This window comes from Halomonas caseinilytica (assembly GCF_001662305.1).
GTDB classification, from domain to species: domain Bacteria; phylum Pseudomonadota; class Gammaproteobacteria; order Pseudomonadales; family Halomonadaceae; genus Halomonas; species Halomonas caseinilytica.
In genome coordinates, this window is sequence record NZ_BDEP01000017.1 from 227328 (window position 1) to 283050 (window position 55723).

Here is a 55723-nt window from a genome sequence, read left to right on the forward strand (position 1 = left end):
CCACTGACGAGCCGCCTTGCTCAGCGGCACGCTATCGAATCTCTAGCCAATGGAGCGACACCATGCAGGATTTCGACGATACCACCCGTACCGAACTCGAAGCCGCCGCCTTTCGACGGTTGCTGCGCCATCTGGACGAGAACAAGGACGTGCAGAACATCGATCTGATGATACTGGCCGACTTCTGCCGCAACTGCCTGTCCAAGTGGCTGGTGGCCGAGGCCGAAGCCCGCGGCGAGTCGCTGGACTATGAAGCAGCCCGGGAATACGTCTACGGCATGCCCTACAGCGAGTGGAAAGCGCACTATCAGACCGAGGCGACCCCGGAGCAGTTGGCGGCCCTCGAGGCACGCCAGGCCGCGAAGCGTGAGCGGAGCGACGACGAATGAGCGAGGCGATGATCCCCCTTTCCGTGGCGGTGCTCACCGTCTCCGACTCGCGCACCGAGGAGACCGACCGCAGCGGCCAGGCCCTGGTGGAACGCCTGGAGGGCGCCGGCCACCGGTTGCATGACAAGCGAATCGTCGTCGACGACGTCTACCGGATTCGCGCTCAAGTCGCCGCCTGGATCGCCGAGGCCGAGGTCCAAGTCATCCTGACCACCGGCGGTACCGGCTTCACCGGGCGCGACTCAACGCCGGAAGCCGTCTCGGTGCTGCTCGACAAGCGCATCGAAGGATTCGGCGAACTCTTTCGGCATCTCTCCTGGCAGGAGATCGGCAGCTCTACCGTTCAAAGCCGCTGCCTTGGCGGTCTGGCCAACAATACCGTCGTGTTCTGCCTTCCCGGCTCGACCGGCGCCTGTCTCACGGCCTGGGACGGCATCCTTGCCGAGCAACTCGACAGTCGCCATCAGCCCTGCAATTTCGCCAACCTGGTGATTCCCGAACGAGGCCAGCATGCCTGAGACAGCTTCCCTCCAGCCCGTGGAAGCGGGCCTCGATGCCCTGCTCGAAGATGTCCCGGTGATGCCCGCGGAGAATCTTCCTTGCAGCCAGGCGGCACGTCGCGTGCTCGCCGGCGATGTCATGGCCCGCCTCGATGCTCCCCCCTTCGACAACAGTGCCATGGACGGCTACGCCCTGCGCCACGAAGACGCCGGGCGTACCCTGCCGGTCTCCCAACGCATCGCTGCTGGAGCGAGGGTCACCCCCTTGGCGCCGAACAGCTGCGCCCGGATATTCACCGGCGGCGCCTTGCCTGAAGGCGCCGACTGCGTCGTCATGCAGGAACGCGTCGAGATCACCGACGACGGCATCCGCTTCCCCGACAACATCCCTTTCCACGACAATGTACGTCTTCAGGGCAGCGACGTGAGCGCTGGCCGCCCGTTGCTCGATGCCGGCACTCGCCTCGATGCAGCGGCCCTCGGCCATCTCGCCGGACAGGGCATCACCGAGGTCGCGGTGCGCCGTCGGCCGCGTGTCGCCCTGCTCTCCACCGGAGACGAGCTCATCGAGCCCGGCCAGCCCCTGGCATTCGGTCAGATCTACAACGGCAATCGCCCCATGCTGACACACCTTCTCGAGACCTTCGGGGCTGACGTCACGCATCTGGCGACAGTACCGGACGATGTCGAGGGAACCCGGGAGATGCTGCGCAACGCGGCGCAGCAAACTGATGTGGTCGTCACCACCGGCGGTGTCAGCGTCGGCGAGGAAGACCACGTCAAGGCTGCTCTCGAGTCCCTGGGACGTCTCGACCTCTGGCGGCTGGCCCTTCGCCCTGGCAAACCCCTTGCCCTGGGCCGACTGCCCGACGGCCATGGCGGCGAGACTCGCTTCGTCGGTCTGCCCGGCAATCCGGTCTCTTGTTTCGTGGGCGCCTGGCTCTTTCTGCGCCCCCTCATGGGCGCTCTGCTTCATTGCCCCGAGCTGGCCCAGCTTCCCCGGCTCTCCGCCCACGCCGACTTCTCGACCCGTACTGGTCCGCGCCGCCACTATATGCGCGTGAAGCTGGCGTTCACCCGGGAGGGAATCGTGGCTCACGCCTATCCCGATCAGAAGTCCGGCGTGCTGTCATCCTGCGTCGGTGCCGATGCCCTGGCGGTCATCGAGCCCGATGCCGATATCGCCAAGGGGGATGTCGTCGACTGCCTGTGGTTGCGTGGCGACTAACCCCTCAGGGGGCCACGCTCAATTCCCCCTCGAGATCGTCCCATAAGGCCTCGAAATCCTTCGCCAGCCGGACATAATCGCGCTCCATCCAGGGCACCAGGCGTGCGAGATGATTGGGGCCGGTGATCCGGCGCCCCACGCCGGCCACCGCTCGGCAGGTGAAGGAAAAGTCCGCATAGCCCCTCAGCCAATCCTGGCGTATCAGGGCCGGCATCATGGCCTCCAGGCGAGCCGGTGCGACACGCCCTTCCAGAACGCGATAGCAGCGCATCACCAGGACATCGCGTTCAGGCGTCATCAATTGCCGAGCGAGGAAATGATCCCACAGCAGGTCGAGGGCGATCCCCGCATAGCGACGCTGAGGCGATGGCGCCCTGGCCCTGGCCTCGCGCACGACAGGATGTGCATCGACATAGGCATCCACCCGGCGGTGGTGACGAATACCTCCGGCGACCTCCTCTCCCCAGGCGTCGAGCTCAACCCCCTTGACGCCATCGGCGATGAGATTGCCGTACAGGAAATCATCCGAACCACCTCTCGCCAGCCAGCCGTGCGCCAGAAAGTTCATGTCACAGGCAATGGCTGGGTTTGGGCAGCCCCGCCAGGCGAGCCGCCACCTTGGCAGGGCTGCCGGGAAACAGGCGCATCAGATGGATGGAACGCCCCTTGTCAGGCCCCAGGCTGCGTCCCACCGCCTTGACCAGAGGACGCATGGCAGGTGCCATCTCGTAACGCGCATAGAAGTCGCGCAACACCTCGATCACCTCCCAATGCGCCTCGTCCAGCGAAATGCCTTCTTCGCCTGCCAGCGCCCTGGCAACGTCGGGGGTCCATTGCGTGAGGTCGACGAGATATCCTTCGGGATCGAGGCCCACCTCTGTTGTCTCATCGACCGTTAGATAACGGTATATTTCCGTGGTTGCCATCAGTACCAACTCAAGGTTCGTTCGGCCTGCTCGGTCAAGGTCACGAAGCCCTCGACATCCACTACCTCGACCCGTTCGTCATGGCGATTCATGAGCCCTCGGGCTTCGAGGTCTTCGTGCAGTGCGTAGAGTCGCCCCTCGATACTCGCAAACTCATCAACCAAAGACGGCAATGCCCCTTGCACGCCATCTTCGATGAGCAACAATCGATCCTCGGCCGCCATGGCCGAGAGCGCCTGTTCAACCGCTCGCCCGGCATCCGGAGCACGGTTCACGATATGCAGTTTCATCACTTCCTCATAGGCAGCACGCAGCTCGCTAGAACGTCAGTATCAGGGCATGGCGCTCCACCAGCTCGGCAATGACCGTATCCTCCAGGGCGACAGGGGCCAGCAGCAAATCCTGTTGTGCGATGCCATATCGCGCCATGGCCGGCCCTTCGACGTAGAGAGTTTCGATATCATACATCTCGAGCATCTCGAGCGTCGGGCTCGTGCCCTTCTGTCCGAGCGCTCCTGCCCCCTGACCATCCAGCAGCGCCAGGACACCCTCGCCCATGAACAACAACGCCACCCGCCGGCCGAAGGCGGCTCCCACAAGGGCAGCATCGAGGCCTTCCCGCAACCAGCTCGTGCCGTGAGGGCCGTGGCGCAGGATCACCAGTAGATCGCCATCGGGCATTTCAGCATTACTCATCATCATTCCTTGCGCGAAACATCCGGACCGCTGCCCAATCAATCGCTAAGGGCCGAAGGTCACCAGCCGATCGCAACTCAGCCCAACATCGACGAGCTGGCCGAGCCCCGTCAACTCGAAGGGAGCTTCCACACTGTGGCCAGACTTGCCATGTCGACTCGCTTCTCGCTCGTCCAGCAAGCCGCGTCGCAATGCCGCCGCGATACAGACCTGCAGCGTGACGCCATGTTCGGCATGCAATGCCGCCCATCCATCCACCAGGTGAGGCTCATCCTGGGGAGGCGCCGCCAGCCGGGCGGCGTTGTACACGCCATCATGGTAGAAGAACACAGTCTCCAGCCGATGCCCACGAGCCAGCAAGGCCCGGGCGAAGCGAAGTGCCGAATGACTGGCCTGATCACTGTAGGGGGCACCCATCAACAGGATCGCATAGCGCATGATACATCTCTCTGAACGCGCTGGCCCCGCCGTAGCGGGGCCAGCTTGGAGGTAGACGTCCGAGCTCGGTTCAGTCCTGACTCATGATACCCAGAATGGAAAGCAGGCTGATGAACAGGTTGTAGATGGAAACGTACAGAGTGATGGTGGCGAGGATATAGTTAGTCTCGCCGGCACGGTGCACGATCTCGCTGGTTTGATAAAGGATGGCCGCGGCGGAGAAGAGCACGAAGCCGGCGGAGACCATCAGGGAGAGGCCAGGAATCTGCAGAAAGATGCTGGCCAGCATGGCAAGCACCAGCACGATGGCCCCGGCAAGCAGGAAGTTGCTCAGGAAGCTGAAGTCCTTGCGGGTCACCAGCGCCACGGCGGAAAGCCCCAGGAACGTGAGGCCGGTCATGCCCAGTGCGGTCATGATCAGCTGCGCCCCATTGGGCAGGGTCAGGTAAGCACTCAGGATGGGCCCGAGCGTGAAGCCCATGAAACCGGTAAAGGCGAAGGTCGCCAGAAGGCCGAGGGCAGAGTTGGCGGTCTTGTGGACCAGGAACATCAGCCCATAGGCACCGATGAAGAATACCAGAATGTTCATCTGCTGGACGCCAAGCGCCATGGCGGCGCCGGCCGTCACGGCCGAGAACAGCAGCGTCATCGCCAACAGCCCATACGTGTTGCGCAGCGTCTTGTTGGCACTGACGCCTCGTGACTGCTGATGTGTCACGTGCGTGTCTTGGTAAGCCATTGATCCAGAGCTCCCTGTTTTATGATGATCCAGGCAATCGACACAGAATGCCCCCTGAAGGTTCCCGACGCAAGCGCCCATCCGGACGGCCCCGCCGCTCTTCTCCAAGGGCCGGCGCCTCGTTGTCTGGCAGACGATGCCAGAGACGCGCCTGTACAGTATACGCCACGGGCTCCGTTGCATGGATAACATCTTGATCGGCCTGGGCTCTTGACTCAACGCAAAATATTGGTAGGATACACCGCCGTGAGCCGGAGGGATGGCAGAGCGGTTGAATGCACCGGTCTTGAAAACCGGCGAAGGCGCGAGTCTTCCCAGGGTTCGAATCCCTGTCCCTCCGCCACCTTCTTCAAGGGAATCAGCTACTTAGCTGGTTCCCTTTTTCATTCCCGATAGTCAAAAACTGCCCAAGCGTGCAACGGCGCAGCGCTACCCATTGCCGGGCTTTCCTGCCGCAGGCCGCCCCGTCAAGGTCGTCGACGCAATCTGATATGAGCAAGCCTCGTCACGGACTTGCGCAAAACACCCCATGTTCCACGAAACAACCTGGCAAACAACGCGGCACGTGACCGGGCGTTGAGTCGCTCTATCGCCTGCATTTTTGGGTCCGGGTTGTGAAAGGCCATAAGCGCTCCTCCCTTCTCATCCCCACAGGCTACCACAGAGGCTATCGATCACAGCGGCTATCGAGGTTCGTCGCCTGCCAACGACTAACGACTGGACACGACAATCGCCACAAGAGATCTTCATAACAATCGCGCATCGACTTCGGTTCTTTTCAGAATGTCAGCGGTCCCGCACCATTACGACGTCATTCCTGTCAGGCAAGGAGCGCCCAACATGATCGACTGGATCAGTCAGCACAGCAGTTTTCTGCAGGTCCTCACGAGCGTCGCGACACTCGTGATCTGGATTGTCTACGCCCAGATGTTGCTGGCGGGATTCATCCGGCAACGCCGTCCCAAGGTCGTCATCAACCAGGTCATGGGGTTGTCGACCAGGGGGCGCTGCCTGATCAGCAACATGAGTGCAGAACACATCCATATCGAGTCGGCACATGTCCGACTGCATAGTCACGAGGGGGTCAGACGCTGCACCGTATCCGAGATACAGCGGGAAGAAGACGCCACGACGCCGACTTCGATCCAGGGTGGCACCCTGCAAGGTCCGTTGTCATCGGGGAGTTACATTGATGCCGGAGAGATTCAGCATCTGGTCAGTCGGGCACGCCAGGCCCCCATCGAGGACAAGTCGACACTGTGCCGCGACGAGAATGCCCAGTACGTGCTCGAGCTGCTCGTGCTCTACATCTACAGCTCAGCGCCCGGCATCATGGGCGCAAGCCGCCAGTTCGTGTTCGATGACGATGGGCAGGCCACACCGGCCCATCTGGAGACGCGCCAGCACCGCAACCGGCGCGAACGCAAACGCATGTCGAGACTCTATCGCACTTATCTGGACAGTTAGACGGGACCGATACCTGACATTTCCCGGTCTCATTTCCATCATAAGCTCTGGCATAATGAAGACGCCGGACATCGAAGCCTGGCGTCGTGATCCATTCACGAGCAATCTCAGTCATCATTACCGAGGGATAGAAATGGACATCATCCGTATCATTCTCGCCATCATCTTGCCGCCGGTCGGCGTCTTCCTTCAGGTTGGCCTTGGCCTGCACTTCTGGGTGAACATCCTGCTGACGATCCTGGGATACATTCCAGGTATCGTGCATGCCATCTGGATCATCGCGCGACGCTAGCAAAGAGGACACGCGGCTCCTTCACCGGGGCCGCGGCCTTTCATCACTCGGGCATCAGTCTCGATCGCTCGGTTCAGAGCGTCGCCAACGGCCCCAGCAACGCCTCCGGCAACGGTGCCCCCAGGCGCCGCAGGCCGGCCCACAAGGTCACCTGATTGGCCGTCAGGACCTCACGCCCCACCTCTCGGCACAACGCCGGACGCAAAGCCAGACTATTGATCGCGGTATCGGGTACCATCAGCAGTCGTGCCGACGGATGTGCCTCGCTGAAGCGACGCACCTCCCCCAGGATATCCGCCGTGTTGGAATCGGCGGCATAGGGGCAGTCGAGGGCATGGCTGTGCACTACTTCGATACCGCTCTCGCGCAGGAAGGAGACCAGGCGCAGGGTGACATCATCGGGATAGGGGCTCAGCAGGTCGAGAGACCGGCAGCCCAGCGCCTCGAAGGCTTCACCGAATGCCAGGGCAGTGCTGATGACCGGCACGCCGAGCGTCTCTTCCAGCTCATGGACCTGCCGCCACGCCCACGACAGCCCACCGATGAAGCTGCCGCTGGTGCAGGCCCAGACCAAGGCGCCAATGTCATGTCGACGCACCAGCGCCTCGCCGGCCGGCTGCAGCCGCTCGGTGGCTCCCAGAGCCAGCAGCGCGGTGGTGGTGTGATGACCATCGCTGGGAATTCCGCCTACCGCGATATGCGGCAGACGACTGCCACCCTCGAGGCATTCCGGTGCGTACCATTCATAGTCGTCGGGTCCGTCATCGGGCAACAGGATGCCCAGAGTCGACACGGACGCTTTCGTCATTTCCGCCTCCCCGCGCCATCACGACGACGTTTCGGCCGAATCCTCTTTATTGGGGTGACGACGCCGCAGGTTCTTAGTCCATCGCTGCCTGGCGTACTTGCGCAGGTTGGCGACATTGTCGGTCTCATCGACGATGTCCTGCCCCAGGATCGTCTCGATCACATCTTCCAGCGTGATCAGCCCCAACCAGGTACCCAGGTCATCATAGACGACACAGAGGTGCTGCTTGTCGGCCACCATCATGCTGAATACGCGCTCGACGCTCTCTTCGGCGGCCACCGATTTGACCGGATGCATCAGCGACTTCAGCGTTTCCCCATCGTCAGCGTGGTACGTATCTGCCTTATGGACATAGCCCATCGCCTGCTCGCCACCATCCATGACAGGAAAACGCGTGAAGGCAGCATTGCCCAGGGCCTCGTCGAACTCCGCCACAGTCATCTGGGGCTTGACGGCCATGCATACCGTACGGGGCGTCATCACGCTTCTCACGTCGATCTCATGGAGATTGAGAATGTTGGTGATCACTCGTGCCTCGTCGGCATCCAGAGCGTCCTCTTCGAGCCCGATCTTGGCCAGCGCCTTGATTTCACCGCGCATGTCGGTGTCATCGCCTTCACGACCTATCCGACGAGTGATCCGCTCGGAGAGCCAGACGAAGGGCTTGAGCAACCAGACCATGGCTTCCAGCATCGGGGCGATGAAGCCCGTCAGCGGACGCCAGTAGGTGGCACCGATGGTCTTGGGAATGATCTCTGAGGCAATCAGGATGAGTAGCGTCATCACTACCGAGGCCGCTCCCAGCCAGGCCTCGCCGAACACGACCGTGACCTGGGCACCGACGCCGGTGGCACCGACGGTGTGCGCCACGGTATTGAGCGTCAGAATCGCCGACAATGGCTGGTCGATGTTCTGCTTCAGGCGTGCCAGCCGACGATGCAACGCTGGCTTGGTATCCCGCAGCTGCGCGACATAGCTCGGTGTCATGGAGAGCAACGCCGCTTCTAGCAGCGAACAGAGAAAGGAAATACCGATGGCAACAAGGGCAAAGGTAATCAGCAGTATCATGGGGCCTCGAAAGGATCGCCTAGGAAAGCCACCCAAAGGGTAGCTTCTCAATCATCGCTGATCGCCTGCCACCGGGCAAGCAAGCACCGGCCGGCTGTGACATTCGTTAACGACTGGGATGCCACATCGGCGTGGACAGCACCGCACTGGTCGACCAGACTAATGATCGCCTATCACTTATATGGCAAGACGACGACAACGGATCAGGAGGATCGCATGGGCATCATTTCTTGGATCATTTTCGGCCTCATCGCAGGCATCGCCGCCAAGTTCATCATGCCTGGCAAGGATGGCGGGGGCATCATCATGACCTGCATCCTGGGCATCATCGGCGCCGTGGTGGGGGGCTGGATCAGCACCCTGCTGGGCATGGGTCAGGTGGACGGCTTCAATATCGGCAGTTTCGTGATCGCCATCATCGGCGCACTGGTCGTGCTCTTCATCTACAACAAGGTCGTGAAATGAAACATCTGGGCCGGTCATCATGGCCGGCCCGCTTCTCCTCTCTCTTCCCTCTTTCTCTTCCGTCCTTTCTCTCGCGTCGCATCAGGGTGCCCACGCTCAGCTCAGTAGAGCCGTAGGCCCACCTGGGTTACGCGGTTGCCCTCCATCTTGCTCACGACCCAGTGGATACCGTGCCAATCGACGTCATCGCCCACCACAGGATGACCGCCGACGCGTAGCGACAGGAATTCTTCCAGCGTCATCTCGTGCTCTCCGGGACTCAGCGTCAGCCCGTACGCTTCCGCCAGATCCCCCATGCGCACGTCGCCGGAGAAAGTGAAGGTGCCGAAAAACGCCTTCTCGCGCTTGAGCGTGGCATCACCATTGAACAGCTTGTTGAGCGCCGGCAGATCATCGGTGCGGCCAATCACGCAAAGCACGTCGCCACGACACAGACGCGTCGACCCCTTGGGATGCAGCATCACGCCATCACGGAACAAGGAGGCAATCAAGGCGCCCGAGGGAAAACGCAGCAAACGGATCGGCACGTCCTCCAGATCGCTATTCTCCACCACGTAGACAAACATCTCGAAGTCATTTTCGGCCTGGATACCGAGCGGCCCCCGTCGGTTGGGCGTGACCATGGGGGGCAGCATCACCTTCATGCGGCGTGCCATCCACGGCAGAGAGCCCCCCTGGATGAGCAGTGAAAGCAGCACCACCGCAAAGGCGACATTGAAATACAATGAGGCGTTCTCGACGCCCCCGATAACCGGGAAGATCGCCAGCACGATCGGGACGGCGCCTCGCAGCCCCACCCAGGCGATGAAAACGACCTCGCGCCAGCGAAAACGAAAGAATGGCTTGATGGCCACCAGCACGGCCAAAGGGCGCGCCACGAAGATCAACCCCAACGCCACCAGGGCAGCCGGCAAGGCATACTCGAGCATCTCGCTGGGCGTGACCAGCAGGCCCAGCACCAGGAACAGGCCGATCTGGCTCAGCCAGGCCAGACCATCATGCACCGGAAGAATGAAGTTGAGATGACGCCCCGGCCGGTTGCCGATCATCAGGCCCGTCAGATAGATCGCCAGGAAGCCACTTCCTCCCAGGGCGGCGCTGACGCCGAAGACACAGAAACCAAGGGCCAATGCCAGCAAGGAGTAGAGGCCCGGCGCGAGATCCAGCCAGCTCAGCAGGCGCGCACTCACCCAGCCACCGCCGATACCGATGACGATCCCCAGGCCAAACTGCTGGAGGAAGAACAGCCCGGTCTCCCAGGGACCACCGATATCGCCGACCAGCAGTTCGACCAGCATCAAGGTCAGAAAGATGGCCATCGGGTCGTTGGTACCGGACTCGATCTCCAGCGTCGCCCCGACCCTTTCATTGAGGTTGATACCGCGGCCCCCCAGCATCGAGAAGACCGCCGCGGCATCAGTGGAGCCGACAATGGCCCCGACCAGCAGGCCCTGTACCAGCGTCAGATCGAAGACCAGCATAGCGATGCCACCCACCAGACCGCTGGTCAGGAAGACCCCCAGCGTCGCCAGGCTCAAGGCCGGCTTGAAGCCGACACGGAATGTCTTCAGCCGGGTACGGAGCCCGCCATCCAGCAGGATCATCGCCAGGGCGAGATGGCCGATCAGAAAGGCCAGTGCATAGTCATCGAACTGGATCCCCAGTACACCTTCCTCGCCGGCCAGCATGCCGAGCCCGAGGAAGATCAGCAGCAGTGGCACGCCAACCAGGGTCGAAAGCCGGCTGGCGAGAACACTCAAGGCGATGAGAAAGCCACTGAGCAGAAAAAGGGTATTGATCGAATCCATGCGCCCTACCCCTGGAGATGAAGTTTGATTGTCTCATGACACAGCGAGCATCGCGATGGCCTCATACTGGCCAGGCACCGGCCTGCGCCGATAGACTAGCCGGAATCGCTCGCACCGCAGAAAGTCGCCCGTGAAGGCCCGCGGCTGCCATCATGGGCGGATCGATTCGGGCTGCCGCCCGCCCCATTGCCGGCCCCAACGATCATTGCGGGACAACCGAGCCGGACGTCACCGCTGGAGTCACTGCCATGTTCTCATTTCGCCGGTCGTTACTGGCGCTGGGTATCCTGCTGCTTGTCGGCAGCCTGTTTCCCTCCTTGCATGCCATCGGGATGGAGGAAGGCAACGCCACCGAGCAACGTTATCCGCCATTGAACACCGTCGTCATGGTCCCCGACCTGCCAGCGGTGGCATCGACTGATCCCCTGGAGGCTTACCGTGGCTTGCCCAGCGGCCCGGCGGTGGACACACCTTCCCATCCCATCGCACCGGCGATCGCCCTAGGGCCGCCAGGCCCCATTGCCCCACCGCCGGTCGACCGGCTCACGGTCTCGCTGGACTGGTACCCAAGCCCGCGGCACGCTGCCCTGTACGTTGCCAAGGCGCTCGACATGTTCGAGCACCGAGGGCTGGACATCCGGCTGTCGACCCCCGCCGACCCGGAGGTGCCAACCAAGCTCCTTGCCGACTCGAGAATCGACCTGGCACTGACTCGCCAACCGCTCCTTCATCGGCAAGTCGATCAAGGCATGCCACTGGTCCGTGTCGCCACGCTGGTGGGAGTTCCGCTGACCGCTCTGGTCGTGAGGCGCGATAGCGGCATCGCCTCTCCCGCCGAACTGGCAGGTGCCCGCATCGGCCATGCCGATCAAGACGCGGAAGCGATACTCCTGCCCGCCATGATCGCCGGCCACGACGTTTCCATGGACAGCATCGACACCCCGAACGTTCACTATCGCCTCGAACAGGCCATGCTCGAGGGGCGGGTGGACGCCGTGATCGGCGGCATGCGGCACCTGTTGCCCCGCGCCCTGGCCAACGACGGCCTGGCAACGCGCAGCTTTGCGGTGGAAGACCATGGCATGCCCCGCCACGACGGCCTGATTCTGGTGGCCAATCGCAACAACCTGGCACAGCAGCGTTCAGCCATCCGGCGCTTCGTGTCGGCCCTCGAGGAAGCCACGGCATGGATCCTCAAGCACCCTGACGAAAGCTGGCCCTTGCTCATTGCTACCGAACCGACGCTGGATACGCCCGTCAACCGCGACGCTTGGCCGGAGATACGAGCGCGCCTGACCCAGACACCCGGTGCCTTGAGCCATGGGCGCTACCAGGATGTCGAATCGTTTCTCTTCGAAACCGGGCTGATCAAAGAGCGCCAACCCGTGTCGCGTCTCGCCGTGGATATCAGCTCGCCTTGAGAATCAGCGGCGTCAACTCACCTCGTCGAGAAAGCGATTGACCGCCGCCTGAAACGCCTCGGGCTGCTCGGCATGCAACCAATGTCCGGCCTCCAGGGTCACCAGCTCGGCCTCCGGCAATACCTCGCGCAGGGCCGGCAGCATCTCGTCGGTCACGTATCGCGAGCGCGAACCGCGCACCACCAACGTCGGCCCCGTGAAAGCCCCTTCCCCGGCCGGCTCGGCCATGATGGCATCGTAATCGCCCTCGATCTCGTCGAGTCCGATGCGCAGGCGAAGCCCCCCGGCCTGCTCGTCGCGCTCCAGGTTGGTCGCCAGAAATAGCCGGGTGGGCCGCTCATCGACATGCTCGGCGAGCAAGGCATCCGCCTCCCCACGCGTGGTCGGCGCCCCGCGCTCGAGGCGCCGCAATCCGGCGAAGATACTGTCGTGATCGTGGCCATAGGCTCGTGGCGCGATATCGGCGACGATCAGGGACGCCACGCGTGATGGTGCGAGCCGCGCTACGCTGATTACCACCTTGCCTCCCATGGAATGCCCCAGCAGGTGGGCCTTTTGCACGTCCAGGCGGTCAAGCAGCGCCAGCAGATCTTCGGCCATCGCCTCGTACCCCATGCCCTCGACATGGGGTGACCGGCCATGATTGCGCAGATCCACGGCAATCACCCGGCGTGACTCGCGCCACTTCTTGATGTGCGAGCGCCAATTGTCGGCACTGCCCAGCAGGCCGTGAACCACCACCAGCGGCACGCCCTCGCCACCGGTATCGATATGGTTGAGTGCGACGGGCATCGAAGTCTCTCCTTGTACGGTTGAATTCAAGAACGAGCGCGGGCCTGTTCGGGTGTCACATCCTCGCCGCCGGTCATGGCCACCAGACGACGCGTCAACCAGCCGAGCAGAACACCGTACAACGGCAGGAACAGCGCCAGGCTGATGCCAAGCTTGATGGCATAGTCCACCCAAGCGATTTCGGGCCAGTGGGCCGCCATGAAAGGATCAGGGCTGCGGTGGAAGGCAACCGAGAAGAAGGCGAAGGTATCGGCCAGATTGCCGAACAGTGTCGACATCGCCGGCGCCACCCACCAGGTCCGCAACTGGCGCAGTCGATCGAATACCGTGACATCCAGCAACTGGCCAACCACATAGGCCATGAAGCTGGCGAGCGCGATGCGTGCCACGAACAGATCCCACTGGGCCAGCGCCTCGAACCCGGCGAACCCGCCCCGGGGAAAGACCACCGAGACGACATAGGACACCAGCAACGCCGGGAACATGACCCGAAAGATGATGGCCCGGGCCGGCTCCTTGCCGAACAGCCGCACCGTGAGGTCGGTGGCAAGAAAGATGAAGGGAAAGCTGAAGGCACCCCAGGTGGTATGCAGGCCAAAAAGGCTGAACGGCAACTGAACGAGATAGTTACTGGCCGCAATGACCAGAATATGAAAGGCAACCAGCAGGACCAGGCAGCGGCGGGTCTGGGCGGCGGACAACACGAACATCAAGACAACCTTTTTGGCGGGAGGGGTGAGGGAACCCTCATGGTGATGGGCAAGCCGGGACAGCGGCGCGACGCACGCATTATACGCACCTGCCGGCACCCGGCCAAATGCCGTGCCCAGTGCCGTTCATTCCATGCGAGCCTGCCCCGAGGCACCGACATCGTGTTGCCGCATGGCGTCGTGGACCGACTCAAGGCTCGCCGGATCATCGATGGTCGAGGGAACGCCGTACGCTTGGCCATCGGCGATGTTGCGCAACAGCTTGCGCAGGATCTTACCGGATCGCGTCTTCGGCAGCCGATCGACCACCAGCACCTGACGAAAGCAGGCGATCGGCCCGATCCATTGCCGTACTCGCTCAATCAGCTCAACCTCGAGCGAGGCCTCGTCGCCGGTGAAGCCATCCTTGAGAATGACCAGGCCTACCGGCACTTGCCCCTTGAGTGCATCCTGGATACCGATCACCGCACACTCGGCCACTGCGGGATGCGCGCCGACCACCTCCTCCATCTCGCCGGTAGACAAGCGGTGCCCTGCCACATTGATCACGTCATCGGTGCGCCCCATGATGAATACATAGCCCTCTTCATCGACATAACCGCCATCGCCGGTCAGGTAATAGCCAGGGAAGGCAGCCATGTAGGCCGAATGGAAGCGTTCGGTGTCCCGCCATATGCCACTCAGGCAACCGGGCGGCATGGGCTCCTTGATCACCACGGCACCCTGTTCCTGAGCCACGGCACGACGCCCTTCGCGATCCAGCACCTGGACATCGAATCCCGGCACGGGGACTGTCGCCGAGCCAGCCTTGATCGGCATCGGCTCCAGCCCGAGGAGATTCGCGGCCACCGGCCAGCCGGTCTCGGTCTGCCACCAGTGATCGATGACCGGCACATCGAGTCTCTCCTGCAGCCAATGGAACGTCGGCGGGTCCAGACGCTCCCCGGCAAGGAACAATGACGCCAGGCATGACAGATCATATCGGGAGAGCCATTCGCCCTCCGGGTCCTCCTTCTTGATGGCCCGGAAAGCGGTCGGCGCGGTAAAGAAACTCTTCACCCGATAGTCGGCGATCAGTCGCCAGAAGGCTCCCGCATCCGGCGTGCGAACCGGCTTGCCTTCGTACACCACAGTGGTGCAGCCCCTCAGCAAAGGGGCATAGACGATGTAGGAATGGCCAACCACCCAGCCGACATCCGACGCCGAGAAGAAGACCTCTCCCGGCGCCATGTCATAGATCTTCTCCATCGAATAATGCAACGCCACACCATAGCCGCCGGTATCGCGCACCACGCCCTTGGGTCGGCCCGTAGTGCCGGAGGTATAGAGGATATAAAGGGGATCGGTAGCCTTGACCGGCACGCACGGCGCCGGTTCGGCCGCCGCCTCGAGGGTTGCCCAGTCGTGATCCCCTGCACCGAGTTCAGCTTCATGCCGCTCGCGTTGCAGCACCACACAGGCGGCCGGCTGATGCGCGCTGCGCGCCAGCGCCTCATCGACGATGGGCTTGTAGGGAACGACCCGGTCGATCTCCACACCGCAGGAAGCCGTCACGACGACCCGTGGCTCGGCATCCTCGATCCGAACCGCCAGCTCATGGGGTGCAAAACCCCCGAAGACCACCGAATGCACGGCACCGAGACGAGCGCAGGCCATCATGGCAACCAAGGCTTCGGGCACCATCGGCATGTAGATCACTACTCGGTCGCCATATTTCACGCCCAGCTCGCGCAATGCACCGGCGAAGCGCGCCACGCGATCCAGCAGCTGGCCATAACTCAGGGTTCGCTTCTGCCCGGTGACCGGCGAATCCCAATGAATGGCGGCCAGCTCGCCTCGCCCCTGCTCGACATGGTGGTCCAGAGCGGCGTGGCAGAGATTGAGTTCACCGTCCTCGTACCAGCGCGCATGCCCCTGGTCATCGTAACGCAGAATGGTTTGCGGAGGCGTGAACCAGGGCAGACGCCCGGCCTGCTCGGCCCAGAAGAGCTCGGGGGACTCAATGGAACGCAGAAACTCGTCTTGATAGCGGGACATTCGACATCACCTCGCATCGGAGCGGTTCGCTTCGGGACCCTTCATATCGAACAGTGCTGTTCGCGTTGTTCACATGATTGTTGACACCCTAGACCACCCCTGGGCCGAAAAACCTCCGACCATTGGCTAGACTTCGACAAAAGAACGAAACCCGTTCGAAGCATTGTCGACAAGCAGGAGAACCCCGGACTCGTACACGCTGATTCAGCCATTGAGTCAGCGTTGAATCGCGGGTGGTCAGCCCGGTGGGCTATAGTGATGAAAGATTGTTGAGTAATGCCTGAATCAGAGAACCGAGGTGACAATGGCATCCGGTGGAGGGCTGCCGAAGGACCCATCAAGACCCGGTGACCGGCGAGGGAAAGTGCGGCATTGGGCTCGCTAGCTCAAGGGGGCACATCATGACCAACGCTCAGCGCCAGGCCAAGCGCCTGCTGGATGGAGGCGACACGGTCGTCGACCAGGCAAGCGCGCTACTCAAGGCGATGGCCAACGACAATCGCCTGCGGATCCTCTGCTTGCTGGCCGGGGCGGAACTTTCCGTGACCGAGCTCAACCAGCGACTCGCCCTCAGTCAGTCCGCCCTGTCTCAACACCTCGCCATACTTCGCCGGGAGGAACTGGTCGCGACCCGGCGCGCCTCCCAGACGATCTACTATTCCCTGCAGGGCGAGCGCGCCAATACGCTCATCGAGGCACTCGGCAAGCTGAAGCTGTGACGCTGGCGCGATCTCAACGCTTCTGCCAACGGCTGGCATCGAGCGCTTCCAAACCACGCTCGACACTGCGCTCGATGCCGTGCGATACCGAAAGCCCCAGACGCTCGGCGAGTCCGCGTCGCTGCTGAATGCTAAGGGCAATGACCTTGGCATCCTTCATGCGCTCGGCAAGATACGCCTCGCTGGTGCCAATCTCGTCGACCAGCCCCCTGGACAGTGCCTCCGTGCCATGCCAGGCCTCGCCGGTGGCCACTGCCTCGATATCCAGGTCAGGACGGCGCTCGGCGACATAACGCTTGAACAGGTCATGCACCGTATTCAGCTCGGCCAGGAATTTCTCCCGACCTTCCTCGGTATTTTCACCGAACACTGTCAAGGTCCGCTTGTACTGCCCCGCGGTGAGAACATCCACATCGATGTCATGGCGTTTGAGCAGGCGATGAACATTCGGCAGCTGAGCCACCACGCCAATCGAGCCCAGCACGGCAAAGGGCGCCGCGCGCAATCGATCGGCACAGCAGGCCATCAGATAGCCTCCGCTGGCCGCCACCTTGTCGACACATACCGTGGTGGAGAGACCCGCCTGACGTAGCCGATCCATCTCGGCGGCGGCATGACCATAGGCGTGGACCAGCCCGCCCGGCGACTCCAGGCGCACCACCACTTCGTCGCCTTCGCTCGAGGCATCCAGCACGGCCGTGATTTCCTCGGCCAGCTTGCCGGTACCACTGGCCTTGAGATCGCCATGAAAGTCCAGTACCCAGACCGTCGACCGAGCCGATTCATCGGCATCGCCTTTCTTGCCCCGCGTCTTGTCGTCTCGACGGAATGCCTTGGTCATTCGCTTGCGTGCCGCCGGCTCGCTGGCGGCCAGACGCAGGCGTCGCAACCGACGTCGACGCCTGGCATTGAGCTCCTCCAGCTTGATCTGGCTGCGCTCACCGCCTCCGGAGCGCGACCTCGCCACGACCACCATCACCAAGGCAATGAGCACCACCACCACCAGCAACTGAGCCAGGAACATGCCGAGCTCACCAAACCATTCGTTCACGATACGACTCCTCTGCGCGTTTCGACTCACATGCTGACGTCAGTGTACCGATGGAACAAGCTAGCTTGATTAAAACAGTCGTTTTAAATACGCTTGACCCACCTTCCACCACAATGCGACACGGGAACCTTGCCATGTCCACTTTCGACAAGCTCCATGCCCGTTTCGATGCCCAAGCTGCCCAGGGCATGAACGACATCTTCCAGTTTCACTTCAGCGATGCCGAGGATCACTATCTCAAGATCCAGAATGGTGAGCTGGAGATCTGCGCCGGCGAACACGACGACCCGTCGGTCAGCCTGAGCCTGAGTACCGAGACCCTGAAAGGCATCATGTCCGGAGAGATCAATGGCATGACCGCCTTCATGACCGGCAAGTTGAAGGCCGCCGGCAACGTCATGCTGGCCACCAAGCTGACCAGCCTGTTTCCCGCCGATTGAAAACGAAGCCGATCACTGGCTTCCGGCGCTATTGGCCCCTGGCCCCTACCTCGGCGAGGTGCGTGTCGATCAAGGCGCGAGAGATGGAATATACCGGCGGCAGCTTGGGCAATTGCCTGGGCGTGAACCAGGCGGCATCGCTGATTTCCACGCCATCGATACGGATTCGCCGACTGGCGGCCTCGGCAAAGTAACCAAGCATCAGGGAGTGCGGGAAGGGCCAAGCCTGGCTCTGGAAATAGCGCAGCCGGCCCAGCGCCACGCCGACCTCTTCCTCGACTTCGCGACGCACCGCCTCCTCGGCGGACTCACCGGGCTCGATAAAGCCCGCCAGGGTCGAATAGCGACCGGCAGGAAAACGTGGACTACGCGCCAGCAACATCGATTCCCCATGGGTCACCAGGGTAATGATGCACGGCGAGATACGCGGATAATTGCGCTGGCCGCACTGTGCACACTGCATGGCGAACTCGCTGTCGAGCCGCGTGGCCGGCGCGCCGCAGCGGCCGCAAAACCGATGGTTGCGCAGCCAGGCCCCCACCTGAAGCGCCGTGGAGACCAGCGGAAACCAGTCGCCCGGCAGGCTCGCCAGCCAATCCCTTCCGTCAAGCCAGTCGCAGCCGGCCTGTTCTTCCAACGACAGGCCCACCGGTTCGCCACCCCACCAGCACAGCGGCTGCACGCCGGCCTGCCAGCGACTCGGCGCCTGCAGGGGCCCGCCATCCTCACCAGGCGCGATGCGTCCCTCGGCGAGCCGAATCAGACGCCCCGCCGTTGCATCATGGGGCAGCTCGCGCTTCAGCATCAGCTTCCCTCCCGGGAAGCGCCCGGCCATCCTTCCAGGCCGTCCCATCGACACTGCCCCGAGGCTTCTCGAATGCTGGCCAGCTTGTCACGATGCGCCTGCCATTCGGCCTCGTCCGGCTGCCGGACACTCAACTGACCCGGCGCCAACGAGAGGCGTCGAATCATCAGGCCGCCACTGTTGTCGGTCTGCCCCGTGTCATCACTGGCGGAGGCATCCAGTGACAACGCCGTCTGCCCGCCGGTCATCGCCAGGTAGACATCAGCAAGAATCTCGGCGTCCAGCAAGGCGCCGTGAAGCACGCGATGGCTGTTCTGGATATCGTAGCGCTTGCAGAGCGCGTCCAGGTTGTTGCGCTGCCCGGGATGCTTGTCGCGAGCCAGTTGCAACGTATCCAGGATACGGCAGTGCTCGGCCACCGGCCCCAACACCGGCTCGCCACGTGCCTTGTTGAGCATGGCAAGCTCGTGATCGATGAAACCGACATCGAAGGGAGCGTTATGGATGACCAGCTCGGCGCCCTCGATGAAGGCCCAGAAGGCATCCGCCACGTCGGCGAAGACTGGCTCGTCGGCAACCTTCTCATTGGTGATGCCGTGGACTTCCACGGCCTCGGCCTCGATGTCGCGCTCCGGGTTGATGTACTGATGATAGGTGTTACCGGTCAATCGTCGATTGACCATCTCCACCGCACCGATCTCGATCAGTCGATGTCCCTCGCGTGGATCGATGCCGGTGGTCTCGGTATCCAGAATGATCTGACGCATGTGGTGTCTCGTGCTCGGCTTTCAGGGAAAGATCGACATTCAGGCGTTGGCCTGCATCTCATCGATGGCCTCGTTGGCCAGGGCATCGGCACGCTCGTTGCCGGGATGACCGCTATGCCCCTTGACCCAATGCCATTCGATGCGGTGCCGCCGGGTTTGCTCGTGCAGGTCTCGCCACAACTCGGCGTTCTTGACGGGCTTGCGCGAGGCGGTCTTCCAATCGCGCTTGATCCAGCCATGTATCCATTCGGTGATGCCACGGCGCAGATACTCCGAATCGGTCCACAGCGCGACTCGGCAAGGGCGTTTCAGGGCGCGCAGTGCCATGATGGCGGCCATCAACTCCATGCGGTTGTTGGTCGTCCTGGCCTCGGCTCCCTTGAGGGCCTTTTCATGCTCGCCGCTGAGCAGCAAGGCCCCCCAGCCACCTGGTCCCGGATTTCCCCGACATGCCCCATCGGTATAGATCGTCACATCGCTCAATGCCTCTTGGGGCGTTTCGTCATTCACCCTCTGTCACCCTTTCCGGTTGTGGCCCGAGCCGCGTGGCGCCCCCCACGGCGGAGCCGGGCAGCGACGGCGCAAAGGACATCCGCCCGCGCCGGGGCTGGGCCAGTTGGGAGCGGCGTCGGGCATGAATCATGTAGCAGTCGCTCAGCGGCAGATTATGCCGCCGTCCAACGGCCTCCAGCACGGCATTTCGCGCCAGCCCGCCGGGCAGACGAAAGCCGCAGTAGTCTACCCGGTGCGTCTCGAAGTCGACAAACGTCAACCAGTCGCGCAGCCGAGCCGGGCTGCGCCAGCGCCCCCGACCGGGAAAGTGGCGTCGCTGTTCGGGCCACAACCGGGCCCATCCCGCGATACCGAACGGTAACCAGCCAAACAGCACCAGATGGCCCTCGTCGGCGGTGACTCTCACGGCTTCCTGCAATACATGGTGAGGGTTCGGCAACACCTCCAGCAGATGATGCACGACCACCAGGTTCAGGCATCCATCGGGCAATGGCAGGGCATCGGGCGGGCAGACCAGGGTCGACGGCGTTTCGGCGAACGCCTCCGTCGGCGCCCAGCGCAAGGAATGATGCACCGGGCACATGTCCGTCAGTGCGGGGCCGAAGCCGAGCTCCAGGGCATGGGGACCAAACCAGCGTTCGCACAGCGGTCCGATGCAAGCCCGTTCGGCTCGCCAGATCGCCTGTCCCGGCGTACTGGCCCAGTAACGCCGTCCTTCCTCGGCCAATCGCGCCAGGGCTATCGCTTCCCGCGAATTTGACATGATCCGCTCTTCTCTCCACAGTCTACACTTTTTGCGATTTGCCCCGAGTCAGGTACCCTCGGCACCGCCGAGTCCGGCCGAGCCGCGAGGATAACGAGTCCATGTTGAGCGTGACACCGATTCCAGCCTTCAGCGACAACTATATCTGGCTATTGCGTCAGGATACGAGCGACAGCGTCTGTGTAGTCGACCCCGGCGATGCCTCTCCTGTCATCGAATGGCTGGAACGCGAGGGACTGACGCTCGGCACGATTTTGATCACTCACCATCACCCCGATCATACCGGAGGGGTGTCGGAGTTGATCCAACGTTATTCGCCTCGTGTCATCGGGCCTCACAACCCCTCGATCACGGGCATCGACGAACCTGTCGGCGATGGCGATGAAATCCGGGTGATGGGCCGCTTGTTCGATGTGCTCGAACTGCCCGGCCATACCCTCGACCATATCGCCTTCTTCACCGCCGGCATACCGCCCCTGCTGTTCAGTGGCGACGTGCTGTTCAGCGCCGGCTGCGGCCGGCTGTTCGAAGGCTCTCCCGAGCAGATGCATCAGTCGCTTTCACGACTCGACAACCTGCCCGAAGAAACGCTGGTATTCGCCGCCCATGAATACACCCTGGCCAACCTGCGATTCGCCAAAGCCGTCGAACCGGACAATAGGGACCTGGTCGAGGCCGAGCACGAATGCCTGCGCGCCAGAGAACTCGAACGTCCCACGCTACCCAGCACCCTGGGCCGTGAACGTCGCATCAATCCTTTCCTGCGCTGTGACAAGGAAGGGGTGCGCCGGAGCGCATCGGAGCACGGCAGCACCGACACCGAGCTGGCAACCTTCACCACCCTGCGCGCCTGGAAAGATTCCTTCTGACACCCTCTTTGGAAACGCCCTTTGAAAAGGGCCGCTGGACGACCGGCTCGGCGCTCTGTGTGCCAAGCCCCGGCGCCCCGGAGACCCTTGCATGACCTATCACACAATGCGTCGACGCCTGTTCGGCTTCGCCAGTTCCCTGAGCTTGCTCGGCGCCCTGTTGGCGACCGCCCCCTACAGTCTCGAAAGTCAAGCCGCCACCATGCCTGCCGATCGCGCGACACTCGGTGCCACCTCGCAGGATACGGCTACCCTGGCTCGTTCCCGTTCACAGTCGATGGCCACTTTCTGGGGTGCTCTCGACCTTCAACCCAAGGATGCCTGGGAGCGCCTGCGCGCCAGCTTCGAATGGCGTGACCAGTGGCGTGCCGACGCCGGCCATGCCAGGGTCCAGCACTGGATCGACGAATATCGCTCGAGCCCGGAAAATATCGCCAAGATCACCGAGCGAGCCCGTCCCTGGTTGACCTGGATTGTCCAGCAGGTCGAAGCTCGCGGGCTGCCCGGTGAAATCGCCTTGGTCCCCTTCATCGAGAGCTCCTTCGATCCCGAGGCTCGCAGTCACTTCGGCGCAGCTGGCCTGTGGCAGATCATGCCGCGTACCGGGGAAGCCCTCGGTCTGCGTCGCAACAATGCCTGGGATGGCCGTCTCGACGTCGTGCGTTCCACGGAAGCGGCACTGGATTACATCGAGATGCAGGCCGACCAGTGGTACGAGGGCGATATCGAACTCTCCCTGGCCGCCTACAATGCCGGCGCCGGGACCGTGAACCAGGCCGTTCGCCTCGCCCAGTCGCAGGGCCATGCCGGCGAATACTGGGACCTGAGCCTGCCGGCGGAGACCATGGACTATGTCCCCAAGTTGCTGGCCATCGCCGCGATCATCTCCGAACCCCAGCGCTATGGCGTCAATCTTCCCGATATCGAGGGTGGCCCGGCATTCGCCCAGGTGCCGGTGACACGCCGCGTGACCCTGGACGAAGCCGCCCGCCTGGCAGGCGTTCCCGAACAGCGCCTGGCCGAGCTCAATCCCGGGCTTCGCGCCGGAGTCGCTCATCCCCACCAGGTCGACAATCTCCTGGTACCGATGGGGCACGCCCAACGCCTCGTGGCCGCCCTCGGATCACCGATGAACGATGCCGACGACGGCGCGGTCCATGTCGTCCAGCGAGGCGACACCCTGTCTTCCATCGCCTCCCAGCATGCCGTGGCGGCCGCGGACCTCGTTCGCTGGAACGGCCTCGACCGACCCGACGCTTTACAACCCGGGCAGCAGCTGACACTTTCCGGTGGATGATACTGAGGCGCGTCCTGGCACGCGCCGTCTTGTTGACGCAGGGAAAGGATCCTCTCCGATGATGCGACTGCTCCTGCCGCTGATGGCGGTCATGGCCAACGCCTCCGCCATGGCCGCCGACCCCGCCGATGTTCCCACCCGACACGCACTTGCCCTTTACGGCGAGCCGGCACTGCACGAGGATTTCTCCCACTTTCCCCACACCAATCCGGACGCGCCGGTCGGGGGAACCCTGACCCGTGCCGCAACGGGCAGCAGTTTCGACTCGACCAACCCGTATATCGTCCAGGGAACCCCGGCCGCCGGACTCGGCAACACCTACGACACCCTGCTCACCCGGAACCCGAACGAGCCCTTCACCATGTATGGGCTGCTGGCCTCCGGCATTCGCCTCGACCCGCAGCGGCACTGGGTCGAGTTCGACCTCGACCCCCGGGCGCGCTTTCACGACGGCACGCCGGTCACGGCCGAAGACGTGCTCTTCAGCTTCAAGACACTTACCGAGAAGGGGCAACCCTTATACGGAGCCTACTATGCCGGTGTGGCCGATGTGCGCGCCGTGGACGAGGACACCGTGCATTTCGACCTGGCCGGCAGCGAGTCCCGCGAGCTTCCCTTGATCCTTGGCCAGATGCCGGTACTACCCGCCCACTACTGGCAGGATCGCGACTTCACCCAACCCACTCGTGATGCCCTGCTCGGTTCGGGCCCCTACCGGATTGCCGAGGTCGACCCGGGCCGCCGCATCGTCTACGAGCGCGTCGACGACTACTGGGGCCGGGACCTTCCGGTCAACCGTGGTCGCCATAATATCGACCGGCTTATCTTCGACTATTACCGCGATGCTTCCGTGGCCATGGAAGCCTTCAAGGCCGGCAACCTGGACTTTCGCATCGGCTCCACGGCCCGCAACTGGGCGACCGGCTATGACTTCCCTGCCGCCAATGACGGCTTCGTCAAGCGCCTTGAGATCCCCGACGGCCAGCCCGCGGGCATGCAGGCCTATGTCATGAACCTCCGGCGCGACAAATTCCAGGACGTGCGCCTGCGCGAAGCCCTGAACCTTGCCTTCGACTTCGAGTGGCTGAACAAGAACCTCTTCTACGGCGCCTATCAGCGTACCCACAGTTACTTCGCCAATTCTGAAATGGCCGCTGAGGGACTCCCCAGTGACGCGGAGCTGGCACTGCTCGAGCCTCATCGCGACGCCCTGCCCGAGCGCGTCTTCGACTCGCCCCTGCCCATCGACATGCCCGAGGAACCCCGCGCCCGCCTCCGACGTGCCCATGAACTGCTGACCGAAGCCGGCTACACCTATCGTGACGGCCAGTTGATCACGCCCGACGGTGAGCCCTTGCGACTCGAGGTACTCCTGCACGACACTCGCTTCGAACGTATCGTGCATCCGCTGTTGCGCAACCTGAAACGGCTGGGCATTCAGGGCAAGATCCGTGTCGTGGACGTCAACCAGTACCTCAATCGCCGGGGCAACTTTGACTTCGATATCATCGTCGGCAGCTTCCCGCAATCGGCCAGCCCCGGAAACGAACAACGTGAATTCTGGGGCAGCAAGTATGCCCACGCTCCCCAGAGCAGCAACCTCATCGGGCTGGAAAACCCGGTCATCGACGATCTGGTGGAGCGCTTGATCGCCGCCGATACGCGCGCCGAGCTGGATACTGCGGCCCAGGCCCTCGATCGCGTGCTGCGCTGGGGATTCTACGTGATTCCCCAGTGGCACCTGCCAGGCACCCGACTGGCCTTCTGGGACAAGTTCGGCTGGAAGGAACCCTTCCCGGAATACGGCCTGGACCTGGACGCCTGGTGGGTCGATCCGCAACGCGCCACCCAAGTCGAAGCCCGCCAGAATGGCAACTAGTTCTCCATCACCTGCTTGAGGAGTTGTCGTGGCCGCCTATACCCTGCGCCGCCTGCTGCTGATGATTCCCACCTTGCTGGGAATCCTGCTGCTCAACTTCATCATCGTCCAGGCCGCTCCCGGCGGCCCCATCGACCAGATGCTGGCTCGTTTCGAGGGACTATCCGCACAATCCAGCACCCGCCTCGAGGGTGGCGGCGGAGAGGTGGTCTCGGGCGATGATTCCCGTGGCAGTCGTGGCATGCCGCCGCAACTCATCGAACGACTGGAAGCCCAGTTCGGCTTTGACAAGCCGGCGCCGGAGCGTTTCCTCGACATGCTCGTCGACTACACGACCTTCGATCTCGGCGAGAGTTTCTTCCACGGCACCGCGGTCACGTCCCTGATCCTCGAACGCCTGCCGGTCTCGATATCCCTGGGCCTGTGGACCACCCTGCTGGTCTATCTGATCTCGATACCGCTGGGCATCCGCAAGGCACTCAAGCACGGAACGCGCTTCGACATCTGGACCTCGGGGGTGGTCATCGTCGGCTATGCCATTCCCGGCTTCCTGTTCGCCATCCTGCTGATCGTGCTGTTCGCCGGCGGCAGCTACTGGGACATCTTCCCGTTGCGCGGCCTGACCTCGCCAGACTTTCCCGAGCTCTCGGTCTGGGGCAAGGTAAAGGACTATTTCTGGCATATCAGCCTACCGGTCGCCGCCTCGGCCATCGGCAGTTTCGCCACCCTGACCATGCTGACCAAGAACAGCTTTCTCGACGAGATTCACAAACAGTACGTGCTCACCGCTCGAGCAAAGGGAGCCAGTGATCGTCGCGTGCTCTATGGGCACGTCTTCCGCAATGCCATGTTGATCATCATCGCCGGCCTGCCTTCGGCACTGATCGGCATCTTCTTCACCGGCGCACTGCTGATCGAAGTGATCTTCTCTCTCAACGGCCTCGGCCTGCTGGGCTTCGAGGCCGTCATGCAGCGCGATTACCCGGTGATCTTCGGCACCCTTTATCTCTATACGCTGATTGGTCTGATCCTGAAGCTGATATCGGATCTGACCTATGTGTGGGTCGATCCCCGTATCGATTTCGAAACGCGGGAGTCTTGATCATGCTCGATGCCGCGACATCTCGCTTGTCTCCCATTACGCGCCGCCGGCTTGATGTCTTCCGACGCAACCGACGCGCCCGGATATCACTATGGATATTCATGGCACTGTTCGTGTTCAGCCTCGGTGCCGAACTGGTGGCCAACGACAAGCCACTGTTGATGCAATACCAGGGGGACTGGTATGTCCCGCTGCTCGTGGACTATCCCGACACCGAGTTCGGCGGTTTTCTTCCTACACCGGCGGACTATCGCGATCGCTACACCCGAGAGACCATCGAGGCGGATGGCTGGATGCTCTGGCCGCCCATTCCCTATTCCTACGATACCCTGGACATGGCACTGCGCCACCCGGCGCCCTCGCCTCCGGACGGCGAGCACTGGCTGGGCACCGACGATCAGGGCCGCGACGTCCTGGCTCGGGTGATCTACGGCTTTCGCCTGTCGGTGGTCTTCGCGCTGGTACTCACCGCCGGCTCCCTCGTGCTCGGTGTCGTGATCGGCGGTGTTCAGGGCTATTTCGGCGGCAAGGTCGACCTAATCGGCCAGCGCCTCACCGAGATCTGGTCGGGCCTGCCGGTGCTGTTCCTGCTGATCGTCCTGGCCAGCCTGGTGGAACCCAACCTGTGGTGGCTGCTCGGCATCATGCTGCTGTTTTCCTGGCTGGGGCTGGTCGATGTGGTCCGCGCCGAGTTCCTGCGCGCCCGCAACCTCGAGTACGTCCGTGCCGCCCGCGCCATGGGGCTGCCCTCGCGGCTAATCATGTGGCGCCATGTGCTGCCCAACGCCATGGTGGCCACTCTGACCTTCATCCCCTTCCTGTTCACCGGTGGCATCACCACCCTGACCGCCCTGGACTTCCTCGGCTTCGGCCTGCCCCCTGGCTCGCCTTCGCTGGGCGAACTGGTCGCCCAGGGCAAGAACAATCTCCAGGCCCCCTGGCTAGGCATCACAGCCTTCATGACACTGTCGATCATGCTCTCGCTGCTGGTATTCATCGGCGAAGGCTTGCGGGATGCCTTCGACCCCCGTCATATCCAGCACGCCGGCACGAGCACCACCGACGCGAGGGCCCTGCGCGATGCCTGACCAGCCTCTGTTCCAGCTCGATGACCTGACCATCGCCTTCGACGGCACGCCAGTGGTCGAATCGCTGTCCCTGGAAGTGCAACGCGGCGAGACCCTGGCCCTGGTCGGCGAATCCGGTTCCGGCAAGTCTGTCTCGGCACTCGGCGCACTCGGCCTGCTGCCTTCCAGCGCTTCACTGAGCGGTGGCCGACGGCTCGAAGGCCTCGACCTGGCAAGCCTTTCGCACCGGGAGTGGCAAGCCGTGCGCGGTGGCCGGGTCGGTTTCGTCTTCCAGGAGCCCATGACCTCCCTCAACCCTCTGCATACTGTCGGCAAGCAGATCGGCGAAGTATTGCGCTTGCACCAGGGGATGACGGGCAAGGCCGCACGCCGGCGCTGCCATGAGCTGCTAGAACGCGTTCGCCTGCCGCGCGCCGCAGAGCTTCTCGATGCCTGGCCCCACCAGCTTTCCGGTGGCCAGCGCCAGCGGGTGATGATCGCCATGGCCATTGCCAACGCTCCGCGACTGCTGGTCGCCGATGAGCCGACCACGGCACTGGACGTCACGGTGCAACGCGAGATTCTGGCCCTGCTGGCCGAGCTGCGCGATGAGCAGGACATGGGGATGCTGTTCATCACTCACGACCTCAACCTGGTGCGCCACCACGCTGATCGAGTGTGCGTCATGCACAAGGGACAGGCCCAGGAAACGGGCGTCGTCGATGACGTCTTCAGCTCACCGCAAAGTTCCCATACACGCGCCCTGCTGGATGCCGAACCAAGTGGACGTCCCGCCCCCCTCGCCGCCGCCAGGACGCCTCTGCTCGATGCCCAAGGCATCGCCGTGAGCTTCCAGCGCCCCAAACGTCTCTTCCAGCGGCGCCCCGCTCCCTTCGAGGCGGTCAAACCCCTGGCTCTGCAGATAGCACCCGGCGAAACGCTTGGCATCGTCGGCGAATCCGGCTCCGGCAAGAGTACGCTCGCCCAGGCGTTGCTGCGCCTTGTGCCCTGTCGCGGCACCCTCGATTTCGACGGCACGCGACTGGACCGCCTGAGCGGTGGTGACTTGCGCCGTCAACGCCGTCGCTTCCAGGTCGTCTTTCAGGATCCCTTTGGCTCCCTCTCGCCTCGCATGCCGGTATCGGACATCATCAGCGAAGGATTGCGCTTCCACCACCCTGAACTTGGCGCCGACGAGGTGGAACGTCATGTCCATGGCACCCTGAAGGAAGTCGGTCTGCCCGAGGGCTGCGCCTCGCGATATCCTCACGAATTTTCCGGCGGCCAGCGCCAGCGCATTGCCATCGCTCGCGCGATCATCATGGCCCCTGAACTGGTGGTGCTCGACGAGCCGACCTCGGCGCTGGATCGCAGTGTCCAGGCGCAACTCGTCAGCCTGCTGCGTGAACTGCAACGTCGCCGAGGCATCAGCTATTTGTTCATCAGCCACGACCTGGCAGTGGTGCGCGCCATGGCACATCGGATCCTGGTACTGAAGGATGGTGAAATGGTGGAAAGCGGCGACTGTCTTGCGGTGCTGGAACATCCCGCCACGGACTACACGAAGGCCCTGGTGAAGGCCGCGGGGCTGCAGGAACGTCAGCCGGCCCTGCCGCAATGAACGACTCCCGGTGCTACGGCTTGCCGTTGCCTAGTACCAGAAGGCCAGCGACAGCGAGCCGAAGCTGTCGGATTCGGGCTGTTCCCGAAACTCCTTGGTCCGCCATGCGTGGGTGACGGAAAGCTGCCAGCGATCCCAGTTGAATGCCACGCCGACCAGCGCATCGCCGACCCATTCCTCGCGATCGACGGAATGACTGTCCTCGAAGGTATTGCCATCCAGCAGCAAGTTATGGGCCATGTAGCGCCCTTTCAGGGCCGCAAAGGCATACCAGCCAAATCCCTGATCGGGAAGAAAGAAGGAGCGTCCACCCTGGGCTGGCGCAATCGACGGGATACCGAAGCTACGGCTCAGGTTCTCGCCAAGTCGCACCCCGCCGCCGACCGACCCATAGGTATAGAGATTGCCCAACGCGAACCCCAGGTTCGGCCCGTACTCCACCTCCAATCCATTCAGGTGCTCCCTACCGATCCAGGCCGTCTCGTAGGACAAGTTGAGGATCGGCTCGTTATGCAACTGATACTGCCAGCCTCGGGGCTTTTCGGAGTCGAGCACGTGGTGCAGCTCGCGCTGGATGGTCTCGCCACCAGCGGCCGGCCCGACGATACCGGCATCGAGATTCAGGGTGCGCAGGCGACGCCAGTCATCATGGGGAGTACTGTCGAACAGTGACACGCCCCCCAGCAACACCCCGGCATAGGGACGATCCGATACGTCCAGAGCTTCCTCGCCGATATCGAGAGGCGTATAGATCTGGTGCGAAAGTCGATAGGCCCCGCCATCCAGTTCACCACTGGACCAACCCGGCAACCTATCGGCCAGGTCGTTCAGCCAGTGTTCGGGCGACGTCTGGAAGGACCAGGTGGCTTCAAGGCCATTGGTATAGTGGCCATCCGAGCCACCCGAATAGATGTCGTTCTCGCTCTTGAGCGTGAAGAGCCCGTCGGCATCGGCGGGACTCGCGACCACCACGAGCAGCGCCGACAGCCAAGGGAGTGCGCAATGACGAGAAAAGGCAGGCAAGCGTGACATGCATGGGCTCCGACGGGCTATACATACAACAATGAATGTTAAAAGTTAGAATGTTAACGAATTTCGTCGGGTCGGTCCATGCCTCTCGATGTGAGTTGGGCGGCCAACCGCCAAGATAACGGTATAATGATAGAGAGAAACGCCTGATGGCGAGCGTGGACGCCACATTGCCACCACAGACGCCACCGTTTCAGAACAACGCCACCTCCTCCGGCTCGAGTTCACGCCACTCTCCGGGAGCCAGTGCGTCATCGAGGAGCAGCGGCCCGATGGATTCGCGATGCAGCGCCTCGACATGGTTGCCGATGGCAGCGAACATGCGCCGAACCTGATGATAACGGCCCTCATCGATGACCAGCCTCGCGCGATGGGCATCCAGTATCGTCAACTCGGCAGGCCGGGTCGGTGCCTCGTCCCCCTCCAGCACGATGCCCTCGGCAAAGGCGTCCACCGCCTGCCTGGCCGCATCACCCTCGAGGGGACGCGCCAGTTGGGCCATGTACCCCTTGGCACAACGCCGACGCGGCGAGGTGATACGGTGTGACCACTGGCCATCATCGGTCAGCAGCAAAAGGCCCGTCGTCTCGACATCGAGACGACCGACCGGCTTCAAGCGCTCGGCCTTGGGGACATCGAGCAGATCCACCGCGCGGGGATAGAGGCCACGCCGGGCCGTGCATTCCACGCCTTCGGGCTTGTGCAGCATGATATAGCGCACCCCCACCAAGGAGAGGGACTCTCCCAGCCAGACGACCCGATCGGCCTCTTCCACATGGCGGGCCGCCTTCTTCTCCAGTTCACCATTGACGCTGACTTCACCACGTATCAGAGCACGCTTGGCCAGACTTCGCGTCAGGTCGGTGCTTTCCGCCAGAAAACGATCCAGTCGCATCACTCGCCAACTCCGTCCGACAGGGTGAAATGATCGGCATCGCGCCAGGCGGGAAACTTCTCGCGGAAGGCTTGCAGGTCGTCCAGCGACAAGGTGCCGGTCTTCACGAAGGGCACATCCCTGGGTTCATCGATCAACGCCTCGCCCTTGGCATCGATCAGCATGGAGTCGCCGGCGTAGCCGAGCCCCTTCGCATCCTCGCCGACGCGATTGACGCCGATCACCGGGCACAGGTTCTCCACCGCACGGGCCTGCAGCAGCACGCGCCAGGGATGCCGACGCGGCGCCGGCCAGTTAGCGACGCACAGCAAGGCATCGTATTCGAAGTGTTCGCCGGGGGCCGGCTGCTGGCGCAGCCACACGGGGAAGCGCAGGTCATAACAGACGCTGAGCAGAATCCGGAACCCCTTGAGTTCGACGATCACCCGTTCGTGCCCCATGGCATAACGTTCGTGCTCGCCGGCCATGCGGAACAGGTGACGCTTGTCGTAATTGACCAGGCTACCGTCCGGTCGTGCCCAGAGCAGGCGATTGAAGCACTCTTCCCCCTCGACCACCGCCACACTGCCGGTGATCACGCAGCCACGGCGCACGGCCTGGTCGCGCAACCAGGCAACAGTCGCGCTCTCATCCATGGGCTCGGCCATTTCTCTCGAGTTCATGGTGAACCCGGTGGCAAACATCTCCGGCAGCACGATCAAGTCGGTCTGATCGGCACCGAGATCACCCAGCGTCTCCTCGAGCATTCGGCAGTTGGCATCGGGATCCTCCCAGCGCAGGTCGCACTGCACCAGGGTCGTTCGCAGCTCGGTCATACAGGGACTCCATCGTCGAACGGGACAGTCTTCAGCCTAATCGAGACACCGGCATCGCGCAGCCATGGCATCGAAACGATACCGGCCCTATGATAGGTCGGACATTCTTAGGAAGCTTAACATGCCAAGGACTCAAACCGTTTCCCCCGACGCCGGCAAGGGGGTCGGATTCGGCCTCACCGCCTACCTGATGTGGGGGTGCTTCCCGCTCTTCTTCGCCTTGTTCGAGGGGATCCCCGCCTACGAGGTACTCATTCACCGGGTCCTGTGGTCCTGCGTGTTCCTGGTGGGGCTGGTCACCCTGCTGCGCCGCTGGTCACCAGTCGCCGAGGCCTTGCGCCATCCACGTCGGCTCGGGCGTGTTCTCGCCTGCGCGATATTGATCGGACTCAACTGGGGGCTCTACATCTATGCCGTGGAGAGCCGCCAGGTGCTCCAGGCCAGCCTCGGCTACTTCCTGACCCCGCTGGTCAACGTGACGCTCGGCCTGCTGGTACTGCGTGAACGCATGCGGCCTCTACAGGGAGTCGCCGTGGCCCTGGCGGGCATCGCCATCATCATTCAACTGGTGATGCTCGGCGAGGTGCCCTGGATCAGCCTGGCCCTGGCACTGACCTTCGGAACCTATGGTCTGCTGCGCAAGCAGGTGCCGCTGGACGGCCTCTCCGGCCTGTTCGTCGAAACCCTGCTGCTGATGCCGCTCGGGCTGCTGGCACTGGCCTGGCTCAGTGAAGCCGGCCTGTCCCACTTCCTGGCCAACTACCGCAGCACCTTTCTGCTGATCGCCAGCGGCGTGATCACCGCACTGCCCCTGCTGGCCTTTGCCGGTGCCGCTCGCCGCCTGCGTCTGGCCACCCTGGGCTTTCTGATGTATCTCAACCCGAGCATCCAGTTCCTGATCGCCCTGCTGGTGTTCAACGAGCCCCTGGCGCCAACGCAACTGGCAACCTTCATCCTGATCTGGTTCAGCCTGGCCCTCTACTCCTGGACAGCCTGGCAAGATCGCCCCAGGGAAGCCAACGAAGCCTGACATGGCGAGCTCATGACACGCCGCACCCTACTGCTGATCGGAGCAGGCCATGCCCACCTGCACCTGCTGCGTCATCGTCATCGTCTGCCGGTCGAGCGTCTCGTGCTGGTCGATCCGGGCGGCTTCTGGTATTCGGGCCTGGCCACCGGCATGCTGGGCGGTCGCTGCTCACCCGAGGCCGACCGCATTGATCCTGCCGCCCTGGCCCGTCGCCAGGGGGCCGACGCCTGTCGCGCACGTCTGGTCGGGCTCGATGCCCGGCAGCGCCAGGCGCATCTCGACGATGGCCGGACATTGGACTATACCCTGCTGTCACTCAACATCGGGTCCAGCGTTCGATATCCGACGCCTCTCCCCGATGGCCTCGAATGCTGGCCGGTCAAGCCAATTCCCTGCCTGCTCGCCCTGCGACTGCGCCTTGCGCGCGACTTCTCTCTCGGCAAGACGCTCCGACTGGTGGTGCTGGGTGGCGGCGCCGGCGGCGTAGAAGTGGCCTGCAACCTGCGTGCCCTGGCCAGGTGGCATGGCGCCACCGCGGAGATCATTCTGCTGACCGGGCATAGCGGCCTGCTGAGCCAGGCACCTCCCGGCGCCGTCGCCTGGCTGAGACAACGTCTCGAGGTGCTGGACATCCAGGTAAGACCTCATGCCCAGGCAGCGCCAGCCGATGCCGATCACCTGATCATTGCCACCGGCCTGATCGCCCCGGCCGTCATCGAACGACTGGGACTTCCGGCGCGAGCGGAACGCGGCCTGGTCGTGACCGAAACCCTCCAGAGCCCCGCCACCCCCGAGGTCTTTGCCGCCGGCGACTGTGCAGCCCTGGACGGGTACCGCCTTCCCCGGCTAGGGGTTCATGGCGTCCGCCAGGCACCTGTCCTGCTCGCCAACCTCGTCGCCAGCCTGACGGGCAAGGCACCATCGGCTCGCTATCTTCCTCGGCGATATGCCTTGTCGATTCTCGACCTGGGCGACGGCCAGGGGCTCGCCCTTCGAGGACGCCACTGGTGGGGTGGCCGGCTGGCCCTGCTCGCCAAGCGGTATCTGGATACGCGTTTTCTGGCACGTTATCGCTGACCGACACCCGCGGATCGTTTAGGCTGTCGGAGAATTTGCCCTTCGATTCATTCACCTGCGACTGGCCTGGATGCTCAAGAAATATCTTCCGATACTGACCTGGCTTCCCCACTACACCCGTCGTCTGTTCGGTGCCGACCTGCTGGCGGGCGTGATCGTCACCGTCATGGTGATTCCCCAATCACTGGCCTATGCCATCCTCGCCGGCCTCCCGGCAGTCGTCGGCTTGTACGCCAGCATCCTGCCGCTGCTGGCCTATGCGCTGCTCGGCACCAGTCGCACCCTGGCTGTCGGGCCGGTAGCCATCATAGCGCTGATGACCGGTGCGGCCCTTTCGGGCGTGGCACCGCCAGGCTCGCCGGCCTATCTGGATGCCGCTCTCACCTTATCGTTGCTGTCCGGGGCCATGCTGCTGGTGATGGGCCTGCTACGCCTTGGCTTTTTCGCCAACTTCCTCAGCCACCCCGTGATCGGCGGTTTCCTGTCCGCCTCGGGACTATTGATCGCCATCAGCCAGCTCACTCACCTGTCCGGCATCGACACGGCGGGTTACACGGCCCTGTCACTGCTCACAGGACTGGCCACGCACCTCGATACCCTGCATTGGCCGACGCTCGTCCTGGGGACCGGTTGCCTGGCGTTCCTGTTCCTCCTGCGTCGCTACGGCAAGATGACCTTGACGGCAATCGGCATGCCCAAGGGCCTGGCAACCCTCTGTACCCGAGCCGGTCCGGTCTTCGCCGTTATCATCACGACCCTGCTCAGTTGGTGGCTGGACCTGGAAGCGCGGGGCGTGGCGGTAGTCGGTGATATACCGAAAGGCCTGCCCCCTCTGACCTTCCCGACCCTCGATCTGCCCCTGTGGCAGGAGCTGCTCGTGCCGGCCCTGCTGATCAGCGTGGTCGGATTCGTCGAATCGATCTCCATGGCGCAGATGCTGGCCGCCAAGCGCCGCGAACGCATCTCGCCCAACCAGGAACTGCTCGGCCTGGGAGGCGCCAACATCGCCGCCGCCTTGTCTGCCGGCATGCCCGTCACCGGCGGCCTGTCACGTACCGTCATCAACTTCGAATCCGGCGCCAGAACTCCCATGGCCGGCGCCTTCGCCGCTGTCGGTATCGCCCTGGTCACCCTTGCCTTGACGCCGCTGCTTCGTCACCTGCCCATCGCCACCCTCGCCGCCACCATCATCGTGGCCGTGCTGACCTTGGTGGACATCCCTTTGATTCGACAGACTTGGCGCTATTCACGCAGCGATTTCTCGGCCATGGCGCTGACCATCCTGCTGACGCTCGCCGAGGGTGTCGAAGCCGGTATCATCAGCGGGGTCGCGCTGTCCATCGGCCTCTTCCTGTATCGCACGAGCCGCCCCCACAGCGCCCTGGTCGGCCGCATTCCGGGCACCGAGCATTTCCGTAGCGTCACACGCCACAGTGCCGAAACCTTCAGCCACCTGGCACTGTTGCGCATCGACGAAAGCCTCTATTTCGCCAATGCCCGCTACCTGGAGGATACCGTCTACACCTTGGTAGCCAGCCGCCCGGAACTGGAACACGTGGTGCTGATCTGCTCGGCAGTAAACCTGATCGACGCCTCGGCGCTGGAAAGCCTCGACGCCATCAACGCTCGGCTCAAGGATTCCCGCGTCACCCTGCACCTGGCTGAGGTCAAGGGGCCCGTGATGGATCGCCTCAAGAAGAGCCATTTCCTCGACGACTTGTCAGGCCGCGTCTTTCTCAGCACTTATGCGGCCTGGAGTGAACTGAAACGACAGGAGGCTTGACCCTGCCGGCATCGCCCCCGCCTCCCTGGTCCAAAGGGGCGACATAGCGTCGCGCCCCATGCAAGGCCAAGCCTAGGGTGGATCGGTTATCATCGGGGTCCGTCTCGATCGCGGAGCGTCCATGCAAGCCCCTTTGCCATTACCGCTGTCCACTCCGAACCGTAACCTGGTACGTCTGACCATCGTTCGAGGCATCACCTGGACCGGTTTTCTGATCGGCGTCATCATCGGCATCGCCGGACTCGGCTTCGTGCTGGATATTCCTGCGGTGATCGCCGTGATGGCGGCGATGAGCCTGATCAACATCGGCACCTGGTGGCGCCTCGGGCGCCCCTGGGCGGTGACGCACGGTGAGTACCTCGCCCACCTGCTCGCCGATATCGCGGGTCTTACCCTGCTGTTCTATCTCATTGGCGGCTCCACCAACCCTTTCATCGGTTACTACCTGGTGCCGGTGACCATCGCCGCGGCGACGTTGCCCTGGCGCCACGCTTGGGCGGTCGCCGTCGCCGGCATGGCCGGTTACAGCTTTCTGATGTTCTTCTATCATCCCGTCCCTCAGCTCGGCATGCCCCATGCCCAGAGCTGGGTCAATCTGCACACCCTGGGCATGTGGCTCAACTTCGGGCTTTCGGCGGGGCTGGTGACCTTCTTCATCTACAAAATGGCCCGCGCGCTGCGCAATCGTGAACAGTCGCTGTCCCGTACCCGAGAGTCGGCACTGCGCAACGAGCAGGTGCTCGCGGTGGCGACGCAAGCCGCCGGTACCGCCCATGAGCTGGGCACCCCCTTGTCCACCATGGCGGTACTGCTGAGCGAGATGCGCGAAGATGTCGCCGGCGATGCCCGGCTGGAGAAGGACATCGACCTGCTCCGCGAACAGGTCGATACCTGCAAGGCGCGCCTGCGCCACCTGGTCGACAATGCGGATCGTCGCCGCATGGCCAATCCCGAGGTGCGCGATGCCAAGGAATGGCTGAACAGCGTGGTGCAACGCTGGCTGGTGCTGCGCCCCGATGTCGATCATCACCTCGAGATCGCCGACAAGCGCGGCCAGCCCAAGCTGGCGGTGGACGCCACCCTGGACCAGGCACTGACCAACCTGCTCAACAACGCCGCCGACGCCAACCCCAACGACATTGCCATTCACATGGACTGGAACATCGAGGAAGTGGTCATCGACATTCGCGACCACGGCCCGGGTGTCGCCCTGTCGATCGCCGACCAGCTCGGCGACACCTTCGTCTCCACCAAGAGCAAGGGACTCGGCATCGGCCTGTTTCTGACCCACGCCACCATCAACCGCTTTGGCGGGGGCGTGAGCCTGTACAATCATCCGCAAGGCGGCACCCTGACAGAGGTCAGCCTGCCTCGTAGCGATACCTCGGCCTGAACCGACGCCTGAACGAGGATACAAGGAACATGCAAGAGACACCCCAACGCCTGCTGATCGTCGATGATGACGAAATGTTCCGCCATGTGCTTCATCGCGCGATGACGCGACGCAACTTCGAGGTCCTGGTCGCCCACGACGGCAGCGAGGCCCTTGAGCTGGCACGCCTCCACCAGCCGGAATTCGCGACCCTGGACCTCAAGCTGGAACATGAGTCCGGACTCAAGCTGTTGCCGGAGCTGCTGGAACTGGTGCCAGACTGCCGCATAGTGGTATTGACGGGCTATTCGAGCATCGCCACCGCCGTCGAAGCCATCAAGCTCGGCGCCGTCAACTACCTGTGCAAGCCGGTCGACGCCGACGAGGTACTGACCGCGCTGTCCCGGGAGGAAGGCGACCCGGAGGCCGAAGTGGCGGAAACGCCTCCCTCGATCAATCGACTGACCTGGGAGCACATCCAGAAAGTGCTGCAGGAGCACGACGGCAACATTTCCGCTACCGCCCGAGCGCTTGGCATGCACCGCCGCACCTTGCAACGCAAGCTGCAGAAGCGTCCCGTCCGGCGGTAGTCATCACCGTCCCGTGACAACGCCCGGCGGCTCGAGGTCAAGCCCGGCCACAGCGGAACGGAACGACAACGACAGGGTAACGTCGGCCCCGATGACGAGGCCGACGCCCGACACGCGTTACATCCCCTTCGGTGCGAAGATGCCTGGCGCGTTGCGCCAGTATCCCTTGTAGTCCATGCCATAGCCGAACACATAGCGATCGGCGACCTCGAGACCGCAATAGTCGGCCTTGAGACCCGGCACCGCCTTGCGATCATGCCGCTTGTCCACGAGCACCGCCGTGGCAATGCTCGCCGCACCGGCCTCCCGGCAATAATCGAGAATGGCCGCCAGGGTCGCGCCTTCATCAAGGATGTCGTCGACGATAACCACGTGTCGGCCGGCCATGGGGATCTCCGGCGACACGCGCCAGAACAGTTCGCCACCGCGAGTGCCGCCACGATAGCGAGTGGCATGCAGATAATCGACTTCGAGAGGGAAGCCCAGGCGGGTCAACAAGTGGCCAGTGGTGATCAAGCCCCCGTTCATCACGCAATAGAAAACCGGCAGGCTGTCACCGAGGTCACGGGTCAGTTCGTCGGCCATGCGGTCCAGGGCACGCTCGACTTCCTCCTGGGAAATCAGGCAGTCGGCACTCTCCATGACCTCACGCATGTCGGCCAGGGACGGAAGGGCATCGGCATCGAGTTTAGGCATCGAAGGCTCGTTGTTGCAGTGTCAAGGGAACGTCAGTCGGCGGCCATGGCCTCGAGGCGGGCATGCACGCGACGCCAGCGCGCCAATGCGCTCATGGCATCGAGATCGGGGCGGGCACGAGCGTAACGCAGTCTGCCGCCACGCTTGGACGTCTGCCCCTGGCAGGCTTCCAGCACTTCAAGGGCAGCGGCCCGGTCATTGCAGACCAGCAGGATGTCACACCCGGCCTCCAGGGCCAGCCGAGCCCGCTCGGCCGGTGTGCCGGCGGTGCAGGCCCCGCCCATGCTCAGGTCATCCGAGAAGATCGTGCCCTTGAAGCCCAGGGTCTCACGCAGCATGCCGAGCCAGGCCGGAGAAAATCCCGCCGGTCGATGATCGAAATCGGGATAGACCACATGCGCCGGCATCATGCCATCTAGATGTGTAGCCAGCGCGCGAAACGGCACCAGGTCATGCGCCATCAGAGACGGCAGTGGGCGCTCGTCCACGGGCAATTCATGATGCGAATCGGCAGCGACACCGCCATGGCCGGGGAAATGCTTGCCCACTGCCGCCATGCCGGCTTCATGGAGCCCTTCGACAAAGGCACCCGCCAGCTCGCTGACGACTTCCGGGGAACCGCCAAAGCTGCGATCGCCGATGACCGAGGAAAGGCCGCTGTCGACATCGAGCACGGGAGCGAAGCTCAAATCCAGGCCACACCCCGCCATTTCCATGCCGAGCAACCAACCGGCATCCTGGCAGAGGCGCTGGGCCACCTCCGGGGCGACCTCGTACTCGCGCCCCAGGCGTGACATGGATGGCAGCCGCGTCACCCCCTGGCGCAGGCGCTGAACGCGGCCTCCCTCCTGATCGATGGTCAGCAGCAAGTCGGGGCGAATCCGTCGAATCGACTGGCACAGTTCGCGTACCTGGAGAGCGTCCTCGACATTGCGGCCGAACAGGATAACGCCTCCCACCGAGGGATGCCGGAGCAGTTCCTGTTCCTCGCGGCGCAGCCGTGGGCCCTCAAGGTCCAGCATCACCGGTCCGAGCGTCTGGGTCATGGTCGCGTTCCTGACGAGATGAGGGAGCAGATTCTAGACCATCCCGCCGCGACGCGACAGCCCGTTTCGGCCCGGCGAGGCGGACAACACCACGGCATGACCCGTACAATGGTCGACAGGGACACCACGGAAGGAGATTCCCATGCCCGGCACCCTCCCCTCGCTTCTGCTCTGGCCGCTCGCCGCGCTGCTGGGATTGAGTCTCGGCAGTTTCCTGAATGTGGTCATCACCCGTCTGCCGGTGATGCTGATGCGCCGCTGGCGCGCCGAGGCCCGGGCTGCTCTGTCACTCGACGCCGAGCCATCGCCTCGCTTCGATCTGCTCAGCCCGTCATCGATATGTCCTCGCTGCGAAACGCCCATCGCCTGGCGACACAAACTCCCATTGATCAGCTGGCTCGGACTGCGTGGCCGCTGTGCCTATTGCCGACAGCCGATCAGCGCCCAGTACCCGCTGGTGGAACTCGCCGGAGGCCTCTTCGCTGTCACGATCCTGGCGCTTCAGGGGCCTACGCTTGAAGCCGCCTTCCTCCTCGGCGCCTGTCTGACCCTGCTCGCCCTGGCGGTGATCGACCTGCGGCTGCAGCTTTTGCCGGACATCCTGACCCTGCCGCTGCTCTGGGCCGGCCTGCTCTATCACTGGCTCTTCCAGCCCCTCGGCTTGCCGGATGCCGTACTTGGCGCCATGCTCGGTTATGTGTCGCTGTGGGGCTTTCATGCCCTGTTCCAGCGCGTGACCGGCAAGCAGGGCATGGGCCATGGCGACTTCAAGCTGATGGCCGCCATGGGCGCCTGGCTCGGCTGGCCATATCTGCCCCTGCTGTTGATCCTGGCGGCAGCGGGAGGCGCCCTGTTCGGCCTGACGAGCCAAGCCCTCGACCCCGCGAAGCGTGGCCAGCCCATGCCCTTTGGCCCCTGGCTCGCCCTCGCCGGCTGGATAATGCTGCTGGCCGGTGAGCCCCTGATGGCGTTGTATCTTCAATGGTTCTCATGACATGACCTCAAGACTTCCGATCATCGGTATCACCGGCGGCATCGCCTCGGGCAAGTCGACGGTGGCACGCGCCTTCGCCCGACTCGGTATCCCCTGGGTGGATGCCGACGATATCGCCCGGGAAATCGTTGCACCAGGCGAGCCGGCACTCGACGAGATCCATCGTCGCCACGGCTCCCGAATTCTGCTCGAGGACGGCCAGCTCGATCGCCGGGCCCTGCGGGACATCGTCTTCGCCGACGAAGCCGAGCGTCACTGGCTGGAATCCGTGACCCACCCTCGCATTCGAGCCAGGCTCAACGAACGACTGGACGACTTTCGGCAACGCGAGGTTCCCTACGCCCTGCTGGTCTCGCCGTTGCTGTTCGAGTCCGGACAATCCGAGCTGGTCGACCGCTGCCTGGTCATCGATGTTCCCGAATCCCTGCAGATCGCCCGCACGGCGCGCCGCGACGGTGTTGACGAGTCCCAGGCCCGCGCCATCGTGGCAGCTCAGATGTCTCGCGAAGAGCGCCTCTCCCGAGCCGACGACATCCTGCTCAACGAAGGTGACGAGCAAGACCTGGCCGACCGGGTCGCCGAACTCGATCGCAAGTATCGCGCGTTAGCCGGATTGCCCCCGGCACGCTGATTCGTCATCCTTGTCACAAATCCCTCACCGCAACCCGCGACGAGCCCCCCATGTCCGAGTCCCATACAGACCGCCCCCTCGAAATCGCCTGTCCCCAATGTCGGAAAAAGGTTCTCTGGACATCGGAGAACCCCTACCGCCCCTTTTGCAGCAAGCGATGCCGATTGCTGGACCTGGGTGCCTGGGCGGATGAATCCCATCGTATTGCCGGCGAGACCGCCATGGATGAAACCGATATCGACGCCATGCTGGCCCGAGCCGACCGCGACGACCCGATGACGTGACGATGACCACACAAGCGCCGGAGTACCGGTTACTGGCGAAACTGGAAGCAGCGTTCGACCGCCTGGTGGAGCGCGCAGAAGCCCTGGTCGACACCTGGCGTCTTTCCAACGCCGAAAGCTGGACCTTCGAAACGGCTCCAGCGGATGCCGCCTGGTTGCACCGTGCCTTGCTCGATTTCTGGTATCAGGATGGGCAGGACGGTCGCAGCACTCGCAGCTACATTGGCTTGTTCGCCGCGAACGAGGCGGTCATGGAGAAGCTCGGGGCAGTCAATGCCGCCAAGAAGGCCTTCGCCGAGCAGCTTGCCGAGATACGCCGCGAGGTACCCGGCCTGATCCCGGAGATCAAGGCCGTGCTGCCCTTTCGCCACCCGGCCCTGCATGCACACTTGCACGGTGTCGGCCTGGCGCGGCTCCATCTCAAGCAGTGCTGGCGAGCCATCCCGGCAGCCCCCGCAGAGGTATCCCGCATCCGGCTGGCCTGGTATACCAGCGGACGCTCCATCAAGCGCCTGAGCGTCCGCGACGCTGAACGCATGCTGCTGGCGCTCGATAGCGATGCGGCTCACGTCCGCATCCAGTTACGCACCCTCGCCGGGCTTCCCGACAGCGAGCCCCTGGCCCAGGTCCAACCCCAAGCCCCCTTGATGCGTGCCAACCTGTTCTTTCGCGAACCGCTCGACAACGGCCACTCACGACAGGCAATGAACGTCGCCCTGCCCCTGTTCGTGCCGACGGCCAATGGCCAGCTTCCAGATATCAACCAGCCACCACGACACCCCCCCGAGAAGCGCACCCGAGCGAAACGCAGCGATGCTCGCCTCGAGGACACGCCGCTTTTGCCCAGTCTGCGCATCTATCGATATCGAGACAGGTAGACTCAGGCGATCTTGCCCAACGCCTTCAAGGTTTCCAGGAGGTGGCTGACGCTTTCCGCCGGCTGGGCATAGTCCTGCATCAACGTCTTGAGACGATGCTCGAACATCGCTTCCCGCTCTTTTTGGCGCTCTTCCTCGTCTAATGCCGCCAAGGAGCGGACCGGGGGACCGGTGGGAATATCCAGGGTGTTATCGGGCTGTTCGAGCTCACGCAACGCTTGGGCGAAGGCGTCATCAAGCTCCCGGAACTTGCGCAACTTTTCGCGCTCATCCATGGGTTTTCGTGAATTCTGATATTTCATTCGCTACCGATCGGTTCCAAGTAAAACCGCGACGGGAAGACGACTCCGACCGTTGCCGGCCTGGTGAGGCATGAGTCTTCCAGTGTACTCGCTTGAAAAGCGACTATCATCCGTTGCTGTCAGCCAGCACGAAGCGCGAGAGCACCCGCCCACGACAACGCAAAGGGCACGGCTTCTCTGCTCCGAGAAGGCATCTGTCCCGGCCTTGACAGCACAAGGGACAGTTCAAATAGACACTGAACAAACTATGGCGTTCCCTGCTGACGACCAGGTTCACTTTGCAGGAACACCAGGGAGACATCTCTCAATCGTAAACGAAACAACACTGTCCCCAATGGGCGACAGTGTTGTTCGAAAATCGAGACGCTGTCGCCTTGCCCTGTATTATAACCAGGCAACGGCGATCAAGGCATGATCATTCTTCCACACGAACCAACCAGGACTCGACAGTATCGGCACCGAACTCATCCTTCCATCTCTTGAGCGTCTTCTGGTTGCCACCACGAGTCTCGACGACTTCGCCAGTATTGGGGTTCTTGTAGATCTTCAGCTTGCGCTTGCGACGGCCGCCGCCGCTGGCAGCAGCACTCTTGGAGGCAGTGCCGCCACTGGCCGTCTTGGGACTGAGCAGCTCAATCACATCTGTCGCACTCTTGTCGAACTCACTCATGAGTGCCTGCAGCTTGTTCTTGAACTCCAGCTCCGCCTTGAGACGCTCGTCGTTCTCGAGCTTTTCCAGCTCGGCCTGCAGCTGCTTGAGCTGCTCTTCCTTCTGCATGTAGTTGCTAAGCAGTGAAGACATCTAAATATTCCTTGATTTACGGGATGGGAATTTTCGGGACACTTGTTATTATCGCGTTTAATAACACGATGAGCAACTCTTGCTCTCATGTCGATGGCAAGTCATGGATAGACTTTGCGCTTCGCATCCAGCTTGCGCATAGGATATAAGCATATGGCACAAATAAAAAAGACCGAATGCCCAAGCACAACGTCAATTTTAATGTCCTTTGTCGCCCATATAAGACACCTCAATCTGAAAGCATAAAAAAACACCGCCCCGAAGGGGCGGTGTCGAGATGGGACTCGTCGAAGACGTCTGGCGTCGACGAATCAGTCCTGACCCATCTGCTGCTTGATCAGGTCACCGATGGTAGTCGGGCCATCGCCCTCGGCATCCTGCTCGCGCAGCTTGGTCATGTTGCGACGCGTATCGTCTTGATCCTTGGCCTTGACGGACAAGTTGATCTGACGATTCTTGCGGTCCACACCGACGATGCGAGCCTCGACGCTATCGCCCTCGTTCAGCACGTTGCGTGCATCCTCAACGCGATCAGCGCTGATCTCGGAGGCCTTCAGCACGGCGATGACGTCGGTGGCGAGCTCGACGTGAGCCTCCTTGGCATCAACCTCGACCACACGACCCGTGACGATGGAGCCCTTGTCGTTGACGGCCAGGAACTCGGCAACCGGATCGGTATCGAGCTGCTTGATACCCAGCGAGATGCGCTCGCGCTCGGGATCGATGGACAGGATGACAGCTTCCGCCTCATCGCCCTTCTTGAAGTTGCGTACCGCTTCCTCGCCGCTTTCGGTCCAGGAAATGTCGGACAGGTGAACCAGACCGTCGATGCCGCCTTCCAGGCCGATGAAGATACCGAAGTCGGTGATCGACTTGATGGTACCGGAGACACGGTCGCCCTTGTTGTACTGGGCGTTGAAGGTCTCCCAGGGGTTCGCGGTGCACTGCTTGATGCCCAGCGAGATACGACGACGCTCCTCGTCGATATCCAGCACCATGACATCCACGTCGTCGCCGACCTGAACGACCTTGGACGGGTGGATGTTCTTGTTGGTCCAGTCCATTTCGGAGACGTGGACCAGGCCCTCGACACCCTCTTCCAGCTCGGCGAAGCAGCCGTAGTCGGTGAGGTTGGTGACGGTGGCATGCACCTTGGTGCCTTCCGGGTAACGATCCTTGATGTTGACCCACGGATCTTCGCCCAGCTGCTTCAAGCCCAGAGACACGCGATTGCGCTCGCGGTCGAACTTGAGGACCTTGACGTTGACTTCGTCACCGACAGCCACGATCTCGCTGGGATGCTTGATGCGCTTCCAGGCCATGTCGGTGATGTGCAGCAGGCCATCGACGCCACCCAGATCGACGAAGGCACCATAGTCGGTGAGGTTCTTGACGATACCGATGATCTGCTGGCCTTCCTGCAGCGTGGCGAGCAGAGCTTCACGCTCGGCGCTGTTCTCGGCCTCGAGCACGGCGCGGCGGGAAACCACCACGTTGTTGCGCTTCGGATCGAGCTTGATGACCTTGAAATCGAGTTCCTTGTTCTCGAGATGCGTGGTGTCGCGCACCGGACGCACATCGACCAGGGAGCCCGGCAGGAAGGCGCGGATGGAATCCACGTCGACGGTGAAGCCACCCTTGACCTTGCCGTTGATCACGCCCTTGACGATCTCTTCCTTCTCGAAGGCAGCTTCCAGAACCTTCCATGCCTCGGCGCGCTTGGCCTTTTCGCGAGACAGACGGGTCTCGCCGAAACCGTCTTCAACGGCTTCCAGAGCGACGTGCACTTCGTCGCCGACGGCGATGGTCAGCTCGCCGTTGTCGTCGCGGAACTGGGCCGCGGGAATCTGACCTTCGGACTTCAGGCCGGCATTGACGGTGACCCAGTCACCTTCGATGTCGACGACGGTAGCCGCGACGATGGCGCCCGGCTCCATGTTGATGTCTTGGAGAGACTGTTCAAACAGTTCAGCAAAGCTTTCGCTCATGATGTTCCTACGTGATCAACGTGAGTGCGACCGAAGCCGCTTTCCTCCGCACCACCAGCAAGTGCGGGCCATTTCAGACTACCCTCGGGGATGTTGGCGCTGGTTCGACCTGGACGGGCTCACGGAAATCAAATGCCCATCCACGTCATCACATCTTGCCGAAGGCGCCGCAAGGGAGCTCAGGCATCCGGTATCAGACCCTCTCGGGCCAGCAATGCCGTCAGCCGATCCACCACTTCCGGTATCGTCAGGCTCGTGGTATCCAGTGTGACGGCATCATCGGCCGGCACCAGGGGCGCCACGCTGCGCTGCATATCCCGTGCATCGCGTGCCTGAATCTCCTTTAGAAGACTCGATAGACTAGCATCCACCCCCGCCTCTCGCAACTGCAGGTGTCGTCGCCTGGCGCGCTCTTCCGCCGACGCGGTGAGAAAGATCTTGAGCGGCGCATCCCGGAAGACCACCGTTCCCATGTCACGCCCGTCGGCCACCAGGCCGGGCGCCTGGCGGAAATCCCGCTGACGCTGCAGCAAGGCGGTGCGAACGTCGGACAGCGAGGCGACCCGGGAGGCGGCATCGCCGACCTGCTCGGTCCGGATCTCGCCACTCACATCTCGCCTCTCGAGCAACACCCGACCCTCCCCGCCCTCGGCGAGGAAGACCACGTCGAGCCCTGCCGCAACCTGCGCCAAGGCGGGTTCGTCGTCCAGTGCCACTTCATGGCGAAGGGCTGCCAGGGCGGTGAGCCGATAGAGTGCGCCACTGTCGAGCAGATGCCATCCCAGGCGCTCGGCGACAAGCCGGCTGATCGTTCCCTTGCCGGCGCCTCCGGGGCCATCGATGGTCAGGACCGCGACCTGTTCACTCATGCATCCTCCTGTTGCGCCTCGATGGTCAGCCCCACGCGCCGCGCCAGCTCGATGAAGCCGGGAAAGGACGTGGCCACATTGGCGCAGTCATCGATCGTGATCGACTCACTGGCCCGCAACGCTGCCACCGCGAAGGACATGGCAATACGGTGGTCGCCCAGGCTATCGACGCGGCCACCACCGTAGCTCGGCCCTTCGCCGCCATGACCGATGATGTCGATGCCATCATCGTAAAGCCGGTGCTCGATGCCCAGTACCGCAAAGCCATCGGCCATTGCCTGGAGCCGATCGGACTCCTTGACCCTCAGCTCGGCGGCATCACGCAGCCGGGTCACTCCCTCGGCATTGGCCGCGGCGACGAACAGCGCCGGGAACTCGTCGATGGCCAACGGCACCTGGTCGACGGGAATGTCGATACCCTTGAGCGGCGCATGGCGGATATGAAGATCGGCCACCGGCTCGCCGCCCACCTCGCGCGCGTTCTCCAGGCGCAAGTCGGCCCCCATCAGGCGCAGGATGTTGATCACGCCGATGCGCGTCGGATTGACACCGACATGCTCGAGCACCAGATCGGCACCCGGCGTGATCGCCGCGGCGACCAGGAAGAAGGTTGCCGAGGAAATATCGGACGGCACATCGATGGGCGACGCGGTAAGCTTGCCACCGCCCTCGAGCCAGCAGGTGTCGCCCTCACGTTCCACCCGGTAACCGAAGCCGCCCAGCATGCGTTCGGTATGATCGCGTGTCGGCGCCGGCTCACGCACTCGCGTCTCGCCCTCGGCATAAAGGCCGGCGAGCAACAGGCAGGACTTCACCTGGGCACTGGCCATCGGCATGTCGTAGGTGATGCCCTTGAGCGCCTGCCCCCCCCGCAGCTTGAGCGGCGGACGCCCCCCCTCGGCCGTCTCGATCACCGCGCCCATCTCGCGCAGCGGGTCAGCAACCCGGCCCATGGGCCGCTTGGTCAGCGAAACGTCGCCGGTCAGCTCGGTATCGAATGCCTGACCGGCCAGCAAGCCGGCGAAGAGGCGCATGGCGGTCCCGGCGTTGCCGACATAGAGCGGCCCCGACGGCGCCTGCAGGCCATGCAACCCGACCCCGTGAATCGTCACGCGCCCCTGGTGCGGCCCCTCAATGGCAACACCCATCTCGCGGAATGCCTGCAGGGTAGCCAGACTGTCTTCACCTTCGAGAAAGCCCGACACTTCCGTGACACCTTCCGCCAGGGCGCCCAGCATGATGGCACGGTGGGAGATCGACTTGTCGCCGGGCACGCGAATGCGCCCCCGCACGTCACCGCCGGGGCCGGCCCGGTAGCACAACGTCGTTTGTTCTTGCATTTGATACTCCGCCTGGTAACTGCTCTGGTTCAATAGAGAATCGAAGTAGTGTCGGGCATGACTGGCGCGATCGAAGGTCGACAGCATGGCATCGGCATCACCGTCGCTGACGGCTTGCCGCAGGCGAGCGAGCCCCGCTTCGAAATCATCGAGGGCAGCCAGCACCGCTTGGCGATTGGCGGTGAAGATATCGCGCCACATGACAGGGTCGCTGCCGGCGATGCGTGTGAAGTCGCGAAAGCCGCCGGCGGCGTAACGAAATATCTCGAGCCGCTCATCCTGACGCGCCAGGGTATCCACCAGCGAAAAGGCCAGCAGATGCGGCAGATGGCTGGTGCGCGCCAGGACCTGGTCGTGGCGCTCCACTTCCATCTCCAGCACCTCGGCACCGGTCGCCTGCCACAGGGACCTTACCCGGGCCACGGCGCGCCGGTTGGTAGTCGCCATCGGTGTCAGGATCACCTTATGCTGTGCATAGAGGTGTGGGTCGGACGCCGCCACTCCGCTCTTCTCGGAGCCCGCGATGGGATGACCGAGCACCAGGTTGACCGGCAGGCGACCGAACGCCGCTTCCGCCGCCTCGCGAATGACGCCCTTGGTACTGCCTACATCGGTGATCACCACGGACGGATCATCGGCCACGCCTTGCTCCGCCAAGGTTTCGAGCACCTCGCGCATGGCCAGCACCGGCACCGCCAGCACGATCATGCTGACCCCATCGAGCAGCATTGCCAGGTGCGTGTCTCCCCGTTCGATCAAGCCCATCTCGACGCCCCGAGCGATCTCGTCGGCATCCGGATCGCAGGCCAGCACTTCCCCTTCGAAGCCAGCGTCACGCAAGGCAGCCGCCAGAGAGCCGCCGATCAAGCCGAGCCCCACGATCAGCAGTCGGGACTCACGAACCTCATGCGCCATGCCTAGAGCACGCCCATCGGGAAGGAACCGAGCACCTTGAGCTCGGCGGCCCGTACCTGGACTTCCTCGAGCACCGCAGCGACACGCGGTTCGTCGCGATGCCCCTTGAAGTCGATGAAGAAGACATAATTCCAGACACCGCTGCGCGACGGCCGGGTTTCCAGGCGTGTCAGATCGATCTGGTGGCGGTGAAAGGGCTCGAGCAGGTCATGCAGCGCCCCCGGCTGATTGCGCATGGCCACCACGATCGAAGTCTTGTCGTCGCCGGACATCGGCACGTCCTGATTGCCGATGATCAGAAAGCGCGTGGAGTTGTCGGGCCGATCCTCGATCTTCTCGGCGACACGCGTCAGGCCATAAAGCTTGGCGGCCATGTCACCGGCGATGGCAGCACTGTGCCACTCGGTCTTGACCAGCCTGGCCGCCTCGGCATTGGACGACACTGGCACGCGCTCGGCCTGCGGATAATGGGCGTCCAGCCACTTGCGGCACTGCGCGAAGGACTGGGGATGCGAATAGATCCGCGACACCTTGTCACGACGCGTATTGTCGGACACCAGCAGGTGATGGTGAATGCGCAGCACGACTTCACCGCAGATGCGCATGCTCGAATCCATGAAGGAATCCAGGGTGTGATTGATCACCCCCTCGGTGGAATTTTCCACCGGCACCACACCGTAATTGACGGCACCGGCCTCCACTTCGCGGAAGACCTCGTCGATGGCCGCCATCGGCAGGCTGATCGCGCTTTCGCCGAAATGCTTGAGCGAGGCCTGCTGGGTGAAGGTGCCCTCCGGGCCCAGATAGGCCACCTTGATCGGCTGCTCCAGCGCCAGGCAGGCGGACATGATCTCACGAAACAGCCGCGCCATTTCCTCGCTGTCCAGCGGGCCGTCGTTGAGTTCCATGATGCGACGCAGCACCTGGGCCTCACGCTCGGGACGATAGAACACCGCCTGGGGATCGTCCTTCGTCTTGGTCTCGGCCACGCTACGGGCACATTCGGCGCGCTCGCTGATCAAGCGCATGATATCGGAATCGAGCTGGTCGATGCGCTGACGCAGCCCTTCGAGGTCCTTGGGGGTGTCGCTCATCGGTTTCCCCTGATTATCAAATTCTTGCCTATACCAGCCGTAAGCCGTAAGCCGTAAGCCGTAAGCCGTAAGCCGGCCAGAAAATACCCCCGAAACTTCCGGGACAAGGTTTTTTGTTTTTCTTACAGCTTAAAGCTTATGACTTACAGCTCCCGGCGCAGCCGGGTCAGGTTTCAGCCCCTGCGCTTCTCGAAATCGGCCATGAAGTCCACCAGAGCCTCCACCGCTGCTTCCGGCACCGCATTGTAGAGGCTCGCCCGCATGCCACCGACACTGCGATGGCCCTTGAGATTGAGCAGTCCGGCTTCCTCGCTTTCGGCCAGGAAGGCGTCTTCCAGCCGTGAATCGGCCAGCACGAACGGCACGTTCATGCGTGAGCGATTGCGAGGCGCGATCGGGTTCGAGTAGAACTCGCTGGCATCGATGGCCGCGTAGAGCCTGGCCGCCTTGCGATCGTTGATGGCACTCATGGCGGCCAGGCCACCGATATCGTCCTTCAACCACTGGAAGACCAGCCCCGCCAGATACCAGCTGTAGGTCGCCGGCGTATTGATCATCGACCCCGCCTCGGCCAGGGCCCGATAGCTGAACAGACTGGGCATGTCGGCGCGCCCCTGGTCCAGCAGATCGTCGCGCACGATGGCCACCACCAGCCCGGCCGGGCCGATGTTCTTCTGGGCGCCGGCATAGATGACCCCGAAGCGGGACACGTCCAGCGGACCGGACAGGATGCTGGACGACATGTCACAGGCCAGCGGCACTTCGCGACCGTCGGGGCGACGCAGCTCTCCTGCGTCGTTGCCGGGAATGTAGTCGAACTCCAGCCCGCCGATAGTCTCGTTCGCGGTGTAATGCAGGTAGGCCGCATCCGACGACAGCACGATGTCCTCTGGGCGCGGCACGGCCGTATGGCCATTGGCTTCGCTGGAAGCCGCCACCGCCGCGTCACCGAACAGGTGACGCGCTTCCTTGATGGCCTTGCTGCCCCAGATACCGGTCTGCACGAAATTGGCGGTCCCGCCGGCACCCAGCAGGTTATAGGGCAAGGCGGCGAACTGCTGGGTCGCCCCGCCCTGAGTGAACAGCACCCGATAGTTGTCGGGGATCGCCAGCAGGTCGCGCAGGTCGCGTTCGGCCTGTTCGGCAATGGCCACATAGTCGCCGGAACGATGGCTCATCTCCATGACCGAGAGGCCACGCCCCCCGTAATCCAGCATTTCCTCGCGAGCTCGCGCCAGAACCGCTTCCGGCAGCGCAGCTGGCCCAGCGCAGAAATTGTAATGACGTGTCATCAGCGTTGTCTGTCCTTCTTCACTCGTCCGAGGGTTCTGTCGTGTCGTTCTCGCCGTCCGTCCCGGCCGGCGCCTCTTCATCGAGCTCGCCTTCCACGGCATCCGTTGCCTCCGGCTCGTCGATACGGACCGTCTTGACCAGCGACTCGCTTTCGCCCAGACGAATCAGCATGACGCCCTGGGTGTTGCGCGACGAAATGGAGACCTCATCGACCCGCGTGCGCACCAGAGTGCCCTTGTCGGTGATCAGCATCATCTCGTCGGAGGCGTAGACCTGCATGGCGGCAACCAGAGAACCGTTGCGCTCGCTCGTCTGCATGGCGATCACCCCCTGGCCACCGCGACCGCGCAAGGGGAATTCCTCGAGGCGAGTGCGCTTGCCGTAGCCGTTCTCCGAGGCGGTGAGGATATAGATCTGCCCTGTGTCGAGGGTCTCGTCGTGGCCTGCTTCCTCGCGGTTCTGATCCTCGGCATCGATATGCTGACTGCGCGGAATGATCAGGCTGATCACCTCGGCGCCATCGAGCAGGCGCATGCCGCGCACGCCGCGTGCGGTCCGCCCCATGGCGCGGACATCGGATTCCTCGAAACGAATCGCCTTGCCGTTGGACGAGAGCAGCATGGCATGGTCGGAGCCGCTGGTGATGGCCGCCCCCACCAGGCGATCGCCCTCTTCCAGGTCGATGGCGATCAGGCCCACGCTGCGCGGCCGCGAGAACTGCGCCAGGCTGGTGCGCTTGACCGTGCCCCTGGCAGTAGCGAAGAAGATATAGCAATCCGGATCGTAATCGTGCACCGGCAGGATGGCGTTGATCGACTCATCCTCTTCCAGCGGCAGCAGGTTGACCAGGGGCTTGCCTCGGGACCCCCGGCTCGCCGCCGGCATCTCGTAGACCTTCAACCAGTAGACCTTGCCGCGGTTGGAGAACAGCAGCACGGTGTCGTGGGTCGAGGCCACCTGCAGGTGCTCGATGACGTCCTCGTCCTTCATGGCCGTGGCCGACTTGCCACGCCCACCGCGACGCTGGGCCTGGTAGTCGGAAAGCGGCTGGGTCTTGGCGTAACCCGAGCGAGACACCGTGACCACCATGTCTTCCTCGGCGATCAGATCCTCGATGGACAGATCCAGGTGACTGGCCTGGATCTCGGTGCGGCGCGTCTCGCCGAACTGGTCGCGTACGGCCACCAGTTCCTCGCGGATCACTTCCAGAAGGCGATCGGCGGACGCCAGAATAGCGGTGAGCTCGGCGATCTTCTCCAGAATGCCCAGGTACTCGTCGAGCAGCTTCTCGGTTTCCAGGCCGGTCAGGCGATGCAGGCGCAGCTCGAGGATCGCCTGGGCCTGGGCCGGCGAGAGGCGGTATTGCGTGCCTGCCGTATCCAGCCCGAAGCCTTCCTCCAGGTCCTCGGGCTTGCAGGAGGTAGCACCGGCGCGCTCCAGCATCCCGGTCACCTGGCCGGGGGCCCAGGTCCTGTCGAGCAGCTTCTCCTTGGCCTCACTGGCCGACGGCGAGCCCTTGATCAGCTCGATCACCTCGTCGATATTGGAGATCGCGACCGTCAGGCCCTCGAGAATATGGCCACGTTCCCGGGCCTTCTTGAGCTCGAACAGGGTCCGGCGGGTCACCACCTCGCGGCGGTGACGAATGAATGCCTCGAGCACCTCCTTGAGGTTGAGCGTGCGAGGCTCACCGCCATCCAGGGCCACCATGTTGATGCCGAAGACGTTTTGAAGCTGCGTCTGAGCAAAGAGGTTGTTGACCACGACCTCGCCGGACTCGCCGCGCTTGATTTCGATGACGACCCGGAGCCCTTCCTTGTCGGACTCGTCGCGCAGCTCGGCAATGCCATCGATGCGCTTTTCCTTGACCAGCTCGGCGATCTTCTCGATCAACCGAGCCTTGTTCACCTGATACGGCAGTTCGGTGATGATGATATGGTCGCGGCCGGTCTTCTCGTCATGCTCGATGGTGTGGCGAGCACGGACATAGATGCGGCCACGGCCGGTACGATAGGCCTCGAGAATCCCGGCCCGGCCGTTGATGATGCCCCCGGTGGGGAAATCCGGCCCGGGGATGTACTCCATGAGGTCATCGACAGACAGGGTGTAATCGTCGATCAAGGCCAGGCAGCCATCGATCACCTCCACCATGTTGTGTGGCGGAATATTGGTCGCCATGCCCACGGCGATACCCGAGGAGCCATTGACCAGCAGGTTGGGCAGCTTGGTCGGCAGCACCTCCGGGATGCGCTCGGTACCATCGTAGTTGTCGACCCAGTCGACGGTATCCTTCTCCAGATCCGCCAGCAGCTCGTGCGCCAGGCGCGCCATGCGCACCTCGGTGTAACGCATGGCGGCTGCATTGTCGCCATCGATGGAACCGAAGTTGCCCTGGCCATCGACCAGCACGTGACGCATCGAGAAGTCCTGCGCCATGCGCACGATGGTGTCGTAGACGGCGCTGTCACCGTGAGGGTGATACTTACCGATCACATCGCCGACGACACGCGCCGACTTCTTGTAGGCCTTGTTCCAGTCATTGCCGAGCTCGTGCATCGCGTACAGCACGCGCCGATGCACGGGCTTGAGGCCATCGCGCACGTCGGGCAGCGCACGGCCAATGATCACGCTCATCGCGTAATCGAGGTACGATTGCTTGAGCTCGTCCTCGATGTTGACTGGCAGAATCTCTCTGGCGATGTCACCCATGGGTCGTCGAATCCTTTGCACTGCGACAGGTAAGCGCGTCACGAGGCCGTGACACAGGGAGCGCCACCGTCAAACGACGACATGGGCAAGGCAAGGCACCTGGCGGCAAGCCCTTCGGCCCCCGCCTGACGGCACGTCATGCGCCTCACCCTTCCGTCAAGTCTCCGGCGACTCCCTGGCGCGTCATATCAGCGCCACATCATACCATTCCGGGCGAGGCAAAGCAGCGTGCTATTGCGCGATTACCAGCGGCGCCATGACATCACGCAATTCTCCCTCGATGGCAACGGCCTTGTTGCTCTTCACATCGAGCAGCACGAAGGTGAGATCGGCGCTGGCCACCAGCTTGTCATCCCTGTCGCGGCGCACCTCCTGATGCATCCGAGCGCTGCGGGTTCCGAGCTCGGCAAGAGCGGTGATCACCGTCAGATCATCGCCGGCCAGGGCCGCGCGCCGATAGTCGATATTCAGATTGACGGCCACGAAGGCCACATCGCCACGCTGGATGACACCCGCCAGGTCGGTTCGCTCGTCGAAATAGGCCCAGCGCCCCTCTTCAAGGAATTCCAGATAACGGGCATTGTTGACGTGTCCGTAGCCATCCAGGTGATATCCCCGGACACGCAATCCTACGGTGGAGAAACGGGAATCCATGCGTGACACCTCTTGTCGAGAAAGCCTTGATTCTAGTCACCCCCTCGCCACCCTTTCAAACTCTCGTTTGAATGGACTTTCCCGCGTACGCCGCTGGCACCGCCGCCTCCCTTTCGCCATAATGTGCGTCCTTTGCATGCAGGAAAGGCTCCATGTGGTTCAAGCACTTGCACCTCTATCGCCTGCACGGCGCCCCCGAACTCGACCCGGCCGATCTGGAAGCGGCACTGGACGCGCAAGCCTTCCGTCCGCTGGGAGGTAGTGAAGCGCGTCGCCTTGGTTGGTGCGCTCCCGCCGGACGCGCCGGCACTCAGCGACTGCACGAGCTGCAGGGCCAGCGGCTGCTGACCGCCCTGCGCCAGGAACGGCTCCTGCCGGCCGCCGTGGTACGCGAAGAGCTCGAGGAGCGCGTGGATGCGCTCGAGACCGCTGAAGGTCGCAAGCTGAGGCGCCAGGAAAAGCTCACCCTCAAAGAACAGATCTACGAGGAACTGCTGCCTCGCGCCTTTGTGCGCAGCCAGAAAGTCGATCTCTGGTGGGACACGCAACGAGCCTTGATCGCGGTCAACACGAGCAGCCGCAAGCGAGCCGAAGAAGTGCTCGACCTGCTGCGCGAGACCCTGGGCAGTCTCCGCGTCACGCCTCTGGCGAGTCAGACGCTGCCCATGCGCGCCATGACGACCTGGCTGGGCGACCCGGCCTCACGGCCCACCGACCTCCAGCTCGGCGATCAGGTGGAACTCAAGGCCAAGGGCGATGACGGGGTGCTCCGCGCCCGCCAGGTGGATCTGGACAGCGATGAAATCCAGCAGTTGCTCGAAGGCGGCCGGCAGGCCAGCAGACTGGCCTTGGCCATCGAAGGCCGGCTGAGCTTCGTGCTGCATGACGACCTGGCCGTAAAGAACCTGAATTTCGACGATGCCCTGCTCGACGAAGCTTCCCAGTCGGATGATGGCGACGACGCCCTGGTGCGACTGGAGACCGACTTCCTGCTGATGACCCAGGCACTGGCCGAGAGCATCGAGCGACTGCTCGTCTGGCTGGGCGGGGAAGCCAACTCGACCCATGACGCCCCATCCGCATGACCGACACCGACCACGGCCGCATCCAATGAACAACACGCAAGCGACACTCTCCGACGATCCATGGGCCGAGATTCGCCCCTACCAGGACGAGGAGGTGGCCGATGTCCTCGCACGGCTGGCCAGGGATCCGGAGCTGCTGGATGCCCTCACCCGCTTCCGGCTGCCACGCCTGGCCCGGCTGATGCCCCGCCTGTCCCGCACCATTGCCAGCGTCGCCATCCGCCGCGAGGTGCGTGGCGTCAGCGACATCAGGGCCTTTCAGGACCGCATCGCCGGCTACATGCAGCGCATGATCCGCAACTCGACCACAGACTTTCGCGCCGATGGCCTGGAGCAGCTGGACCCGCGAACCGCCTACCTGTTCATCGGCAACCACCGCGACATCTCGCTCGATCCGGCCTTCGTCAACTACGCCCTCTATCTCGCGGAACGCGACACGGTGCGCATCGCCATCGGCGACAATCTCCTCCAGAAGCCATACGTCAATGACCTGATGCGCCTCAACAAGAGCTTCATCGTGCCACGCAGTGCTCGCGGCAAACGGGCCATGCTGGCCGCCTACCAGAAGCTTTCCGCCTACATTCGCCACTCCATCATCGAAGACAACCATTCGATCTGGATGGCCCAGCGCGAAGGCCGCGCCAAGGACGGCATCGACCAGACCGACCCGGCGATCATCAAGATGCTGACCATGGCAAGGCGAGGCGCCGAACGCCAGGCAAGCACCGGTGACGCCATCGCCGAACTGCGCCTGGTGCCGGTATCGATCAGCTACGAATACGATCCCTGCGATATCCAGAAAGCCCGGGAACTGCACGCCGTCAACGCCAGCGGCAACTACGAGAAGAGCGAATTCGAGGACATTCGCTCCATCG

General features: G+C 63.0%; 58 protein-coding genes and 1 tRNA gene (2 of these 59 only partly in view). 28 read left to right on the plus strand and 31 right to left on the minus strand.

Translation table 11 applies throughout. The features are described from left to right. The 4 genes in view from A9O65_RS12850 to A9O65_RS12865 are tightly spaced (at most 55 nt apart) and all read left to right on the plus strand, a layout consistent with a single transcriptional unit that may run on beyond the window. Positions 1 to 7: the final stretch of a helix-turn-helix domain-containing protein gene (locus A9O65_RS12850; RefSeq protein ID WP_064698484.1), read on the plus strand. Its footprint begins 626 nt before the window's first position; only the last 7 of its 633 coding nucleotides appear in the window; the start codon falls outside the window, past its left edge; it ends in the stop codon at positions 5 to 7. Between the two features lie 55 nt (positions 8 to 62). Then, positions 63 to 389, plus strand: a complete 327-nt coding sequence (locus A9O65_RS12855) for a DUF1244 domain-containing protein (protein WP_064698485.1) — start codon at positions 63 to 65, stop codon at positions 387 to 389. After that, positions 386 to 907: a molybdenum cofactor biosynthesis protein B gene (gene moaB / locus A9O65_RS12860; protein WP_064698486.1), complete on the plus strand. Its 522-nt coding sequence runs from the start codon at positions 386 to 388 to the stop codon at positions 905 to 907. The genes A9O65_RS12855 and moaB overlap by 4 nt, the downstream gene beginning before the upstream one ends. Continuing rightward, complete coding sequence (locus A9O65_RS12865) at positions 900 to 2117, plus strand: molybdopterin molybdotransferase MoeA (RefSeq protein ID WP_064698487.1); 1218 nt, start codon at positions 900 to 902, stop codon at positions 2115 to 2117. The genes moaB and A9O65_RS12865 overlap by 8 nt, the downstream gene beginning before the upstream one ends. Positions 2118 to 2121: 4 nt before the next feature. On the opposite strand, the gene A9O65_RS12870 is transcribed toward A9O65_RS12865, so the two are convergent. The 6 genes from A9O65_RS12870 to A9O65_RS12895 all read right to left on the minus strand — a co-directional run bounded on the left by A9O65_RS12870 (position 2122) and on the right by A9O65_RS12895 (position 4916). Beyond that, positions 2122 to 2685 (minus strand): acyl carrier protein phosphodiesterase, encoded by a 564-nt coding sequence (locus A9O65_RS12870; protein WP_064702299.1) that lies wholly within the window; start codon positions 2683 to 2685, stop codon positions 2122 to 2124. 1 nt (position 2686) lies between these two features. Further along, positions 2687 to 3043 carry a TusE/DsrC/DsvC family sulfur relay protein gene (locus A9O65_RS12875; protein ID WP_064698489.1) on the minus strand — a complete coding sequence of 119 codons (357 nt, stop codon included), beginning with the start codon at positions 3041 to 3043 and terminating at the stop codon, positions 2687 to 2689. Further along, positions 3043 to 3333, minus strand: coding sequence for a sulfurtransferase complex subunit TusB (gene tusB / locus A9O65_RS12880; protein ID WP_064698490.1), 291 nt, complete (start codon positions 3331 to 3333; stop codon positions 3043 to 3045). The genes A9O65_RS12875 and tusB overlap by 1 nt, the downstream gene beginning before the upstream one ends. A 28-nt stretch (positions 3334 to 3361) precedes the next feature. After that, positions 3362 to 3739 carry a sulfurtransferase complex subunit TusC gene (gene tusC / locus A9O65_RS12885; RefSeq protein ID WP_064702300.1) on the minus strand — a complete coding sequence of 126 codons (378 nt, stop codon included), beginning with the start codon at positions 3737 to 3739 and terminating at the stop codon, positions 3362 to 3364. Positions 3740 to 3784: 45 nt separating this feature from the next. Beyond that, entirely contained in the window at positions 3785 to 4177 is a 393-nt protein-coding gene (gene tusD, locus A9O65_RS12890) for a sulfurtransferase complex subunit TusD (RefSeq protein ID WP_064702301.1), read from the minus strand. Positions 4178 to 4247: 70 nt separating this feature from the next. Beyond that, complete coding sequence (locus tag A9O65_RS12895) at positions 4248 to 4916, minus strand: Bax inhibitor-1/YccA family protein (RefSeq protein ID WP_064698493.1); 669 nt, start codon at positions 4914 to 4916, stop codon at positions 4248 to 4250. 253 nt (positions 4917 to 5169) lie between these two features. Here A9O65_RS12895 and A9O65_RS12900 point away from each other — a divergent pair. The 3 genes from A9O65_RS12900 (at position 5170) to A9O65_RS12910 (ending at position 6675) form a co-directional block, all read left to right on the plus strand. Continuing rightward, positions 5170 to 5259 (plus strand) — tRNA-Ser (locus A9O65_RS12900). A 497-nt stretch (positions 5260 to 5756) separates the two neighbouring features. Beyond that, positions 5757 to 6383 carry a hypothetical protein gene (locus A9O65_RS12905; RefSeq protein WP_064698494.1) on the plus strand — a complete coding sequence of 209 codons (627 nt, stop codon included), beginning with the start codon at positions 5757 to 5759 and terminating at the stop codon, positions 6381 to 6383. A 133-nt stretch (positions 6384 to 6516) separates the two neighbouring features. Next, positions 6517 to 6675, plus strand: a complete 159-nt coding sequence (locus A9O65_RS12910; protein ID WP_064698495.1) for a YqaE/Pmp3 family membrane protein — start codon at positions 6517 to 6519, stop codon at positions 6673 to 6675. Between the two features lie 73 nt (positions 6676 to 6748). On the opposite strand, the gene A9O65_RS12915 is transcribed toward A9O65_RS12910, so the two are convergent. Together A9O65_RS12915 and A9O65_RS12920 are read right to left on the minus strand one after the other, a co-directional pair. After that, positions 6749 to 7483 carry an aspartate racemase/maleate isomerase family protein gene (locus A9O65_RS12915; RefSeq protein ID WP_064702302.1) on the minus strand — a complete coding sequence of 245 codons (735 nt, stop codon included), beginning with the start codon at positions 7481 to 7483 and terminating at the stop codon, positions 6749 to 6751. 18 nt (positions 7484 to 7501) lie between these two features. Beyond that, positions 7502 to 8551, minus strand: a complete 1050-nt coding sequence (locus tag A9O65_RS12920; RefSeq protein WP_064698497.1) for a CNNM domain-containing protein — start codon at positions 8549 to 8551, stop codon at positions 7502 to 7504. 216 nt (positions 8552 to 8767) lie between these two features. Between A9O65_RS12920 and A9O65_RS12925 the strand changes: the two genes are divergently transcribed. Next, on the plus strand, positions 8768 to 9016 hold the full coding sequence (locus tag A9O65_RS12925; RefSeq protein WP_064698498.1) for a GlsB/YeaQ/YmgE family stress response membrane protein: 249 nt from the start codon (positions 8768 to 8770) through the stop codon (positions 9014 to 9016). A 101-nt stretch (positions 9017 to 9117) separates the two neighbouring features. Here A9O65_RS12925 and A9O65_RS12930 read toward each other — a convergent pair whose 3' ends face one another. Further along, positions 9118 to 10824 (minus strand): potassium/proton antiporter, encoded by a 1707-nt coding sequence (locus A9O65_RS12930; RefSeq protein ID WP_064698499.1) that lies wholly within the window; start codon positions 10822 to 10824, stop codon positions 9118 to 9120. 248 nt (positions 10825 to 11072) lie between these two features. On the opposite strand from A9O65_RS12930, the gene A9O65_RS12935 reads away from it, so the two are divergent. Continuing rightward, the gene (locus tag A9O65_RS12935) at positions 11073 to 12245 is read left to right on the plus strand and encodes an ABC transporter substrate-binding protein (RefSeq protein ID WP_064702303.1); all 1173 of its coding nucleotides are present in this window, start codon (positions 11073 to 11075) and stop codon (positions 12243 to 12245) included. A 12-nt stretch (positions 12246 to 12257) separates the two neighbouring features. On the opposite strand, the gene A9O65_RS12940 is transcribed toward A9O65_RS12935, so the two are convergent. The 3 genes from A9O65_RS12940 to A9O65_RS12950 form a co-directional block, all read right to left on the minus strand. Continuing rightward, entirely contained in the window at positions 12258 to 13037 is a 780-nt protein-coding gene (locus A9O65_RS12940) for an alpha/beta fold hydrolase (protein ID WP_064702304.1), read from the minus strand. Positions 13038 to 13063: 26 nt separating this feature from the next. Continuing rightward, positions 13064 to 13747 (minus strand): 7-cyano-7-deazaguanine/7-aminomethyl-7-deazaguanine transporter, encoded by a 684-nt coding sequence (locus A9O65_RS12945; RefSeq protein ID WP_064698502.1) that lies wholly within the window; start codon positions 13745 to 13747, stop codon positions 13064 to 13066. Positions 13748 to 13873: 126 nt separating this feature from the next. Continuing rightward, complete coding sequence (locus tag A9O65_RS12950) at positions 13874 to 15784, minus strand: propionyl-CoA synthetase (RefSeq protein ID WP_064702305.1); 1911 nt, start codon at positions 15782 to 15784, stop codon at positions 13874 to 13876. A 401-nt stretch (positions 15785 to 16185) separates the two neighbouring features. On the opposite strand from A9O65_RS12950, the gene A9O65_RS12955 reads away from it, so the two are divergent. Continuing rightward, positions 16186 to 16503, plus strand: a complete 318-nt coding sequence (locus A9O65_RS12955) for an ArsR/SmtB family transcription factor (protein WP_064702306.1) — start codon at positions 16186 to 16188, stop codon at positions 16501 to 16503. 13 nt (positions 16504 to 16516) lie between these two features. Here A9O65_RS12955 and sohB read toward each other — a convergent pair whose 3' ends face one another. Next, the gene (sohB, locus tag A9O65_RS12960) at positions 16517 to 17554 is read right to left on the minus strand and encodes a protease SohB (RefSeq protein ID WP_064702307.1); all 1038 of its coding nucleotides are present in this window, start codon (positions 17552 to 17554) and stop codon (positions 16517 to 16519) included. Positions 17555 to 17688: 134 nt separating this feature from the next. Here sohB and A9O65_RS12965 point away from each other — a divergent pair, with 134 nt between their 5' ends. Continuing rightward, the gene (locus tag A9O65_RS12965; RefSeq protein ID WP_175473444.1) at positions 17689 to 17994 is read left to right on the plus strand and encodes an SCP2 sterol-binding domain-containing protein; all 306 of its coding nucleotides are present in this window, start codon (positions 17689 to 17691) and stop codon (positions 17992 to 17994) included. Positions 17995 to 18022: 28 nt separating this feature from the next. On the opposite strand, the gene nudC is transcribed toward A9O65_RS12965, so the two are convergent. The 4 genes from nudC to A9O65_RS12985 are packed head-to-tail and all read right to left on the minus strand — an operon-like array spanning position 18023 to position 20842. Continuing rightward, on the minus strand, positions 18023 to 18799 hold the full coding sequence (gene nudC / locus A9O65_RS12970; protein ID WP_064702309.1) for an NAD(+) diphosphatase: 777 nt from the start codon (positions 18797 to 18799) through the stop codon (positions 18023 to 18025). Further along, positions 18799 to 19566: a DNA polymerase III subunit epsilon gene (gene dnaQ / locus A9O65_RS12975; protein ID WP_064702310.1), complete on the minus strand. Its 768-nt coding sequence runs from the start codon at positions 19564 to 19566 to the stop codon at positions 18799 to 18801. Before dnaQ ends, nudC begins: the two co-directional genes overlap by 1 nt. A 39-nt stretch (positions 19567 to 19605) precedes the next feature. Next, positions 19606 to 20076, minus strand: a complete 471-nt coding sequence (rnhA, locus tag A9O65_RS12980; protein ID WP_064702311.1) for a ribonuclease HI — start codon at positions 20074 to 20076, stop codon at positions 19606 to 19608. Continuing rightward, positions 20069 to 20842 carry a methyltransferase domain-containing protein gene (locus A9O65_RS12985; RefSeq protein WP_064698510.1) on the minus strand — a complete coding sequence of 258 codons (774 nt, stop codon included), beginning with the start codon at positions 20840 to 20842 and terminating at the stop codon, positions 20069 to 20071. Before A9O65_RS12985 ends, rnhA begins: the two co-directional genes overlap by 8 nt. A gap of 101 nt (positions 20843 to 20943) precedes the next feature. On the opposite strand from A9O65_RS12985, the gene gloB reads away from it, so the two are divergent. From gloB to A9O65_RS13015, 6 genes are all read left to right on the plus strand, one after another. Beyond that, a complete protein-coding gene (gloB, locus tag A9O65_RS12990) occupies positions 20944 to 21711 on the plus strand; it encodes a hydroxyacylglutathione hydrolase (protein ID WP_064698511.1) in 768 nt (255 codons plus the stop codon). A gap of 91 nt (positions 21712 to 21802) precedes the next feature. Next, positions 21803 to 23008, plus strand: coding sequence for a transglycosylase SLT domain-containing protein (locus A9O65_RS12995; RefSeq protein WP_064702312.1), 1206 nt, complete (start codon positions 21803 to 21805; stop codon positions 23006 to 23008). Positions 23009 to 23066: 58 nt separating this feature from the next. Continuing rightward, complete coding sequence (locus A9O65_RS13000) at positions 23067 to 24887, plus strand: extracellular solute-binding protein (protein ID WP_082919926.1); 1821 nt, start codon at positions 23067 to 23069, stop codon at positions 24885 to 24887. A 28-nt stretch (positions 24888 to 24915) separates the two neighbouring features. Then, entirely contained in the window at positions 24916 to 25989 is a 1074-nt protein-coding gene (locus A9O65_RS13005) for a microcin C ABC transporter permease YejB (RefSeq protein ID WP_064698513.1), read from the plus strand. A gap of 2 nt (positions 25990 to 25991) precedes the next feature. Next, positions 25992 to 27077: an ABC transporter permease gene (locus A9O65_RS13010; protein ID WP_064702313.1), complete on the plus strand. Its 1086-nt coding sequence runs from the start codon at positions 25992 to 25994 to the stop codon at positions 27075 to 27077. Continuing rightward, positions 27070 to 28677 (plus strand): ABC transporter ATP-binding protein, encoded by a 1608-nt coding sequence (locus A9O65_RS13015; RefSeq protein WP_064702314.1) that lies wholly within the window; start codon positions 27070 to 27072, stop codon positions 28675 to 28677. Before A9O65_RS13010 ends, A9O65_RS13015 begins: the two co-directional genes overlap by 8 nt. Positions 28678 to 28707: 30 nt before the next feature. Here the strand turns inward: A9O65_RS13015 and A9O65_RS13020 are convergent, their stop codons facing one another. The 3 genes from A9O65_RS13020 to A9O65_RS13030 form a co-directional block, all read right to left on the minus strand. Continuing rightward, complete coding sequence (locus tag A9O65_RS13020) at positions 28708 to 29709, minus strand: lipid A deacylase LpxR family protein (RefSeq protein ID WP_082919927.1); 1002 nt, start codon at positions 29707 to 29709, stop codon at positions 28708 to 28710. A 190-nt stretch (positions 29710 to 29899) separates the two neighbouring features. Further along, positions 29900 to 30601: a pseudouridine synthase gene (locus A9O65_RS13025; RefSeq protein WP_064702315.1), complete on the minus strand. Its 702-nt coding sequence runs from the start codon at positions 30599 to 30601 to the stop codon at positions 29900 to 29902. Then, on the minus strand, positions 30601 to 31416 hold the full coding sequence (locus A9O65_RS13030) for an amidohydrolase (RefSeq protein ID WP_064698517.1): 816 nt from the start codon (positions 31414 to 31416) through the stop codon (positions 30601 to 30603). Before A9O65_RS13030 ends, A9O65_RS13025 begins: the two co-directional genes overlap by 1 nt. Positions 31417 to 31537: 121 nt before the next feature. Here A9O65_RS13030 and rarD point away from each other — a divergent pair, with 121 nt between their 5' ends. The 5 genes from rarD (at position 31538) to A9O65_RS13055 (ending at position 37268) form a co-directional block, all read left to right on the plus strand. Beyond that, the gene (gene rarD / locus A9O65_RS13035) at positions 31538 to 32446 is read left to right on the plus strand and encodes an EamA family transporter RarD (RefSeq protein WP_064698518.1); all 909 of its coding nucleotides are present in this window, start codon (positions 31538 to 31540) and stop codon (positions 32444 to 32446) included. A 12-nt stretch (positions 32447 to 32458) separates the two neighbouring features. Then, complete coding sequence (locus A9O65_RS13040) at positions 32459 to 33523, plus strand: NAD(P)/FAD-dependent oxidoreductase (protein WP_064702316.1); 1065 nt, start codon at positions 32459 to 32461, stop codon at positions 33521 to 33523. Between the two features lie 70 nt (positions 33524 to 33593). Further along, complete coding sequence (locus A9O65_RS13045; RefSeq protein WP_064702317.1) at positions 33594 to 35306, plus strand: SulP family inorganic anion transporter; 1713 nt, start codon at positions 33594 to 33596, stop codon at positions 35304 to 35306. Between the two features lie 121 nt (positions 35307 to 35427). After that, on the plus strand, positions 35428 to 36699 hold the full coding sequence (locus tag A9O65_RS13050; RefSeq protein ID WP_064698521.1) for an ATP-binding protein: 1272 nt from the start codon (positions 35428 to 35430) through the stop codon (positions 36697 to 36699). Between the two features lie 29 nt (positions 36700 to 36728). Continuing rightward, positions 36729 to 37268 (plus strand): response regulator transcription factor, encoded by a 540-nt coding sequence (locus A9O65_RS13055; RefSeq protein WP_064698522.1) that lies wholly within the window; start codon positions 36729 to 36731, stop codon positions 37266 to 37268. Positions 37269 to 37385: 117 nt separating this feature from the next. On the opposite strand, the gene A9O65_RS13060 is transcribed toward A9O65_RS13055, so the two are convergent. Further along, positions 37386 to 37964, minus strand: a complete 579-nt coding sequence (locus tag A9O65_RS13060) for a hypoxanthine-guanine phosphoribosyltransferase (protein WP_064698523.1) — start codon at positions 37962 to 37964, stop codon at positions 37386 to 37388. 32 nt (positions 37965 to 37996) lie between these two features. After that, positions 37997 to 39010 carry a beta-N-acetylhexosaminidase gene (gene nagZ, locus A9O65_RS13065; RefSeq protein WP_064698524.1) on the minus strand — a complete coding sequence of 338 codons (1014 nt, stop codon included), beginning with the start codon at positions 39008 to 39010 and terminating at the stop codon, positions 37997 to 37999. Between the two features lie 142 nt (positions 39011 to 39152). Between nagZ and A9O65_RS13070 the strand changes: the two genes are divergently transcribed. Genes A9O65_RS13070 through A9O65_RS13085 form a run of 4 tightly spaced genes read left to right on the plus strand, consistent with a single transcriptional unit; the run spans position 39153 to position 41797 of the window. Then, entirely contained in the window at positions 39153 to 40004 is an 852-nt protein-coding gene (locus A9O65_RS13070; RefSeq protein WP_064698525.1) for a prepilin peptidase, read from the plus strand. A 1-nt stretch (position 40005) separates the two neighbouring features. After that, positions 40006 to 40635: a dephospho-CoA kinase gene (gene coaE / locus A9O65_RS13075; RefSeq protein WP_064702318.1), complete on the plus strand. Its 630-nt coding sequence runs from the start codon at positions 40006 to 40008 to the stop codon at positions 40633 to 40635. Between the two features lie 50 nt (positions 40636 to 40685). Then, positions 40686 to 40919 (plus strand): DNA gyrase inhibitor YacG, encoded by a 234-nt coding sequence (gene yacG, locus A9O65_RS13080; protein WP_064698527.1) that lies wholly within the window; start codon positions 40686 to 40688, stop codon positions 40917 to 40919. Between the two features lie 2 nt (positions 40920 to 40921). Further along, on the plus strand, positions 40922 to 41797 hold the full coding sequence (locus A9O65_RS13085; RefSeq protein WP_064698528.1) for a hypothetical protein: 876 nt from the start codon (positions 40922 to 40924) through the stop codon (positions 41795 to 41797). 2 nt (positions 41798 to 41799) lie between these two features. Here A9O65_RS13085 and A9O65_RS13090 read toward each other — a convergent pair whose 3' ends face one another. The 9 genes from A9O65_RS13090 to A9O65_RS13130 all read right to left on the minus strand — a co-directional run bounded on the left by A9O65_RS13090 (position 41800) and on the right by A9O65_RS13130 (position 53763). Beyond that, positions 41800 to 42072, minus strand: a complete 273-nt coding sequence (locus A9O65_RS13090; RefSeq protein ID WP_244534410.1) for a hypothetical protein — start codon at positions 42070 to 42072, stop codon at positions 41800 to 41802. 442 nt (positions 42073 to 42514) lie between these two features. Further along, on the minus strand, positions 42515 to 42901 hold the full coding sequence (locus A9O65_RS13095) for a histone-like nucleoid-structuring protein, MvaT/MvaU family (protein ID WP_064702319.1): 387 nt from the start codon (positions 42899 to 42901) through the stop codon (positions 42515 to 42517). A 311-nt stretch (positions 42902 to 43212) separates the two neighbouring features. Beyond that, on the minus strand, positions 43213 to 44889 hold the full coding sequence (gene rpsA / locus A9O65_RS13100) for a 30S ribosomal protein S1 (protein WP_064698531.1): 1677 nt from the start codon (positions 44887 to 44889) through the stop codon (positions 43213 to 43215). A gap of 179 nt (positions 44890 to 45068) precedes the next feature. Next, positions 45069 to 45758: a (d)CMP kinase gene (gene cmk, locus A9O65_RS13105; RefSeq protein WP_064702320.1), complete on the minus strand. Its 690-nt coding sequence runs from the start codon at positions 45756 to 45758 to the stop codon at positions 45069 to 45071. After that, positions 45755 to 48013 carry a bifunctional prephenate dehydrogenase/3-phosphoshikimate 1-carboxyvinyltransferase gene (locus tag A9O65_RS13110; protein ID WP_064702321.1) on the minus strand — a complete coding sequence of 753 codons (2259 nt, stop codon included), beginning with the start codon at positions 48011 to 48013 and terminating at the stop codon, positions 45755 to 45757. Before A9O65_RS13110 ends, cmk begins: the two co-directional genes overlap by 4 nt. A 2-nt stretch (positions 48014 to 48015) precedes the next feature. Beyond that, positions 48016 to 49107, minus strand: a complete 1092-nt coding sequence (gene pheA, locus A9O65_RS13115) for a prephenate dehydratase (RefSeq protein ID WP_064698534.1) — start codon at positions 49105 to 49107, stop codon at positions 48016 to 48018. Between the two features lie 173 nt (positions 49108 to 49280). Then, positions 49281 to 50399, minus strand: coding sequence for a 3-phosphoserine/phosphohydroxythreonine transaminase (gene serC / locus A9O65_RS13120; RefSeq protein ID WP_064702322.1), 1119 nt, complete (start codon positions 50397 to 50399; stop codon positions 49281 to 49283). 19 nt (positions 50400 to 50418) lie between these two features. Next, a complete protein-coding gene (gyrA, locus tag A9O65_RS13125; protein ID WP_064702323.1) occupies positions 50419 to 53109 on the minus strand; it encodes a DNA gyrase subunit A in 2691 nt (896 codons plus the stop codon). 231 nt (positions 53110 to 53340) lie between these two features. Further along, positions 53341 to 53763, minus strand: coding sequence for an acyl-CoA thioesterase (locus tag A9O65_RS13130; RefSeq protein ID WP_064698537.1), 423 nt, complete (start codon positions 53761 to 53763; stop codon positions 53341 to 53343). Between the two features lie 152 nt (positions 53764 to 53915). On the opposite strand from A9O65_RS13130, the gene A9O65_RS13135 reads away from it, so the two are divergent. Both A9O65_RS13135 and A9O65_RS13140 read left to right on the plus strand, forming a co-directional pair. Further along, entirely contained in the window at positions 53916 to 54848 is a 933-nt protein-coding gene (locus tag A9O65_RS13135; protein WP_064698538.1) for a recombination-associated protein RdgC, read from the plus strand. Positions 54849 to 54873: 25 nt separating this feature from the next. Then, a protein-coding gene (locus A9O65_RS13140; protein WP_064702324.1) for a 1-acyl-sn-glycerol-3-phosphate acyltransferase crosses the window boundary here: on the plus strand, positions 54874 to 55723 show its 5' portion. 314 nt of this gene lie beyond the right edge of the window; only the first 850 of its 1164 coding nucleotides appear in the window; the start codon lies at positions 54874 to 54876; its stop codon lies beyond the right edge, outside the window.

Bases quoted from the DNA above. Each gene is read 5' to 3' on its own strand.
- A9O65_RS12855 (WP_064698485.1), top strand. From the start codon at position 63: ATGCAGGATTTCGACGATACCACCCGTACCGAACTCGAAGCCGCCGCC.
- moaB (WP_064698486.1), top strand. From the start codon at position 386: ATGAGCGAGGCGATGATCCCCCTTTCCGTGGCGGTGCTCACCGTCTCC.
- A9O65_RS12865 (WP_064698487.1), top strand. From the start codon at position 900: ATGCCTGAGACAGCTTCCCTCCAGCCCGTGGAAGCGGGCCTCGATGCC.
- A9O65_RS12870 (WP_064702299.1), bottom strand. From the start codon at position 2,685: ATGAACTTTCTGGCGCACGGCTGGCTGGCGAGAGGTGGTTCGGATGAT.
- A9O65_RS12875 (WP_064698489.1), bottom strand. From the start codon at position 3,043: ATGGCAACCACGGAAATATACCGTTATCTAACGGTCGATGAGACAACA.
- tusB (WP_064698490.1), bottom strand. From the start codon at position 3,333: ATGAAACTGCATATCGTGAACCGTGCTCCGGATGCCGGGCGAGCGGTT.
- tusC (WP_064702300.1), bottom strand. From the start codon at position 3,739: ATGAGTAATGCTGAAATGCCCGATGGCGATCTACTGGTGATCCTGCGC.
- tusD (WP_064702301.1), bottom strand. From the start codon at position 4,177: ATGCGCTATGCGATCCTGTTGATGGGTGCCCCCTACAGTGATCAGGCC.
- A9O65_RS12895 (WP_064698493.1), bottom strand. From the start codon at position 4,916: ATGGCTTACCAAGACACGCACGTGACACATCAGCAGTCACGAGGCGTC.
- A9O65_RS12905 (WP_064698494.1), top strand. From the start codon at position 5,757: ATGATCGACTGGATCAGTCAGCACAGCAGTTTTCTGCAGGTCCTCACG.
- A9O65_RS12910 (WP_064698495.1), top strand. From the start codon at position 6,517: ATGGACATCATCCGTATCATTCTCGCCATCATCTTGCCGCCGGTCGGC.
- A9O65_RS12915 (WP_064702302.1), bottom strand. From the start codon at position 7,483: ATGACGAAAGCGTCCGTGTCGACTCTGGGCATCCTGTTGCCCGATGAC.
- A9O65_RS12920 (WP_064698497.1), bottom strand. From the start codon at position 8,551: ATGATACTGCTGATTACCTTTGCCCTTGTTGCCATCGGTATTTCCTTT.
- A9O65_RS12925 (WP_064698498.1), top strand. From the start codon at position 8,768: ATGGGCATCATTTCTTGGATCATTTTCGGCCTCATCGCAGGCATCGCC.
- A9O65_RS12930 (WP_064698499.1), bottom strand. From the start codon at position 10,824: ATGGATTCGATCAATACCCTTTTTCTGCTCAGTGGCTTTCTCATCGCC.
- A9O65_RS12935 (WP_064702303.1), top strand. From the start codon at position 11,073: ATGTTCTCATTTCGCCGGTCGTTACTGGCGCTGGGTATCCTGCTGCTT.
- A9O65_RS12940 (WP_064702304.1), bottom strand. From the start codon at position 13,037: ATGCCCGTCGCACTCAACCATATCGATACCGGTGGCGAGGGCGTGCCG.
- A9O65_RS12945 (WP_064698502.1), bottom strand. From the start codon at position 13,747: ATGTTCGTGTTGTCCGCCGCCCAGACCCGCCGCTGCCTGGTCCTGCTG.
- A9O65_RS12950 (WP_064702305.1), bottom strand. From the start codon at position 15,784: ATGTCCCGCTATCAAGACGAGTTTCTGCGTTCCATTGAGTCCCCCGAG.
- A9O65_RS12955 (WP_064702306.1), top strand. From the start codon at position 16,186: ATGACCAACGCTCAGCGCCAGGCCAAGCGCCTGCTGGATGGAGGCGAC.
- A9O65_RS12965 (WP_175473444.1), top strand. From the start codon at position 17,689: ATGTCCACTTTCGACAAGCTCCATGCCCGTTTCGATGCCCAAGCTGCC.
- nudC (WP_064702309.1), bottom strand. From the start codon at position 18,799: ATGCTGAAGCGCGAGCTGCCCCATGATGCAACGGCGGGGCGTCTGATT.
- dnaQ (WP_064702310.1), bottom strand. From the start codon at position 19,566: ATGCGTCAGATCATTCTGGATACCGAGACCACCGGCATCGATCCACGC.
- A9O65_RS12985 (WP_064698510.1), bottom strand. From the start codon at position 20,842: ATGTCAAATTCGCGGGAAGCGATAGCCCTGGCGCGATTGGCCGAGGAA.
- gloB (WP_064698511.1), top strand. From the start codon at position 20,944: ATGTTGAGCGTGACACCGATTCCAGCCTTCAGCGACAACTATATCTGG.
- A9O65_RS12995 (WP_064702312.1), top strand. From the start codon at position 21,803: ATGACCTATCACACAATGCGTCGACGCCTGTTCGGCTTCGCCAGTTCC.
- A9O65_RS13000 (WP_082919926.1), top strand. From the start codon at position 23,067: ATGATGCGACTGCTCCTGCCGCTGATGGCGGTCATGGCCAACGCCTCC.
- A9O65_RS13010 (WP_064702313.1), top strand. From the start codon at position 25,992: ATGCTCGATGCCGCGACATCTCGCTTGTCTCCCATTACGCGCCGCCGG.
- A9O65_RS13015 (WP_064702314.1), top strand. From the start codon at position 27,070: ATGCCTGACCAGCCTCTGTTCCAGCTCGATGACCTGACCATCGCCTTC.
- A9O65_RS13020 (WP_082919927.1), bottom strand. From the start codon at position 29,709: ATGTCACGCTTGCCTGCCTTTTCTCGTCATTGCGCACTCCCTTGGCTG.
- A9O65_RS13025 (WP_064702315.1), bottom strand. From the start codon at position 30,601: ATGCGACTGGATCGTTTTCTGGCGGAAAGCACCGACCTGACGCGAAGT.
- A9O65_RS13030 (WP_064698517.1), bottom strand. From the start codon at position 31,416: ATGACCGAGCTGCGAACGACCCTGGTGCAGTGCGACCTGCGCTGGGAG.
- rarD (WP_064698518.1), top strand. From the start codon at position 31,538: ATGCCAAGGACTCAAACCGTTTCCCCCGACGCCGGCAAGGGGGTCGGA.
- A9O65_RS13040 (WP_064702316.1), top strand. From the start codon at position 32,459: ATGACACGCCGCACCCTACTGCTGATCGGAGCAGGCCATGCCCACCTG.
- A9O65_RS13045 (WP_064702317.1), top strand. From the start codon at position 33,594: ATGCTCAAGAAATATCTTCCGATACTGACCTGGCTTCCCCACTACACC.
- A9O65_RS13050 (WP_064698521.1), top strand. From the start codon at position 35,428: ATGCAAGCCCCTTTGCCATTACCGCTGTCCACTCCGAACCGTAACCTG.
- A9O65_RS13055 (WP_064698522.1), top strand. From the start codon at position 36,729: ATGCAAGAGACACCCCAACGCCTGCTGATCGTCGATGATGACGAAATG.
- A9O65_RS13060 (WP_064698523.1), bottom strand. From the start codon at position 37,964: ATGCCTAAACTCGATGCCGATGCCCTTCCGTCCCTGGCCGACATGCGT.
- nagZ (WP_064698524.1), bottom strand. From the start codon at position 39,010: ATGACCCAGACGCTCGGACCGGTGATGCTGGACCTTGAGGGCCCACGG.
- A9O65_RS13070 (WP_064698525.1), top strand. From the start codon at position 39,153: ATGCCCGGCACCCTCCCCTCGCTTCTGCTCTGGCCGCTCGCCGCGCTG.
- coaE (WP_064702318.1), top strand. From the start codon at position 40,006: ATGACCTCAAGACTTCCGATCATCGGTATCACCGGCGGCATCGCCTCG.
- yacG (WP_064698527.1), top strand. From the start codon at position 40,686: ATGTCCGAGTCCCATACAGACCGCCCCCTCGAAATCGCCTGTCCCCAA.
- A9O65_RS13085 (WP_064698528.1), top strand. From the start codon at position 40,922: ATGACCACACAAGCGCCGGAGTACCGGTTACTGGCGAAACTGGAAGCA.
- A9O65_RS13090 (WP_244534410.1), bottom strand. From the start codon at position 42,072: ATGGATGAGCGCGAAAAGTTGCGCAAGTTCCGGGAGCTTGATGACGCC.
- A9O65_RS13095 (WP_064702319.1), bottom strand. From the start codon at position 42,901: ATGTCTTCACTGCTTAGCAACTACATGCAGAAGGAAGAGCAGCTCAAG.
- rpsA (WP_064698531.1), bottom strand. From the start codon at position 44,889: ATGAGCGAAAGCTTTGCTGAACTGTTTGAACAGTCTCTCCAAGACATC.
- cmk (WP_064702320.1), bottom strand. From the start codon at position 45,758: ATGAGTGAACAGGTCGCGGTCCTGACCATCGATGGCCCCGGAGGCGCC.
- A9O65_RS13110 (WP_064702321.1), bottom strand. From the start codon at position 48,013: ATGGCGCATGAGGTTCGTGAGTCCCGACTGCTGATCGTGGGGCTCGGC.
- pheA (WP_064698534.1), bottom strand. From the start codon at position 49,107: ATGAGCGACACCCCCAAGGACCTCGAAGGGCTGCGTCAGCGCATCGAC.
- serC (WP_064702322.1), bottom strand. From the start codon at position 50,399: ATGACACGTCATTACAATTTCTGCGCTGGGCCAGCTGCGCTGCCGGAA.
- gyrA (WP_064702323.1), bottom strand. From the start codon at position 53,109: ATGGGTGACATCGCCAGAGAGATTCTGCCAGTCAACATCGAGGACGAG.
- A9O65_RS13130 (WP_064698537.1), bottom strand. From the start codon at position 53,763: ATGGATTCCCGTTTCTCCACCGTAGGATTGCGTGTCCGGGGATATCAC.
- A9O65_RS13135 (WP_064698538.1), top strand. From the start codon at position 53,916: ATGTGGTTCAAGCACTTGCACCTCTATCGCCTGCACGGCGCCCCCGAA.